Raw genomic sequence first — 50,177 nt, forward strand, 5'->3', positions numbered from 1 at the left:
ACGGACCTCATCCATCTCCTCGGGTGTCATACCCGATACAAGATCACACGCTACCGATCAGACGGCAGTTGGGCTACCTAACGAAGCCCTACTAGACGAGAACAGAACCCATGAGCACGTCGTCGACGTACGTGCCGTCGAGCAGGAACTCCTCGGGCAGGATTCCCTCGACCGTGAACCCCTCGGACTCGTACAGCCGCCGGGCCGGAGTGTTGTGTCCGAGGACGCGCAGGGTCAGGCGTCGTGCTCCCCGCCGCCTCGCCTCCTCCCGCGCGGCCCGCAGCAGCGCCCGGCCGACCCCGGCGCCACGGGCCTCGTCGGCGACGGCGAGCCCATGGATCTGCCGGACGTGCGCGTTGCACTCCAGCTCCGTGGGGAAACCGAGCCGGAGGTAGCCGACGACGGCGCCGCCGAGTTCAGCCACGAGGTGGTCCCCCGGCCCGGACCGCTCGGTGAAGAAGGACTCGTACGGCGGCTCGGGACGCGGCTGTACGGAGTGCAGCGGAGACCAGGTGGCGCGGTCGAGGCGGGCGAGCGCGTCCTCGTCGTCGAAGGCGGCGAGGCGTACGTACGGAACGGACATGGGGGTCACTGTAGGGCCGGAATGCGGCAACCCGTTCGGGGTTTTCCCGGGTCGCCGGGCGGGTCGGGCGGGACGCGCGGGGCAGGATGAGCCCATGGAACGTTCCCGAATCGCCGTGGCCGGTGCGTCCGGTCTGATCGGCAGTGCCCTGGTGCGATCGCTGACCGCGGACGGACACGAGGTGGTCCGTCTGGTGCGGCGCTCGGCCCGGGGCGAGGAAGAGGTCTGCTGGGACCCCGAGGGGCAGTACATCGACGCGACGGGACTCATCGGCTGCGACGCCGTGGTGAACCTCGCCGGGGCGGGCATCGGCGACCACCGCTGGACGGACGCGTACAAGAGGACGCTCCGCGACAGCCGGGTGCTGGGCACGGCGGCGCTCGCGGAGGTGGTCGCCGCCCTGCCCGAGCCGCCGCGGGTGTTCGTGAGCGGCAGCGCGATCGGCTACTACGGCGAGACCGGGGACCGGACGGTCGACGAGACGGCGCCGCCCGGGGACGGCTTCCTGTCGTCGCTGTGCGTGGAGTGGGAGGAGGCCGCGGCCCCGGCGCAGGAGGCCGGCGTGCGGACGGTGTTCGCGCGGACGGGGCTGGTGGTGGCCCGCGAGGGCGGGGCCTGGGAGCGGCTGTTCCCGCTGTTCCAGGCGGGGCTCGGCGGACGCATGGGGGACGGGCGCCAGTACTGGTCGTACATCGCGCTGCACGACGAGGTGGCGGCGCTGCGCCATCTCATCGACCGTTCGGATCTGTCCGGACCGTTCAATCTGACGGCTCCTCAGCCGCTGACGAACCGTGAGATCACGGACGCCATGGGGCGCGTGCTGCACCGCCCGACGCGCTTGCCGGTGCCGGCGGCGGCCCTGCGGCTGGCCCTCGGTGAGATGTCCGCGGATGTGCTCGGCAGTGCGCGGGTGGTGCCGAAGCGGTTGCTGGAGTCCGGCTTCTCCTTCGCGTTCCCGGGGATCGAGGAGGCACTGCGGGCCGCGCTGGAGCGGTGAAGGACGGCGCGGCCACGACGGCCGTCGGGGTGCGGGAGGCACGGAGTCGCCGGTCTCGCCCGTATGCGACCACCGTGCGACCGTGCTCTGTTCATGCGCGACTAGACCTGGCCGTTCACGGACCTACGCTCGATCCGAACTCGGGTACTTCGCCAGCCAGTTGGGGCATGACGGCTCCACCGGCCGCACAACCTCGAGGAGGGGCACGTGCTACAGCCCGTGTATCAGGCGGACGTCGTCATCGTCGGCGCCGGGGTCGCCGGCCTCGCGGCAGCCCACTGGCTGACCGGCGCAGGAGTCACGACCGCGGTCCTGGAGGCCGCCCCCTACGTCGGCGGGCGCATGTCGACCGAGAAGGTCGACGGCTTCCGGCTCGACCGGATCGGCCAGCTCCTGTCCACCGCGTACCCCGAACTGCGCTGGACGCCGGGGCTCGAGGACCTCGTCCTGCGCCCCTTCGCACCGGGCGTCCTCATACACAGCGAGGGGCGCCGGCACCGTGCGGGCGCCGCCGTGAGGGGCGGGGGCGCAGGGGGCGCACGGACGGCGCTCAGCGCCGTGCGCGCCCTCGCCACCGTTCCCCGTAGGACGTCCGCGCCCTGGCCGGCGAGCGGAACGGGACAGGCACACACGACCCGCTGGCCGGCGACGGGATCCCGCACCGCCCGCTGGCCGGCGACGGGATCCCGCACCGCCCGCTGGCCGGCGACGGGATCCCGCACGGCCGGCGCGCGGCCCGGCGCCCCGCTGGGCGGCGCCATGGACCAGGCCCGCCTGGGCGCGGCACTGGCGCGGATCGCCGCCACCCCCCTGGAACGGCTGCTGGCCCGGCCCGAGTCGGCCGCCGGGCACGCGCTCACGGCGCGCGGAATCCCCGCCCGCAGCGTCGACGGCTTCTTCCGCCCCCTGCTCGCCGCCCTGTTGCACGACCCGGAGCTGATCACATCCAGCCGCTGCGCCGATCTCGCGCTGCGCGCCTTCGTGAGCGGCCGGCTGTGCATGCCGGAGGGCGGCGCGGACGTCCTGCCGGAGCTGCTGGCGCGGGCGCTGCCGCCCGGCACCGTGCACACCGGGGTGCGCGCCACCTCCGTCTCCACGACGTCGGTGACCACCGCGGAACACGGTGAACTGCGCTGCCGGGCCGTGCTGCTGGCCACCGACGCGTCCGCCGCCGCCGAACTGCTGCCGGGACTGCGCGTACCGGACTTCCACCCCGTCACCGTCGTCCACCACACCACGGAGGAGCCGCCGCCGACCGGCGCCTCGCTGCTGCTGGACGCGGACCGCGACGGTCCGGTGTCCCACACGGCGGTCGTCAGCCTGGTGGACCCGTCCCGGGCGCCCGCGGGCCGTGCCCTCATCTCCTCCACGGTCCTCGGCACACCCCCCGACGACGTGGACGGTGCCGTACGGGCCCAGCTCGCGCGGCTGTACGGCACCTCGACCACCCGCTGGGAGACGCTCGCCGTGCACCACACCCCGCGGGCCGTACCGGTGATGCGGCCGCCGCACGATCCGCGCCGGCCGGTACGGCTGCTGGCCGGGCTGTATGTGTGCGGCGACCACCGGGACACGAGTACGGTCCAGGGCGCGCTGCACTCGGGCCGCCGGGCCGCCTCCGCCGTCCTCGCGGACCTGGGCGCGGGCCCGACCCGCCTGGCGGACCCGCTGCCCACGGCGGCCTGAGCCTCAGCTCAGCGCGGCCACCTTGTCGCGGTACGCGCGCACCGGTGCCGTGTCCCGGTACGGCTCCAGCCGGCGCTCGAAGTCCCGTACGTACTCCGCCGCCCGCACCGACCGCATCTCCGAGGCCTGTCCGGCCGCCTCGACCGCCAACTGGCAGGCGAGGTCCAGCTCGCCGAGGCCGAGCCGCGCCGAGGCGAGCACGACCCGGCAGAACAGCCGGCTGCGGGCGTAGCCGGGCGCCCGCAGCCGGAGCGAGCGCTCGGCGTGCTGGACCGCGGCCCGGTACTGCTGCAGATCCCGGTGGCAGTGCCCGAACTCGTCGGCGAGCTGCGCCTCGTCGAAGAACCGCGCCCAGTAGGGGACGTCGTCACCCGGCCGGGCGGACTCCAGCGTCCGCTCGGCCCGCACCAGCGAGGCCGTGCACGCGCGTACCTCGCCGAGCACGCCGTGGCCGCGCGCCTCCACGGCGTGCAGCAGCGCCTGGACGACGGGGGGCGCGGAGGTGCCCACGCCCTGCTGGGCCACGCGCGCGAGCTGCACGGCCTCGCGTCCGTGGCCGAGGTAGACGGCCTGGCGGCTCATGGTGATCAGGACGTAGGCCCCGAAGACCCGGTCCCCGGCCGCCTGGGCGAGCCGCAGCGCCTGGACGAAGTAGCGCTGGGCGAGACCGTGCGCGCCGATGTCGTACGACGTCCAGCCCGCGAGCCGGGTCAGATCGGCGGTCGCGGCGAACAGCCGGCGGCCGGTCTGCTCGCCGTAGCCGCCATGGAGCATCGGCTCGGCCTCGTGCTCCAGGTACCGCACGAGTGCCTGGCGGGCGTGGCCCCCGCCGTACGCGTGGTCGAGGGCCCGGAACAGCTCGCCGACCGAGCGGAGGGCGGCGACGTCCCCGCCGGTGACCTTCTGGCCGGGTCCGCGCTCGGACCGGCCGCGGTGCCGGGACGGGGATCCGCCCGGTTCCGGCGCGGCCGGGACCCTGGGGGACGCGGGACGGCCCTGGGCGGGGACGCGGGCGATCGTCTCGCCGCGGCCGACCCGGTCGTCGGCCCGGCCGATCAGCCAGTCCCGGCTGGGCACCACGAGACCGGCCGGGGTGAACGCGATCTTGCGCAGCTCGGCATGGCTGCCGGAGTCCTTGCGCCACAGACCGCTGACGATGTCCACGGCCTCCTCCGGGGTCGCGGCGAACTCCAGTCCCGCGTACACCGGGGCGCAGGCGTCCAGCCCGAGGTCCTGGGCGGTGAGCCGGCGGCCGAGCCGCCGGGTGAACACCTCGGCGATGAGCGCGGGCGTGGTGCCGCGCGGCTGCTGCCCGCGCAGCCATCGGGTCACGGACGTCTTGTCGTATCTGAGATCGAGCCCATGTTCGAGACCCAGCTGGTCGACGCGACGGGCGAGACCGGCGTTGGAGAACCCCGCTTCTGCGATGAGCACGGCGAGCTGTCGGTTGGGGGTGCGCTGCGCGGGTCGTTCCGTCATCTGCGGTGCGGTCTCCTGCCTTCCGGTCACCGACGCCGAGCCCCGAGAAGGCATGCCTGCCTCCCGGGTCGCCGCGGTCCCCGTATCGCCTTGGTGAGCAGCCCTCATGGCCTTGTGAACGGCGCGAATGTAGCGGAGAGTGAGTGGCTGATCGCAGACTTCGGAGCGCATTCATCCGATCGTGTGAGGATTGCTCGGTCCGGCTGACGAGCCACCGGGCCCTGTCGACCTCGGGGCTGGACGTACAGTGGCGTGGGCGCCTTTCGCGCCTTACGAAGCTTCTAGGGAGGCGCTTGCCGTGAGTGAGCTGCGGTTCGTCCGCATGGGGTTCGGGGCCGAGGCCGTCGAGTACCAGGAGGCCTGGGACGAGCAGCGCCGGGTGCACGCCGCCCGCTTCGCGGACGAGATCCCTGACACCTGCCTGCTCCTGGAGCACCCCCCGGTCTACACCGCGGGGCGGCGCACGGCGCCCGAGGAGCGACCCCTGGACGGCACGCCGGTCATCGACGTGGACCGCGGCGGCAAGATCACCTGGCACGGCCCGGGCCAGCTCGTGGGCTACCCGATCCAGAAGCTCCCCCGCCCGGTCGACGTCGTCGCCCATGTGCGCCGTCTCGAAGAGTCCCTGATCCGTGCCTGCGCGGAGTTCGGCGTGGAGACCACCCGGGTGGAGGGCCGCAGCGGCGTCTGGGTGCTCGGCGACCCGGTGGAACAGCGCCCGTCCCTCGGCGGCCTCTCCCTGGACTTCGACCCGCGCCTGACCGACGAGGAGTTCGACCCGCGGCTCAACGGCCCGGAGTACGCGCCCTCCAACGCCGGCCAGCGCCGGGAGGACCGCAAGATCGCGGCGATCGGCATCCGGGTCGCCAAGGGCGTCACGATGCACGGCTTCGCGCTGAACGTGAACCCCGACAACGCCTGGTTCGACCGCATCATCCCCTGCGGAATCAGAGACGCCGGCGTGACGTCCCTGGCGAGCGAGCTGGGGCGCGAGGTGACGATCGCGGACGTGCTTCCGGTGGTGGAACGGCACCTCAGGGACGTCCTGGAGAACGCGGATCTGAAGCCGCGGGAGATCGAGAAGGCGTCCGCCTGACGCGGGAATGGACTCCGGAGCAGCGGGGTTGGCCTCACGGGTAGGGCTCAACAAACACGGGCGTACCCTGGTGTACGCCGAAGAATCGAAGCTACAGGGAGCCGATGTGTCCGCAGTCGCACCCGACGGACGCAAGTTGCTGCGCCTGGAGGTCCGCAACAGCCAGACCCCCATCGAGCGCAAGCCCGAGTGGATCAAGACCCGGGCGAAAATGGGTCCCGAGTACACCAAGATGCAGAACCTCGTGAAGAGCGAGGGCCTGCACACGGTCTGCCAGGAAGCCGGCTGTCCCAACATCTACGAGTGCTGGGAGGACCGCGAGGCCACGTTCCTCATCGGCGGCGACCAGTGCACCCGGCGCTGCGACTTCTGCCAGATCGACACGGGCAAGCCCGAGGCGCTGGACCGTGACGAGCCCCGCCGCGTGGGCGAGTCCGTCGTCACCATGGACCTGAACTACGCCACCATCACCGGCGTCGCCCGTGACGACCTCGAGGACGGCGGCGCCTGGCTGTACGCGGAGACGGTCCGGCAGATCCACCGGCAGACCGCGGACCGCGCGGCCGGCCGTACGAAGGTGGAGCTGCTCGCCCCCGACTTCAACGCGGTGCCCGAGCAGCTCGCCGAGGTCTTCTCCGCCCGCCCCGAGGTCTTCGCGCACAACGTCGAGACCGTCCCGCGGATCTTCAAGCGCATCCGCCCCGGCTTCCGCTACGAGCGCTCCCTGAAGGTCATCACCGCGGCCCGCGACCAGGGCCTGGTGACCAAGTCGAACCTGATCCTCGGCATGGGCGAGACGCGCGAGGAGGTCAGCGACGCGCTGCGCCAGCTCCACGACGCCGGCTGCGAGCTGGTCACCATCACGCAGTACCTGCGCCCGAGCGTCCGCCACCACCCCGTGGAGCGCTGGGTCAAGCCGCAGGAGTTCGTGGAGCTGAAGGAGGAGGCCGAGCAGATCGGTTTCTCCGGCGTCATGTCCGGCCCGCTGGTCCGCTCCTCGTACCGCGCCGGACGGCTCTACCAGATGGCGGTCGAGAAGCGCGGCGCGTACGTCGCCTCGCAGGCCGTCTGACACCGCTTCGCCTAGGCTGGTGGCACCCCGTGCCACCAGCCGCGTGTGAATCCGCACACAAGCGACTACCCCCCGGTAGTGGCCGATGGACGCGGCCCCGACCGTCCCCGCAGCTTGGGGGGCGGTCAGGGCCGCGTCAGGCTTTTGGGGGCTCACATCAAGGTTTCATCGGCGTTTGACCGGTCGGTCACGCCCTGGTAACACCGAACAGTGACGCTGAACTCACGCCACGTACAGCTCCTGCCCGAGCCGCCGACCCGAGGGGGGACCTCCACCATGCAGGCCGCGCCCGTACGCGCCACCGCGATTCCGTCATTCACCGATGCACTCCGTGCCATTGAGTCGGTCCTCATGAGCGGCGGTCAGCGCACCGCCCGCCAGAACGCCTGGACCTCCGTCCTGGAGGACCGCCGCCGCGCCAAGGACCGCGTCGAGGCGCAGCGCGTGTTCGAGTCGAGTCCGACCGCGGCATCCCACTCCTGAGCGACGGAGACGCCCCCTCCCCCGGAGCGCCCCCACCGCTCCCCCACCCGGCACTGCCGTCGTGACCGCTTCCCGGGCCACGTAGACTGCGGGGCATGGCCAGGAAGGAACCCGCAGCGGACGCTGCGAACGCGGGGCGACTGAAGCAGATCGCCCTGACCTACAAGATGACCCGCAAGGCCGACCCCAAGATCGGTCTTGTACTCGCGGCTGTCGGAATCGCCATCTTCGGTGTCTTCCTCGCCATCGGTTTCTTGATCGGTCACCCCGTCTATCTCGGCATCCTCGGCTTCCTGCTCGCCTTCCTCGCGACGGCGATCGTCTTCGGACGCCGGGCCGAGCGCGCCGCCTTCGGCCAGATGGAGGGCCAGCCGGGCGCCGCCGCGGCCGTCCTGGACAACATCGGCCGGGGCTGGACCACCACGCCGGCGGTCGCGATGAACCGCAGCCAGGACGTGGTGCACCGCGCGGTCGGCAAGGCCGGCATCGTGCTGGTCGCCGAGGGCAACCCGAACCGGGTCAAGAGCCTGCTGGCCGCCGAGAAGAAGAAGATGGCCCGCATCGTGGCGGACGTACCGGTGCACGACGTGCTCGTCGGCACGGGCGAGGGCCAGATCGCGCTGAAGAAGCTCCGCACGACGATGCTGAAGTTCCCGCGCGTGCTGACGGGCCCGCAGGTGACCGCGACCAACGACCGGCTGCGGGCGCTGGGCGACCTGATGAGCAACATGCCGCTGCCGAAGGGGCCGCTGCCGAAGGGGATGCGCATGCCGCGGGGTGGTCGCCAGCGGTGACGCCGCCGCTGGACTCGGCCGGGTTTCGGGGCCCTCGGAGAACCTGTGCGGTTCTTCGAGGGCCCTGCGGCTTTTGGGGGCTGGGGTGGCGCGGGAGCGTTCTTGGGTGCGGGGTGGTGGGGGTGCCTCGCGCAGTTCCCCGCGCCCCTGATGGGGCTGGTGCGGGAAACGTCCACCGGCGCGGGACCGTGGAAAGTTCCCGCGCCGTTCCCCGCGCCCCCGACAGGGGTGGTGCCGGAGCGCTCATCGGTACGGGACCGTGGGAGGTTCCCGCACCCCTCCCCTGATCGAGGTGGGGGCGCTGGCGCCGTTGTCCGCGTTCCTCGTGGGGACCGGGGTCTCTAGACTCTGATCTCGACCGTTCTGGCCACGCGGTCGTGGAGGCCGCGGCCGTCACGGTCCCAGATCAGGGGCGGGATCGCCAGGCACAGCAGGATCGTGCGGGCGAGGGCGCGCAGGGGGGCCACCTGGCCGGTGTCCACCGCCACCACCCGGATGCCGAAAAGCCGCTTGCCGGGAGTGACGCCGATCGTGCCCACCGTCAGGACGCTCATCACGAAGAAGACGAGCAGTGCCCAGTTCGGCGTGGCACGGGTGTAGCCGTCGGTGATCAGGCCGTATGCGATCAGGACGCACAGGCCCCAGTCGACGGCCAGGGCGCCGAGGCGCCGGCCCGGGCGGGCGATCGAGCCCGGCCCCTCCTCGGGCAGACCGAGCTGCTGCCCCCGGTACCCGAAGTCCGCCCCGGCTTCCTCCATGGCCGCGCGGGGACCGGAGAGCCACGATCCGATTGCTTGCCTGTTGTCCACCCGTCCACGGTACTGCGCCCGATTTCCGACACGGGAAGGTGGGGTCGGTCGGCCTCCGGCTGGTTAACCTGGGAGAAACAAACGGGTCACGCCCGAGAAATCCCCCGTCCTTATGGTCGGCTGCAGCGTGTGCCACCCACACTGGCCGCACGAACGAACTACCACCCCGGCACGGACGGTCGGGAGTAGGAGGAGCTGGATGTTCCAGAACGCCGACGAGGCCAAGAAGTTCATCGCGGACGAGGACGTCAAGTTCATCGACATCCGCTTCTGCGACCTGCCGGGCGTCATGCAGCACTTCACGGTGCCCGTCGAGGCGTTCGACCCGGACGACGAGCTTGCCTTCGACGGATCGTCGATCCGTGGTTTCCAGGCCATTCACGAGTCCGACATGGCGCTGCGCGCGGACCTGTCGACCGCCCGGGTCGACCCCTTCCGCCGTGACAAGACGCTCAACATCAACTTCTTCATCCACGACCCGATCACGGGTGAGCAGTACTCCCGTGACCCGCGCAACGTGGCGAAGAAGGCCGAGGCCTACCTCGCCTCCACCGGGATCGCCGACACGGCCTACTTCGGTCCCGAGGCCGAGTTCTACGTCTTCGACAGCGTCCGCTTCGCGACCAGCGCGAACGAGTCCTTCTACCACATCGACTCCGAGGCCGGCGCCTGGAACACCGGTGCGCTGGAGAACAACCGCGGTTACAAGGTCCGCTACAAGGGCGGCTACTTCCCGGTCCCGCCGGTCGACCACTTCGCCGACCTGCGCGCCGAGATCTCCCTGGAGCTGGAGCAGGCCGGCCTGAAGGTCGAGCGCCAGCACCACGAGGTGGGCACCGCCGGCCAGGCCGAGATCAACTACAGGTTCAACACGCTGCTCGCCGCCGCCGACGACCTCCAGCTCTTCAAGTACATCGTGAAGAACGTCGCCTGGCGCAACGGCAAGACCGCGACCTTCATGCCGAAGCCGATCTTCGGCGACAACGGTTCGGGCATGCACGTCCACCAGTCGCTGTGGAGCAACGGCGACCCGCTGTTCTACGACGAGGCCGGCTACGCGGGCCTGTCGGACACCGCCCGCTACTACATCGGCGGCATCCTCAAGCACGCCCCGTCGCTGCTGGCCTTCACCAACCCGACGGTGAACTCGTACCACCGCCTGGTGCCGGGCTTCGAGGCGCCGGTCAACCTGGTGTACTCGCAGCGCAACCGTTCCGCCGCGATGCGTATCCCGATCACCGGCTCGAACCCGAAGGCCAAGCGCGTCGAGTTCCGCGCCCCGGACTCCTCCGGCAACCCGTACCTGGCCTTCTCGGCCCTGCTCCTCGCCGGCCTGGACGGCATCAAGAACAAGATCGAGCCGGCCGAGCCGATCGACAAGGACCTCTACGAGCTGGCTCCCGAGGAGCACGCGGGTGTCCCGCAGGTCCCGACCTCGCTCCCGGCCGTCCTCGACTCCCTGGAGGCCGACCACGAGTTCCTCCTCCAGGGTGACGTCTTCACGACCGACCTGATCGAGACGTGGATCGACCTCAAGCGCACGAACGAGATCGCCCCGCTCCAGCTGCGCCCGCACCCGCACGAGTTCGAGCTGTACTTCGACGTGTGATCGGTGGGGTGTTGTGCCCCTTGAGGGCAAGGGGCACAACACCGTAGTGCTCACGCAAAATGAGCACCCACCCCGCCCTTTTGGCCCTCGTGAGGTCCGCCTCGCCCAGCACACCGGCCCGACCGCACTCATGGCCGCGGCGACAGCCACCACGGCCGCCCTCGCGGCCGTTCCCGGACCGGGTCCCTCTCCTGATCGTGCTGGTTGTCGCCGCGCCACCCGTTTCCTCAACTCCTGGGACTGACAGGGGAAACCGGCCACGGCGCAGCAGCGCCGTGCGTACGGTAGAGGCATGCGCTCACTGGACCACGACCAGGTGCGGGCTCTGCGCACCCGGGGTCAGGGCATCGGCGGCGGCGTCACCTTCGATTCCGCCGCCGAGGCCGTCGAACGGGTTGTCGCCGTGCAGGCCCAAGACGCTCAGGCGGGTGCGCTGGGCATCCGGGTCAGTGCCGACGGTGTCACCGCGGCGGACGTACGGCAGGCGATGGAGCAGGACCGCAGCCTGGTCCGGGGCTGGTTCCTGCGAGGCACCCTGCACACCGTCACGGCGGCCGACCTGCCCTGGCTGCTCGGGCTGCTCGGGCCGCACTTCCTCCGGCTGAGCGCCCGCCGCTACCGGGAGCTGGACCTCGACGAGGCGCTGTGCGACCGCGCCGAGGCCGTGATCGTGGACACCATCGGCGAACACGGCCCGTCCACCCGGGCCGAGCTGACGGACCGTCTGGCAGCGATCGGCGTCGCTCCGCGCGGCCAGGCGCCATTCCACCTGATCCGCCGGGCCGCGCTGCGCGGCAGGGTCTGCTTCGGCCCGGACCGAGCCGGCGAGGCCACCTTCGTCCTGCTCGCGGACTGGCTGCCGGCCGCCCCCGAGGGACCCACCGGGGAGGCCGCCGTCACCGCGCTGGCCCGCCGCTACCTGCGGGCCCACGGCCCCGCCGCGCCCGGGGACTTCGCGGGCTGGTCCGGCCTGCCCGCCTCGGCGGTCCAGCGTGCCTGGCGTGCCCTGGACGCGACCGGCGAACTGGTGCACGTCCGGGTGCTGGACCAGGCATGCACGCTGCCGGCCGACCGGGCCGCCGAGACCGGGCTCGACCCGCTGCCGGCCCCCGACGTGCGGCTGCTGCCCGCGTACGACAACTACTTGGCCGGCTACCGCAGCCGTACCCTCGCCGTGCCGGCCTCCCACGAGAAGCAGGTCTGGCCCGGTGGCGGCCAGATCCGCGCCACCGTCCTCACGGACGGGCTGGCCCGCGGCACCTGGGCCTGGCGCCGCGACAGCGCCGAGATCTCGCTGTTCGACCCGTCGGCCGGAGCCGCCGTGCCCGGACTCGCCGGGGGCATCGCGGCGGAGTCCGCCGACATCGCGCGTTTCCTGAGGAAAGCCTGATGACGACCGCCCGGTCCGGATTCCCGCCGGAGGCCTTCGCCGAACTCGTCGTAGGCGAGGGCGATGTCGGGCTGGCTGATGTCCCGGGGGGAGCTGGACGGTGACGTCGCCGTGGATGTCGGTCAGCTGGAGGACGGTGTTGCCTGTGGCGGCCTCGCCGAACGGCTCACGTACTCGGCTTCGCGGGAACAGGACGACAACCGAGACGGACACCTGCTACAACCGTCCCGACGTCCACTTCGGCCGATAGCGACGCCGCCGCGCGGCGCGTTCTCCACGGCATCGAAGGAGACGCGGTGGTGAAGCCGCTGCCGTATGACCCGAACACGCGGAACCCGTTCCAGGGCGGCTGCTGCCGTCACCGGAAAGTCTGACGGAGGGACCCTTATGGCTGACGACTCATGGTCCACGATCACCGCCCTCGCCGGCCGGTTCAACGAGGCCGATGCGGCTCGGGGCGTGCCGGCCGAGGAGCAGCATGTTCTTCAGGTACTCAAGATCGGTGAGGAGTTCGGCGAGGCCGCACAGGCCGTCATCGGTGTGAAGGGGACGAATCCCCGTAAGGGCACCTCCCACACCTGGGACGACGTGCACGCCGAAGTCGCCGACACCGTCATCACGGGCATGGTCGCCCTTGCCCGCATGCGCCCCGATGCCGCCGCCTATTTCGCCGGCCAGCTCAAGCTCAAGGCCGCCAGGTTCCTGCCCACGGGGACGCCGGAATGACGAACACGTGGCTCCCGCCTGAGCAGTACATCGAGACCATCGCCCGTGCCACGTCCTACGCCTGCCTCTACTTCACCGACACCGCCGGCCGGCCCTTCCAGCTCCGCTCCCACAACGAGAGGGAATTCTGGCAGTGGCCGGGCGGCAACCTGGAACGCGGCGAAACACCGTGGGAGGGTGCCCGGCGCGAGTGCCTGGAAGAGACCGGTATCGAGTTCGAGGGGCCGCAACGTCTCCTCGGCGTCCACTTCGTCCCCCAGCGCGCGGACTGGCCCGCCAACCACATCGGTTTCGTCTTCGACGGCGGCGAGCTCACCGACGTCCAGCTTGCCCACGTGCGGCTCACCCACGAGCACACCGAATGGCGCGTGGCGACAGTCGATGAGTGGCGGCGGGAGATGAGGCGGGTCGACTTCGCGCGCCTCGACGCGATCAACAGCGCACGAGAGACGGGAACCGTCGCCTACCTCGAAGGTCCCTAGGTACGCCGGCGTCGCAGCCACCGGAAGCGAGGTGCTGGTCCGGCTCGAGAGCAGCCGCAGGATGGCCGTCCTGGCCCGCTGCTCCGACGGTCGGCGCTGTCCGGCCGTGTCCCCCGGGGCTGCCACTCTTCGAAGGGTGACGGCCCCGGTTCCGGCGGCCCTGCGCGCACCGTCAGATTCCCGGTCCGGGGACGGCTCCCGGGACCGCTGCGGGGGCGGGGCAAGCGGCGGCGCGCGAGCGCCGGGCTGACGCACAGCGACGCACAGCGACTCACAGGGACCTTTTGCCCCTCCTAGGGTCGTTCGGAACCACTTCATGGCAATCCACGGGTGCACACTGGACAGCGGGACGAGTGCCTGACTGCGGGGTGGTGCAGATGCAGAGTCGCTTCCGGAGCGATCGGCGGCTGACCGTTCGGATGACGGTCACGTTGTTCCTGCTCGGATTGCTGTACGTGGCCTTCGTCGCCGCGTTGATCGCGTTGCTGAAGTCCTGGGTGCTGGTCGTCGTCCTGGTCGGGGCGATGTTCGTGGCGCAGTTCTGGTTCTCCGACCGGATCGCGCTGTTCGCCATGCACGGGCGGGTCGTGGAGCGCGAGGAGTATCCCGAGCTGCACGCGGTGGTCGACCGGCTGTGCGCGATGGCGGACATGCCGAAGCCGGTGGTCGCCGTGTCCGAGATGGACATGCCGAACGCGTTCGCCACCGGGCGCAATCCCGACCATGCCGTGGTCTGTGTGACCACGGGGCTGCTGCGGCGGCTGGAGCCCGCCGAGCTGGAGGGTGTGCTCGCGCACGAGCTGTCGCACGTGGCGCACAAGGACGTCGCCGTGATCACGGTCGCGTCCTTCCTCGGCGTGCTCGCGGGACTGATCGTGCGGTTCGCCTTCTACTCGCAGGTCTTCGGCGGCGGCCGCAGGGACCAGAACACCGCCGCTGTCTTCGCCGCCGTGCTGGGTGTCTCGGCCGCCGTGTACGCGATCAGCTTCCTGCTGATCCGGGCGCTGTCCCGGTACCGGGAGCTGGCGGCCGACCGGGCGGCGGCGCATCTGACCGGACGCCCCTCGGCGCTGGCCTCCGCGCTGACCAAGGTCACCGGGGACATCGCCCGGATCCCGACCAAGGACCTGCGCACGGCCCAGGCCTTCAACGCCTTCTACTTCACCCCGGCGACCGGCAAGGAGCCCGGCATCGAGCGGTTCTTCTCCACCCACCCGACCCTGGAGCAGCGGCTGGACCAGCTCGGGCGGATCTCCGCGGAGCTGGGTGAGGCGGCCGCGCCAGGGAAGGCGGGCTGACCCTTGGGGCTGCTGGACATCCTGCTGGGCCGTACGAAACCCGTCGCGCCCGACCTCGACCAGTTGTTCGCACTGCCGGGGGCGGCCGTGACGCTCCAGGCGGCAGCCGGGTTCACGCCGACCGGCGGCGGCGCGGTGTGTTTCGCCACGGTCGAGGGCGCGGCCTTCGAGCAGACCCACCGGGAGGTGCAGGCCCTTCTCGACGCGGACGCCGACCGCACCGGTGGGCCGGTGGAACTGAGGCAGGACGACTACGGCTACTCGTGGCTGGTCTCCCAGCGGACCCCCGACCAACTGCCCCAACTGGTCAACGACCTGCACGCGGTGAACAGCTCGATGGAGGCCAACGGCTTCGGGCCGCAGCTGCTGTGCTCACTGGCCGGATTCGAGTACAGGTCCGAGAACCGAGGGGACGCCGGCCACGACGGGGACGGCACCGGCCGGAGGCTGGCCCTGGTCTACCTCTACAAGCGCGGCACGTTCTATCCCTTCGCCCCGCTGCCCGGTGCCTCGCAGAGCCGGGACAGCGCGCTGGAGTTGCAGGTGAAGGCGGCGCTCGCGGACGACCTCAGGATCGAGCAGGACCTGAGCCGGTGGTTCCCGGTGTGGGGCGCCCCCGGCCTGTGACCGGCGGCGTCCGCGAGGCTCATGCGTTCTTCTGTGGCCGTACGGTCCGGCGCGTACGGGATCGATGGGCTCGCACCCGGCTCGCGGGCCGGGGGGACGTGGGGCCGGGGCCCGGGCGCGGGCCGTAGGGGCCCTTGGGGCGGGGGCCGGTACGGGTGGCGGGCCGGCCCGGGGGCCGGGGGCCGGAGCACGGGGCGTGGCGGCCGGTCACCGGGTCGGTGCCGTTCGGCACGGGCGCCGTCGGGGCTGACGCCGTCGGGGGGCGTCCGTGTCGTGCCATCGCTTCTCCCGCCTCTGCGTGACGGCCGTCCGCGCCGTCTCCGCCTCAGTGAAGGCCTGGACGGGGCCGTCCGCATGCCGGGTACGGCACTCCGGGTGACGGGACGCCGCCGACGGGTGGACCTCGCCGGGCGCCCCACGTACGAGGCACCCGGCTCTGGCGGCTCCACCGCGTCAACGGCTGGGGCTCAACGGCAGTACCGCATCAGCGCCCGCACCATGTGACACGTCGTGTCCGACGGCGGATGCACCCCGATCCGCTCCGCCGTGCTCCGTATCGTCTCGTTGCGGGCCTGGTTCGGCACGTACACCCCGGAGTCGAGCAGGGCGATCGCGAGGCGCATCGCCTTCAGGCGCCGGTTGTGGGTGACGTACCAATCACGCGGCCGCCCCGGGGGGAGCGGGCGCTTCTCCACCGGCGCGTACGGCAGATCCATGAGGACCGGCCTCCTGGCGGTGGACTGGGTCGGCTTCGGCTTCGGCTTGGTTGCGGCAGCGGGCACGGGCATCCTCCTGTCGCGGTCGGGGAGCGGTCCGGAAACCCCGGCACCTCCCTCGAACACTGCTTCTATTCTACTGCCGCCCACTGACAAAAGCCGCTGGCCACAAGGGCTTTGGGCAAGGTTGTGACACCGGTGAGAAGAGGTGCTTCGACTACCGTGTGGGGCATGGAGATCTGGATCAACCCGGCCTGTTCGAAGTGCCGCGGCGCCCTCACCCTGCTCGACGCCGAGGGCGCCGAGTACACCGTGCGCCGCTACCTGGAGGACGTGCCCACCGAGGACGAGATCCGCGACGTCCTGACCCGGCTCGGTCTCGAACCGTGGGACATCACCCGCACCCAGGAGGCCGAGGCCAGGGAGCTCGGGATGAAGGAGTGGGCGAGGGACGCCACGCAGCGCGACCGCTGGGTGCGCGCGCTCGCCGGGCACCCGCGACTCATCCAGCGGCCCATCATCACCGCCGACGACGGTTCGGCCGTCGTCGCCCGCACGGAAGAGGCGGTGCGGGACGCTCTGTCCCGCTGAGCCCAGGCCCTTGTGACCTACGTTACTTCGGCGACTCCCGCAACCGCTGAGTAACACCGTTCGGCATCGCGTACCTAGCGGCGTACCCATCGCATCCGGCCGCCGAGGACAGCGGCCGGGGACAGGAGGCGCGCATGTCGCGTAGGAGAACCCTCAGCCCCGGGAAGAAGATCACGCTGGCGGTCACCGCCCTCGCCGTGGCCGGCGGCGGGGCCTTCGCCTTCGCCGCCACTTCGAACGCGGCGAACGTGCAGAACGCGTCCACCTCGACGGTCTGCAAGGGGCTGGCCACCGCGCTCGGCAACAACGAGTCGTTCATCGCCGCGCAGAAGGCGAACCCGGACGCCCAGTCGGCGGCCCGGATCGCCAACCGCGAGGCGGTCGTCGCCCAGATCAAGCGTCAGCAGGAGGCGTCCGGCTGCCAGGTCGGGGAGTCCCTCCAGGCGGGCGGGGCGGCGCGGTCCGGTGGCGCGGCACCGGCCGGGGGGTCGGCTCAGGACCCCCGGGCCGGGCAGTCGGCGTCCGCCGCGCCGCCCGCGAACACGGCGCCCGCCAACGGCGCGGGCAACGGGAACGCGGGCAACGCCGCGGGCGCCTCGGGCCCGCAGGTCTGCAAGGGCTCGACCGTGACGCTCTCCGGTGAGGGCGGCGCCCCGGCGGCGTCCAGCAACCAGTTCCCGTCGGGTACGAAGCTGAAGGTCACCAACCTGGACAACAACAAGTCCACGACGGTGACGGTCACCTCGGTCTCCGGCAGTTGTGTGCTGCTCAACAACGCGGCCTTCGAACAGGTCCGCGAGCCCGGCAAGTTCCTGATCCGCCGGGCCGTGATCGAGAAGGTGGGGTGAGGTCAGCCGCCCAAAAACTCCAGGAGGCGGCGGTTCGTCGCCGCCGGGTTGGTGTACGGCAGGGCGTGGTGAGACACGTCCGGCAGGACGTGGGTCTCCACCTCCGGCAGCCACTCGGCGGCACGGGCGGCCACTTGGCGGGGATCATGGCTCCTGCTGTTCGCGGCCACGAGCAGCAGGACCCTGGTGTGCAGCGAGCGCAGCGCGGCGGCGCTCGGGCGCGGCCCCGTGACCGGGCGGGCCGTCGGGAAACCGGCCGTCGTCTCCTGGAGCCGCAGCCACGCGGCCGGCGGCACCCCGCCCGTCTCCCACTCCAGGAAGGCCCGGATCGTGCGCGCGGAGGGGCGCAGGAGCATGGGCAGGGCGTGCAGGAGGTATCCGGCCCGGTATCCGGCGAAGCACTGGGTCGGGTCGAGCAGCGCGAGGCGGGTGACGCGGCCCGGGGCGTGCAGCGCGTAGTGGAGGGCGATCCAGCCACCGTACGAGTGTCCGGCCAGGGCGGCCCGGTCGGCGCCCAGCCCGTCGAGGACCGCGTCGAGCCAGGCCGTCAGGTCGGCGACGGTCCGCAGGGGGCGGCTCGGGTCCGGGACGCTGCGGCCCGGGTCGCCGATGAGGTCGACCGCGTGGACCCGGAAGATGCGGGACAGATCGGCCGCGTTGGCGTACCAGGACACGGAGGTCGCGCGGCCGCCCGGCAGCAGGACGAGCGGGGGTCCGCCGGCGGGGCCGCAGCTGTTCACCCGTGTGCTGCCGAAGTCCGTGGGGACGGTGCTTTGCCGGGTGTCCGCGGGCCATTCGGCGAGCACCTTGTCGTAGGCCGCGTGGAAGTCCGCCGGGCCCTGCGTCTCGTACACAGTGGAGTCCATGAGCCCGCATTATCTCGCTGAGCAAGATACTTGGCCAGCGAGACGACAGGACGACGACGGAGGCGGGCATGGCGGACCGGGCCGACCAGGGACCCGAGATGGAGATCGTCCATCTCCTGCGCGCGGTGACCGTCGAACTCGGGCTGCACAGCGCCCGGTTCGCCCACCGCAACGGCATGCACCCGACCGACGTCCGTGCCCTGATCGCCCTCATGGACGCCTCCCGCGCCGGTCAGGACATGACGGCGGGCCGCCTCGGCGCGCTCCTCGGACTCAACTCCGCGGGCACCACCGCGCTGGTCGACCGGCTGGAACGGCTCGGGCACGTGCGGCGGGTGCGCGACGGGCACGACCGGCGGCGGGTGCTCGTCGAGATCGACGAGCGGGCGGTGGAGCTCGGCCGGGGGTTCTTCGGGCCGCTGATCGGACGGGCGGTTGAGTTGCTGGAGGGGTACGACGAGCGGGAACGGGCCGCGGTACGGGACTTCCTGGACGGCGTCCGGGAGGCGGCCGCGGACCAAGGCCCCCCGCCGCCTCCGGCTGACGTACGTCCGCCTCGTGCCGCCCCTTCGGAAGGGGACGAACCGGCCACCCGGTGACGCACGAGGGTGGAGGCTCCGGGCCACTCCCCCGGCACGGTTCACGCCGCCGGCCGGCGGGGGCGTGCCCGCTCGCGTCCGCGTCGAGGGAGAGCGTCCAATGCGCGAGAGAAGGCTGCTGCCGGGCCCGGCCGTCTGCTTCAATGGGGCCATGGCCAGCTTCCAGAAGTGCAGCGTGACGGGTCGCCATGACCTCGAGCCCTTCTGGCCGTCCCGTCAGCACCACGACTTCGACCGGGTGTGTTGTCGCGCGCGGAACGCGCGGGCCCTCTAAAGCCGGCACCCCGGCCTTCGGCCAGCGCGCACGACGTACGTCCTCGACGACCCCGGCCACGAACTCGCGGTCGTCGGCCTCCCCGTCGAACTCCTCGCGCGAAAGAGCTGACCTCTCATGGCGACCCCTCGTTCTGTGCCGACCACCGCCCTCGACGCCCCGACCGCCCCCTCGCCCGGCTCCGCACGGCACCGGCTCCGTGCCGTCGACGCGGACGAGGTCGCCGGCGTGCCGGACTTCCTGCCGCCGGGCACCACCTGGCTGCCCGCGCCCCCGCACTCCCTGCCCGAACTGCCGGGCCGGCCGCCGATGATCGGCTATCTGGTGCTCGTACCGGCCGACCAGCGTCCGCCCTTCGCACCGGTCGCCGTGCCCGCCCCCGCCGACGGCCCCCCGGCGGCCGACACCCCGGCCGGCCGGCCGGCCGACCGCGCCACCAAGGACCCGCTCGTCCGCGTCGACACCGCGCGGCGCACCGCCGAGGTGGCCGGACGGCCGCTCGACCTCACCTACCTGGAGTTCGAACTGCTCGCCCATCTGGTCGCGCACCCCCACCGGGTGCACACCCGCGAGCAGCTCGTGAGCACGGTGTGGGGCTACGGGCATGTGGGCGACGGCCGCACCGTGGACGTCCACATCGCCCGGCTGCGCCGCAAGCTCGGCGCCGAGCACCGCCAGGCGATCCAGACCGTACGGCGCGTGGGCTACAAGTACACACCGGGCCGCTGACCCCACCGTTCCGGATCTTCTCTCAGCAGATCCGGGTTCCGCTCCGCGGGCGGGCCGGGCACAGTTCCCGGCATGAGACTTCTGGTTCTGGGCGGTACGGAGTTCGCGGGGCGGGCCGTCGTGGAGGCGGCGCTCGGCCGAGGCTGGGAGGTGACCGTCCTCAACCGGGGACGGCACCAGCCCCCGCCCGGAGTACGGCGGATACTCGGCGACCGCACCGCGCCCGGCGGACTCGCCGCGCTCGCGGCCCTCGACGGGGACTGGGATGCCGTCGTCGACACCTGGTCGGCGGCGCCGCGCGCGGTGCACGAGTCCGCCCGGCTGCTCGCCGGCCGGGCCCGACGGTATGTGTATGTGTCGAGCTGCTCGGTCTACGCCTGGGCACCCGACCCCGGCTACGACGAGAGCGCTCCCCTGGTGCAGGGGGCGGCGGCCGACGCGGAGCAGACCGACTACCCGCGGGACAAGGCGGGCGGTGAGCTGGCGGCGACGGCGGCGTTCGGCACGGAGGGGTCCCTGCTGGTGCGGTCGGGACTGATCCTGGGGCCGTACGAGAACATACACCGGCTGCCGTGGTGGCTCACCCGGATCGCCCGCGGCGGCCCCGTCCTCGCCCCCGGGCCGCGCGACCTGCCGTTGCAGTACATCGACGTACGGGATCTCGCGGAGTGGATCCTCGGCGCGGTGGAGCGGGGGCTGAGCGGGCCGTACAACCTCATGAGTCCGCAGGGTCACACGACCATGGGCGAGCTGCTGGAGGCGTGCGTACGGGAGACCGGAAGCGGTGCGCGGCTGCGCTGGACCGCACCCGAGGTGATCCTCGACGCGGGGATCGAGCCCTGGACGCAGCTTCCCGTGTGGGTGCCGCCGGACAGCGACGGCTACGCGGCCCTGCACAGCGCGGACGTGTCACGGGCGGTACGGGACGGGCTGCGCTGCCGGCCCGTGGCGGAGACCGTGGCCGACACCTGGACCTGGCTGCGGAGCGTCGGCACCGACGCGCCCCGGCGGCCCGACCGTCCGAAGGTGGGCCTCGATCCCGCGGTGGAGGAGCAGGTGCTGGCCGGTCAGGGCGAGGGCGGCACCGAACGCTGAATCGAATTCAAGGAAAGTGTCGTTCCCCCTCCTCAACTCCCGCTGAAGCAGGGGCTTCTGTGGGTCTTGCGCCGGAAATGACCTCACGGACTTCTGAGTTTTCCCGAGGTTTCTGAACACCCCACGGACCCCCTGCGTATGAGAGGACGCCGCTTCACCCCTGTCGGGCGCCTCCGCCCCGAAAGGAAGTCAGAGGAGTTCCATGGGACGCAACACTCGAAAACGCCGTACGCCGCTGGCCACCAAGGCCATAGCCGCATCGGCTGCCCTAGCGCTCGGTGGGGGCGGACTGATCTGGGCGAACTACTACGCCTCGGCGCACGAGACGAACGACCAAGCCTGGGGTGGCAACCAGACGAAGGCCGCGAGCGCGCAGGTCGCGACCATCTCGTGCCCGGACGTGGGCCAGAAACTCACCGACGTACCCAGCCAGGCACGGACCGAGGTCGACGGCGAACTGGCCAACCTCGACCGCCAGATCACCGACGCCTACCAGAGTCTGGCGACCACGCGGGACGCACAGGCCAGGGACGCGAGTTTCGTTCAGAACACCATTCTCCAGCCGCTGCAGGACCGCCGGAAGGTGATCCTCGACCGGATCAAGCTGGAGATCACCCGCGTCGGCGGCACCACACCCAGCGGCCTGGACGCCCTCGCCGCCTGCACCGGCACTCCCGGCGACCTGACCAGCACCAGCGGCCAGCAGAACAGCGGTGGCCAGCAGCAGAACACCGGCGGCCAGAACACCGGGCAGCCGCAGAACAACGGCGGGCAGCAGCAGAACAACGGTGGTCAGCAGAACAACGGCGGACAGCAGCAGAACAACGGCGGCCAGGCCGGCAACGGCCCGGTGGCGGCGGACTTCGTCGACATCACCACGGTCGCACCGAATGTCCAGGGCAAGCCGGCCAAGCAGGGCAACGCCTCGACCGGTTCGTTCGTCACCCGCTGCGGTGTGAACGCGAACAAGAACCACAACACCGACAACGTCATCGTGGCGCCCGGCGTGACCAACGGCGCGCACCACCTGCACGACTACGTCGGCAACCAGAAGGTCAACGCGTTCTCCAGCAACCAGACGTTCCTGCAGGGCGGCACCAGCTGCCAGAACAAGAACGACCTGTCGGCGTACTACTGGCCTGTGGTCCGTGTCCAGGACGGCACGCAGGACTTCGACCAGAACGCCGACGGCGGTGGCAAGGAAGGCAACGTCGGCCGGATCCTGACCCCGGTCCAGGCGCAGATCAAGTACGTCGGCAGCCCCGCCGGCAAGGTCGTCGCGATGCCGCAGTTCCTGCGCATCATCACCGGTGACGCCAAGACCACGACCAACGGCCTGGCGAACGCCAACGCGCACTGGAGCTGCACCGGCTTCGAGAGCAAGGTCCAGCTGACGACGCAGTACCCGATCTGCCCGCAGGGCAGCAACGTGGTCCGCACGTTCGCCTTCCAGAGCTGCTGGGACGGTCAGAACATCGACAGCGCCAACCACCGTACGCACGTGGCCTTCCCCGACCCGGCGAGCGGCGTCTGCGGGAACGGCTTCAAAGCGATCCCGCAGCTGACGATGCGCCTCGTGTACAAGATCGACCCGCCGACCCTCCAGAACGGTCAGGTGAAGAACGCCTACGCGGTGGACGGTTTCCCGGAACAGCTCCACAAGCCGGCCACCGACCACGACGACTTCATCAGCGTCACGACCGGCGGCCTGGCGAACAAGATCGCCAACTGCATCAACTCCGGCCGGCAGTGCCAGTGACCCGCTGAGGCGGTGACCACCGACACGGTGATCCACTGAAGAAGGCCGGTGGCGGGATTCCCGTCACCGGCCTTCTTCGGCATGTGCGCCGCACTGCGACCGGCCCTTCGCCGTGCGGCCCCGCGGCTCCCACCGCGGGGCCCCTGGCCCTGGCTCAGCCGCTGTGCCCGGCGTGGGCATGGTGGTCGACCCCGATCTCGACATCGCCGCCGAGCGTGCCGCGCAGCTCCTTGACCACCCCGTCGTCCCCGACGGCGACCCACTTGCGGCCCACGAGGTAGAAGCCGCCGTAGTCCTTGGCATCGTTGATCCACTCACGCTGCCCCCGGTCGGTGGCGAAGGTCGCGAGCACGAACCTGCCGTCGGAGGTGGCGCAGATGGCCTGCCGGATCTCGTCGGCGTCCGTCTGGATGTCGGGCTTGCACCGCACGTCCGCCGCCAGATCCTCCAGACTGCCGGTGGCCGTCACCGGAACCCCGCTCCGGACGGCGGCCGGTCCGCCCGACCCGCCCGACCCGGCACAGCCGGTCAGCACCAGCAGGGCGACGGCCGCACCGGCCGCCAGTTTCTCGCGCGTCCTCATGTCGTCCTCCGGTCGTCGCGGCCCATGCCGCTGGAAGCCCCCACGCGGGCCCTGCCCTTCCGTACGGCTGTGACGCCTCCCGTGCTCAACTGCTGCCCGCGATCAGCGGGCTGCCGCCGTGACGGCGGGTGCCGGAGCCTCGCCGAAGGCTCCCGCGTCCAGGTGACCAACCACCGTTCCGCTCGTTCTGCTGAACGTGCAGTCACAGGACGTCGCCCCCCACCGCGCATCGGCCTTCGGTGCGTTCATCGACGTCGAGCAGGCCGAGGCCACGCTCGTCGAGCACTATCCCCGGCTCGTCCGGCTCGCCTATCTGGTGCTGCCGACGGGCCTCGGCCGCAGCCGACGGGTGCTGACCGCGCACGCCCTCGCCCAGCGGGCGCTGCCCCCGGGGCGCGCCCTCGCGGCCGCGGTCCCGTCCCAGGGCGGGGGCCGGCACAGCGCGGGGGCATTCCCCCGTTCCCGTGACGCCGGAGGCCTGGCGGGCAGCCGCGACGGCGACCCGGGGTACGCCCTGCTGCGGCTTCGGGTGCTGCGGACGGCGCTGGAGGCGGGCCGGCCGCTGGGGGGCACCGCCTGGCCGAAGCGGTCCCAGCTACCGCCGCTGCTGCCCCAGGTGTGGGGGCTGCGGCTGTTCCCGCGCTCGGGCGGCGCCGACGAACTCGCCCTGGACCAGCGGCTGTCCGCGCTGTCCGGCCCGGCCCGTGCCGCCTATGTGCTGCGCGGTCTGGAGAAGCTCCCCGAGGACGGTGTGCACGGGGTGCTGGCCGCGGCGGGCGTCGCGGACCCGTCGGCGGCGATCCGTGAGGCCGCGGCCGTACCGGCGCGGGACGCCCTGCTGGACTCACCCGAGTTCGACCCGTGCGCGCTACAGGCCCGGCCGACCGGCCTGGTGCGGCGCCGGCAGCACGGCAAGGCCGCGCTCGCGGCCGCGGCTGCCGTCGCGGTGTGCGGCGCGCTGCTCGCGCTGCCGAGCGGCGGCTGGGGCCCGGACGGCGCGGCCGCCTCCTCCGACGCACGGAACCCGGCCGCCCGCGCCGCCCTGGATCCGGCCCGGGTGACCCGGGTGGCGCCCACCGCGTGGCGGACGTCGGCGCGCACCGACTTCTCCGTGTGGCCCGCCCGCGGCGATCTGACCGGCGACCGGGGGCTGCTGCGGCGCGCGCTCGCCGTCTGGGCGCGGCCCGGGCAGTCCGTGCGGGTCTCGGCCACCCCCGGCACCCCCTCGGGCGGCCCCCCCGGCCCACCGCAGCTGCTGTACGCGGGCCGGGTCGACGCGGCGCGCGTGGTGGTCTTCCACGACGGTCTGCGCATCGTGCGCTACGCCGAGCCGCAGGACGGCACGGACCGGGCCGCGCTCGACTTCGCCCGGGCGGACGCGGCGGCGGGGGCCGAGGCGGAGGCGCTGGTGCTGGACCGCGCCGAGGGCACCGTCCGCTATCTGACGGCCCCGTGGGTGACCGCCGCGACGGAGCGGGACCTGGTGGCGCCGTCGTCCGGGGCGCTGGACCTGCGTCCGGCGCACGGGGTGACGGCGCCGCTCGCGAGTCCGGTCCGGCCGAGCGGCCCGTGCGCGTCGTGGAACGTGCTGGAACTGACGGACGGTTCGGGTACGCGGCTGCTGGCCGACCTCGGGGAGCTGATGCCGGCGCACCTCACCGTGGGGCGGCCGGCCGCACCGCGGGAGGCGTCCGGGGCGGCGGGGCTGCGCGCCTGGGCGCCGCTCGCGTGCTCGCTGGCGGCGGTGCGGTCGCAGGGTGTGCGGTCCGTGAACGCGTGGGAGTACGCGCGGCAGTCGCTGCCGGACGGGTCCGGGGCGGCTCAGTGGGTGTGCACCCGGGCGGACACCTGGCGGGGCGACGCCCCGCTGGTGCTGGCGCAGTTCCGCACCCCGGGCGGGCGGTCCGGGGCGGTCGCGGCGCAGGCCGAGGGCGTCGCGGCGTGCGGCGCGAAGGATCCCCATGTGCTGGCCGGGGTGTTGTGGAAGTCGGCGGAGGGCGCCTGGTACCTGCTCGCCGCGGGCAGCGGGGACACCGCGTCCCTGCGGGCGACCGGCGGGGTGAGCGGGTCGGCGCGGGGGAATCTGCTGGCGGTGCGGACGAGGCAGGGGGCGCGGGCCGGGCTGCGGGGCACCCTGGCCGACGGAAGGACGGTCGGCGGTCTGCGGTGAGCGCACCCGACCGGTCCGCGGATCGCGGGCGTCCGGCGCGGGAGCCGTGCCGGAGCGGTGAGCGCACCACAGGGATCCGGCCGGTTCGAGGCCGGATTCAATCGGTAAGGTGTTCGCATGCCAGCCGGGGTACGCCGCAGGATGGGAGTCGAGGAGCGACGGCAGCAGTTGATCGGCGTCGCGCTCGAACTGTTCAGCCGGCGCTCCCCCGACGAGGTCTCCCTCGACGAGATAGCGTCGGCCGCGGGCATCTCGCGACCGCTGGTCTACCACTACTTCCCCGGCAAACTCAGCCTGTACGAGGCCGCGTTGAAGCGTGCCGCCAAGGATCTGGCGGGCCGGTTCACGGAACCGCACGAAGGCCCCCTGGGGGCACGGCTGCTCCGGGTGACGCACCGTTTCTTCGACTTCGTGGACGAGCACGGACCCGGTTTCTCGGCGCTGATGCGCGGCGGCCCGGCGGTCGGCTCGTCGACGACGAACGCACTCGTCGACTCCGTACGCCAGGCCGCCTACGAGCAGATCCTCGCGCACCTCGGCGTCACCGAGGCACCCGCGCGCCTCGAACTGGTCGTCCGCTCCTGGATCTCGCTCGCCGAGTCGACCGCGCTGATCTGGCTGGACGGCCGGCGCATCCCGCGCGGCGAACTGGAGTCGCAGCTCGTGCACGATCTCGCCGCCCTGGCCGCCGTCAGCGCGGCCTACGACGAGGACATGGCCGCCCTGCTGCGCGCCATGGTCGAGGACGAGCCGGCCGACGGCCCCTTCGCGGAGCTGGCCGGCCGGCTGATGTCCCTGGCGTCGGGTTCCGGCCCTACCGGGCAGCCCGGGTGAACACCGCCACCGTGCGCGCCGGGACGGTGAAGGTGCCCGTGGCCGCCGCGTAGGCGGAGGTCTTCACCACCGGATCCGCGCCCGCCGCCTGCACCGGGTGCAGCCGGAGGCGCGTCCCGGCGAGGCTGCCGATCCGCTGCTCCTGCCGCTCGGGAGTGGCGTTGAAGACCACGACCAGGTCACCGAGGCGCATGGTGATCACGCCGGGTGTCTCGTCCTTCCCGGACAGCGGGAAGGACAACCGGTCCTGTACCTGCGCGGCCGTGCCGAGGGAGAACGCCTTCTCCGTCGTACGGATCCTGAGCAGGTCCTGGTAGGCGGCGGAGGTCCCGTCGATCTGCGGGCAGCCCACCTTGACCGTGCCGAGCAGCGGCTTGGCATAGGTCCACTTGGACAGGTTGTCGGCCGCCATCGGCAGCCCGCGTCCGAAGCCGTTGCCGTCCGCGCAGTTCCAGTGGATGGCGTTGAACCAGTCGCCGCTGTCGAAGGAGTTGCGGTCCAGTGACTTCGAGCGCAGCAGGTCGGTGCCCGCCTGGGAGAGGGCCGGCCCCTGCGAGAGGGCGGCCGTGGCCATCGCCAGCACCTGCATCCGGGCCCGGTCCGACGCGCTGGTCGAGACGGGCAGTTTGTAGGCGAGCGCGTCGAACAGGGACTCGTTGTCGTGTGCGTCCACGTAGGCGAGGGCGTCGCCGGGGGCGTCCGCGTAACCGGCGGGGGCGCCGTTGTAGTCGATCTCCGCGCCGGCGACCTCCTTGCCGTCGTCGTCGGTGAAGCGGTACTTCGCGAGGTTGCCGGTCAGACCGACCTTGATGAGGTCCTGGTAGTGCAGCAGCCGGGCCTTCTGCTCGGCCGGAGTGCCGTTGGCGGGGGACGTGTTGGGGTCGGTGTACAGGCCGGACGCGAAGCCCTGGACGCCCGGGTCCGCGTCGAAGGGGCTCCCGCCGCGCACGGCGTCACGGGCGCGGTCGGAGAACGTGGCGATGCCGGTGCCGGCCATGTTCTGCTGGGTGGCCTGGACGAAGCGGGCGTCGTCGGCGACCTCGCCGAAGTTCCAGCCCTCGCCGTAGAGGATGATCTTCTTGCCGTCGACCCCGTCCTTGGCGAGGGTCAGCGCGTCCAGCGCCTTGCGCGCCGCGAGGATGTTGGCCTTCGGGTGGTGGCCCATGAGGTCGAAGCGGAACCCGTCGACCTTGTACTCCTTGGCCCAGGTGACGAGCGAGTCCACGACGAGCTTGCCCATCATGGCGTTCTCGGGCGCGGTGTTCGCACAGCAGGTGCTGTTCGCCACCGAGCCGTCGGCGAGCAGCCGCTGGTAGTAGCCGGGCACGATCTTGTCCAGGACGCTGGTGTCCGCCTGGCCGCTCGCCGCGGTGTGGTTGTAGACGACGTCCATCACCACCCTGAGGCCGTCGTCGTTGAGGGACTTGACCATGGTGCGGAACTGGACCGTGCGCGCGGTGCCGTCCGGGTCCGTGGCGTACGAGCCCTCGGGGACCGTGAAGTGGTACGGGTCGTAGCCCCAGTTGTAGGCGTCCTTCGCGGCGGTGGCGGCGACGCAGGCCTGCTGCCGGTCGGAGTCTGCGGCGTAGGAGGCGAGGTCGCAGCCGGGGGTCTGCTGCTCGGACTTCTTCTCGGGGATGGTCGCGATGTCGAAGGCGGGCAGCAGATGGACGTACGAGGTGCCCGCCTTCGCCAGTGCGCGCAGATGCCGGGAGCCGTCGCTGTTCTTGTCGGCGAAGGCGAGATAGGTGCCCTGGTCCTTGGCCGGTACGGTCCTGTCCGCGACGGAGAAGTCGCGGATGTGCAGCTCCTGGATCTGGGCGTCCTTGAGCGGCACCGCCTTCGGCTTCTTCAGCCGCGACCAGCCGCTCGGGGCGAGGGACCGGTCGCTGAGGTCGGCGACGAGGCTGCGTGCGGAGTCGGCGGTGAGGGCGAGGGAGTACGGGTCGGTGACCTTGTTGGTGACGATCTTGTGGACGCTGGGCGCCCACACCTTCACGACATACCGGTAGGGCTTGTTCTTCCAGGACGCCGGGCCCGTGACGGACCAGACGCCGGTGGTGGCGTTGCGCCGCATGGCGACCGTGGAGCCGCCCACTTCGAGCCTCACCGACTGTGCGGTGGGCGCCCAGACGGAAAGTGTGGGGCGGCCGTGGTGGAACGTCGGCCCGAGGTCGGCCTTCGTCGCGTCGTACACGTCGTCGAGTACGCCGGCGGTCTGGACGCCCGTCGCCGCCAGCACCGCCCCGTTCGCGGCCCGCTGCGAGGCGACGAGCTGGCCGCTCAGGGCCTCGCGGACCCGGCCGCGGTCGCGCGGATCGACGGACCAGGCGGTGTAGTCCTTCAGATGGGGGAACGCCGTCTTCTGGGCGTCGGTGAGCGTGGTCCTCGTCAGTCGCAGCCAGCGCTCGTCGTCGCTCGTCAGCGTCCCGTCCTTGACGGTGATCGAGCCGTCGTGGGAGGAGAGGAGCTGGGTGGAGGCGGCGCCGTCGACGCCGTTCCAGGCGAGCGTGTCCCGGTCGATCCAGACCGCCTTGGAGGTGGTCAGGTCGAGGGCGGCCGAGCTGCCCGCGGGCTGCGGCAGCAGGTACTTCTCCTGGCCGTTCAGCAGCCACACCTCGTGGCCGTTCGTCTTCAGGTCGAGCGACTGGTCGGCGGCGAGGTCCTTCTCGTCGCCCTTGTGGACGATGTAGCTGAGGCTGGTGGCGCCCTCGGCGAGCGGCACCTCGAAGACCGCGCCGTACGCGTCGGTCCGTACCGGCTTGAGCGGGCTGGACCAGTCGGTGGGGTGCGCGGCGCCCGTCCAGACGTGGAGGCCCCAGCCGTCGTAGTTCCCGTCGGCCCTCTTGTAGTGGATGACCGCCTTGGTCGTGTCCTGCGGCGGGTAGTCGGTCGTCGGCTTCTCGGTGAGGACGGTCTCCTTGCCCTGCTCGACCCAGACCTCGCCGGTCCGGGTGACGTCGATGGTGCGGTCGGCGGAGACGTCCTTGTCGCCGTTCTTGTCGATGACGAGGAAGCCGACGCTGGAGGCACCGGGCTTGAGCTTGACGTAGGCGAAGGCGCCGTAGGCGTCGCGGCCCACGAAGGGATGGCTGTCCGGCCAGGTCGTCGCCTCGCCGTCGGCGAGGTCGCCCCAGGCGTACAGGCCCCAGTCGCCGTAGTTCCCGTCGGCCCTCCTGTAGTGGACGATCGCGTAGTCGCGGGAGGAGGCGGTGGGGACCTGGGGGGCCGGCGGGGTGCCGGTCGTGCTGTCCGCCGTCGCGCTCGCCGTCCGGCCCGCCGAGTCGATCACGACCGCCTTGTAGCGCAGGGCGGTTCCGGCCGGAACGTTCTCGGCGAGGGGCTGGGTGACCTTGTACGGGGCGTGGTCGGCGGAGCCGAGGGTTCGCCAGGGGCCGTTGCCGGTCTGGGCGGCGAAGACGACCCGGTTGAGCCGGCCGCCCTCGACGTCGGCGGAGACCGCGACCGTGCCGGTGGCGCCCGCGTCCGGGGCCTTCAAGGTGATCGTCGGGCTGGTGGCCGGTGCGCCGAGCGGGCGGGCGGCCTTGAGGACGACGGCGGAGAAGGCCGGGACGGTGACGGTGACCTTGCGGTCGGCGCCGCTGCGGACCGACGCGTCCGTTCCGTGGGTGCCCCGGAAGGTCATGTCCGCGGAGCCGGTGGCGAAGGTGGCCGTCTTCTGTTCGCCGGCGTTGTTGAGAGCGACGAGGTACTCGGTGCCGTCGGCGCCGGTGCGCGAGAAGGCGTAGACGCCGGCGCCGTCGGCCGCGTAGCGCTCGGCCTGGACCCCGTCGGCGAGGGCGGGGTTGGCCTTGCGGAGCTCGGAGAGAGCGGCGATCTGGCGGTAGAGCGGCGCACTCGTGTCGTACGCGTCGCTCGCGTGGGTGCGGTCGGTGCCGATCTCGTCGTCATCCAGGTAGTCCGCGACCTTGGAGGCGAACATCGTCTGGCGGGCGTCCTTGTCGCCGCCGGAGCCGGTGAAGCCCTGCTCGTCGCCGTAGTAGACGACGGGGTTGCCGCGGCTGAGGAACATCACCTCGTTGGCGAACTCGTCCTTCTTCAGCAGCTCCGCGTCGGACGCCTTCGGGTTGTCCTGCTTCAGGAAGTACCCGATCCGCCCCATGTCGTGGTTGCCGAGGAAGGTGACCTGCTCGTACGCGTTGGCCTTGTCGGTCGTGTACTTGTAGTCGTCGGCGAAGACACCCGCGAGTTTCCGGGCGCTGCCGCCCTGGGAGGCGTACTCCCGGGCCGCCTCCTGGAAGGGGAAGTCGAGCGTGGCGTCCAGGCGGCCCTGGGTGACGTAGGGCGAGGTGATCGAGGTGTCGGCGGAGTAGACCTCGCCGAACATGAAGAAGTTCCTGCGGCCGTGCGCGGCGGCGTACCGGTCGAGCGCGGTCGCCCACTGCGTCCAGAACTCCATGTTCACGTGCTTCACGGTGTCGATCCGGAAGCCGTCGACGCCGAAGTCCCGCACCCAGCGCTCATAGATCTTCTCCATGCCGCTGACGACCTCGGGACGCTCGGTCCACAGGTCGTCGAGGCCGGAGAAGTCGCCGTAGGTGGCGTTCTCGCCGGCGTAGGTGGAGTCACCGCGGTTGTGGTACATCGTCGGGTCGTTGAGCCACGACGGGACCTTGATGTTCCTCTTCGCGGCGGGCACGACGGGCGTGCGCGGGAAGGAGCCGGTGCCGACCGGCGGGAAGCCCTTCGTGCCGGTCGCGTAGTCGGCGTCGTCGAACGGCCGGCCGTCCTTGGTCAGGTAGGGGAAGGCGCCCTTGGAGAGGTAGTCGTGCGAGGCGCCCTCGTAGTCGACGACGTCCGCGGTGTGGTTGGTGATGACGTCGAAGAAGACCTTCATGCCCTTGGCGTGCGCCGTGGAGATGAGGTCCGCCAGGTCCTTGTTGGTCCCGAAGTGCGGGTCGACCTTGGTGAAGTCGGTGATCCAGTAACCGTGGTACCCGGCCGAGGCGTCGGCGCCGCTGCCCTGCACGGGCTGGTTCTTGAAGATCGGGGCCAGCCAGATGGCGGTGGTGCCGAGGCCCTTGATGTAGTCGAGCTTCCGGGTCAGGCCCTTGAGGTCGCCGCCCTGGTAGAAGCCCTTGTCCGTGGGGTCGTATCCGGTGGCGAGCCGTGAACCGGTCAGTCCGCCGCGGTCGTTGGAGGTGTCGCCGTTGGCGAACCGGTCCGGCATCACGAAGTAGAACTGCTCGCGGGTGTCGTCGTGCCGGGCGGGCTCGGCGGCGAGTTTCGCGTCCGACGGCGGCAAGGGCGGAGCGGCCGCGCGGGCGGCCAGGGGCGGGAGCAAAGCTGCGGCGAGCGCGGCGACGGTAACGGCCGCGACCCTTCTGTACTGCTGGGTGCGGCGCGTCCGGGGCGCCGGCCATCTCGGTATCACAGGCGGAAACTCCTTGCGACTGCGGCTCAATCGGGTCCGACCCCTGCGCCACGGGACGGCTGCGTCGTCGGGCGTCCGCGCGACCGTATCGCCGACGAAAGCCTTACAGCAAGAGTTGTGAAACTCACGGCAAGTATTTTCAGAGCCCCTTCCGTCCGGCCCCGGTCCGCGGGCCGCGCACGGCTGTTGGGGCACGGACACGACGCGGTGCCCTCCGGCGGATCTGCCGGAGGGCACCGCAGCGGTACGGGCCCGTCAGTGGGTCAGCAGCTCGACTTCCCCGCGTAGAGGGCGAGCGCCGTGTTCGGGGCGACCGACGCCGTGAACCAGCCGCTGCTGTTCACCGTCACGGTCCTGTCGCCCTGCACATCGCAGTAGGTGCCGGCGGGCAGCGAGGTCTCGTACGACCGGGCGGCCGTGGTGCTCTCGTGGTTGATCACCACATAGCCCTTGCTGCCGCGGCCGAACGCGATCAGGTTGTTGCCGTCGTCCCACCACTTGGTGACCGCCTCGCCGTGCGTGGCGTTGCGGAAGGCGACCATCGACTTGATCTCCGGCCAGGCGTGCTGGCACTTCCAGCCGTCCTGCCAGCAGGCGTTCACCGCACCACCGCCTGGCGGGCCCGCGTCCGCGTCGGACCACTCGTAGCCGGAGTTGATGTCGGGGGCGCCGTAGGGCCAGGCCAGCATGAAGACGTTCGCCAGGGTGTAGTCGGCGCCGTCCTTGTAGTTCAGGGTCGAGCCGTTGCGCTCGGTGTCGTGGTTGTCCACGAAGACCCCGGCGACCGAGCTGCTCAGATAGCCCCAGCCCTCGCCGTAGTTGTTCAGATAGGCCAGCTTCTCGCTGGTGAACACCCGCTTGAGGTCGTAGGCGTAGCGGAACTCCTGGACATCGCCGTTGCCCGTGTACTCGCTCGGCTGGACCGCCTCGCCCGCGCCGTAGATGACCTCCTGCTTCCAGTACGCGGACGGGTTGGTCAGCCGCGACTTGATGTTGGCCAGGTCGTCGGCCGCGATGTGCTTGGCGGCGTCGATGCGGAAGCCGTCCACACCAAGGCTGAGCAGGTCGTTCATATAGCCGGCGATGGTCTTGCGGACGTGTTCCTCGCCGGTGTCGAGGTCGGCGAGGCCCACCAGCTCGCAGTGCTGGACGTTCCAGCGGTCCTGGTAGTTGGTGACCGGGGAGGTGCAGTCGTCGAAGTCGGCGTAGGAGTACAGGCCCGGGTAGTCGTACTTCGTGTACGACGAGCCTCCCGTGCCGGTGCCGCTGCCCGCCGACATGTGGTTGATGACGGTGTCCACGACGACCTTCACACCCGCCGCGTGGCAGGTGTCGACCATGTTCTGGAAGGCTGCGCGGTCGCCGAGGCGGCCCGCGATCCGGTAGCTCACCGGCTGGTACGACGTCCACCACTGGGAGCCCTGTATGTGCTCGGCGGGCGGGGAGACCTGGACGTAACCGTACCCTGCCGGGCCGAGGGTGTTGGTGCACTCCTTGGCGACCGAGGCGAAGTTCCACTCGAACAGGACCGCGGTGACGTCCTTGGTGCCGGGCGGGGAGGCGGACGCGGTCCCGGCGGGGACGGCGAGTGCGACCGACGCCGCCGCCGCGAGGGCGAGGGCTCCGGAGAGCGTTCTACTGGCCATGTGGGGGTTCCTTCTCCGTTGAAGGATCTGCTGCGGGGTCCCTGACGGACCCTGAGATCCCCTGAAGGGAATTACTGCAAGTTTTCAACTGCTTGCAGTGCAGCAGACCGTACGAGTCCCGACCTCGACGGTCAACCCCCCGGACATGTTCCTGCCACATACGCCAAATAGCGCCGGATTGCGGCCGGTTGACACCACATCACCCGGCGCGACCACAGGAAGGGGCCCGCCGTCCCGGACGGACGACGGGCCCCTGAAAACCCGGTGAAAGGCTTGCGCCGGATCAGTCGGTGGTCCACCACACCGTCGTGTCCGCGGGCAGCTTCGCCTCGTCGGCCGTCAGGGTCAGCTCGCCGCTGGCGACCAGGACACGGCCGTACGACGGGATCGTGACCGCCTCGCCGGTGGTGTTCGCGACGCACACGAAGTCCCCGCGGCGGAAGGCGAGCACGCCCTCGGGTGCCCTCAGCCACTCCACCGAGTCGCCCGCGCCCAGGCCGGGCTGCGCGCGCCGCACGGCGAGGGCGGTGCGGTACAGCTCCAGGGTCGAGCCGGGGACCCCCTGCTGGGCCTCGATGCTGAGGTCGCCCCAGCTCGCGGGCTGCGGCAGCCAGCTCCCGCCGCTGCCGAAGCCGTACGAGGGTCCGGTGCGGGTCCACGGGATCGGCACCCGGCAGCCGTCCCGGAAGCCGTCCTGGCCCTCGCCCCGGAAGTAGGCGGGGTCCTGACGCACCTCGTCCGGCAGGTCCACGACGTCCGGCAGGCCGAGTTCCTCACCCTGGTAGAGGTACGCCGAGCCGGGCAGCGCCAGCATCAGCAGCGTGGCGGCGCGGGCGCGCCGCAGGCCCAGCTCCCGGTCTCCCGCGAGGCGGATCTGGGTGCCGAGGCCGGGCTCGTTGGCGAAGCGGGTGGCGTGGCGGGTCACATCGTGGTTGGACAGCACCCAGGTGGCGGGGGCGCCGACCGGGCGCATCGCGTCGAGGGTGCGGTCGATGACCGCGCGCAGCTCCGCCGCGTCCCAGTAGGTGCCCAGGTACTGGAAGTTGAAGGCCTGGTGCAGTTCGTCGGGGCGCACATAGCGGGCGGTGCGCTCGACGGTCGGCGTCCATGCCTCGGCGACGAAGATCTTCTCACCCGCGTACTCGTCGAGAATCGTGCGCCACTGCCGGTAGATGGCGTGGACGCCGTCCTGGTCGAAGAACGGCATGACATCGTTGCCCAGCAGCTTGAGCTGGTCGTGGGCGCCGAGGTCGGGCAGGCCCGCCGCCTTCACCAGGCCATGGGCGACGTCGATACGGAAGCCGTCGACACCCATGTCCAGCCAGAAGCGGAGGATCGAGCGGAACTCGTCGCCGACCGCCGGGTGGTTCCAGTTGAAGTCGGGCTGCTCGGGCGCGAAGAGGTGCAGATACCACTCGCCGGGCGTGCCGTCGGGTTCGGTGACCCGGGTCCAGGCCGGGCCGCCGAAGACGGACTCCCAGTCGTTGGGCGGCAGCTCGCCGTTCTCGCCCTTGCCGGGGCGGAAGTGGTAGCGCTCCCGCAGCGGCGAGCCCGGCCCCTCCGCGAGCGCCCGCTTGAACCACTCGTACTGGTCGGAGGAGTGGTTGGGAACCAGGTCGACGATGATGCGCAGCCCCAGCCCATGGGCGTCGCGGATCAGTGCGTCGGCGTCCAGAAGGCTGCCGAACATGGGGTCGACGGCACGGTAGTCGGCGACGTCGTAGCCGGCGTCGGCCTGCGGCGAGGCGTAGAAGGGGCTGAGCCACACGGCGTCCACGCCGAGGTCGCGCAGATAGGGAAGTCGGGAACGTACGCCCTCCAGGTCGCCCATGCCGTCGCCGTTGCTGTCGGCGAAGCTGCGCGGATAGACCTGGTAGATCACCGCGTCACGCCACCAGTCGCGGTGGGTGGCGACGGTGGCGAGGGCGGTGTTCGGGGCCGGGTCGGCGGAGTGCTGGCTCATGGCGTCCTTGATGCGGTGGGGATCCCCCGGTCGGGCGAAGACGAGAGCGGGGGGAGAGGGTCGGGTCGTGGGGCTTGGGCAGGGTGGAGGTGACTGGGCGGCCGCGGTGACCGCGGGGTCGGATCGACACCGCGGCCGCCACCCGCGCGGATCGGGCCGCACGGGAACCCCGGGAGGGTGGTCAGCCCTTCGTGCCGCCCGCGGTGAGGCCGGTCACCAGGTTCTTCTGGACAAGGTAGAAGAACACGGACACGGGTATCGCGATCAACACCGCGGTGGCGGCCATGTAGTTCCACTGCGCGTCGTGCTCGCTGACGAAGGTCTGGAGGCCGACGGCGAACGTGTACTTCGAGTCGTCGAGCATGAAGGTGGTCGCGAAGGCGACCTCGCCCACCGCGGTGATGAAGTTGTAGAAGGCCGCGACGGCCAGTCCCGGGCGGGCCAGCGGCAGGATCAGCCGGGCGAAGGTGCCGAACGGGGTGAGTCCGTCCACGCGTCCGGCCTCGTCGATCTCGAAGGGGATGGTGTCGAAGTATCCCTTGAGCAGCCAGGCGCTGTACGGCACGGCCGTGGTGCAGTTGATGATGATCAGCGACCAGTAGGTGTCGATGAGGCCGAGCCGGCCGAAGATCTCGTACATCGGCACGATCAGGATGGCGATCGGGAAGGCCTGCGTGAGCAGGAGCACCCACATCAGCGGCCGGTAGCCGGGGAAGCGCATGCGCGAGACGGCGTAGCCGGTGGTGGCGGCGACGAAGACACCGATCAGGGTGGTGCCGAGCGCCACGATCATCGTCGACTTGAACCAGTCGAAGAAGCCGGTGTGCTCCAGCACGAAGCGGTAGTTGGAGAAGCTCAGCTCGTTCAGGATCTTGCCGGGATGCAGGTAGTCGTCCTTGTCCGGGCCGAGGGACAGGAAGAACAGCCAGGCCACCGGGGCCAGCGCGATGAGGCTCGCCACGACGAGGCCGCCGTGGAGCAGGAAGGCGCCCAGCGGGCCCCGCTCCCCCCGCCGGCGGGTCCGGCGCCGGGGCGACGGTGCGGGGGCCGAAGCGGTTTCGGTCTTTTCGAGGGTCGTGGTGCTCATGGGGGCGGCTCCTGCGGCGTCAGACGGCGAGCTGGTCATTGCGCTTCAGCCAGCGGAAGTAGAAGGAGGTGAAGACGGTCAGGATCGACAACAGCAGCACGCCGTACGTGGCGGACTGGGCGAAGTCGCGCGGCTGCTGTCCGAAGCCCAGGTAGTAGGCCCAGGTCACGAGGATCTGGGCGTCGGGGGCGCTGGTGGGGCCGAACAGCAGGAAGATGATGGCGAACTGGTTGAAGGTCCAGATGACGCCGAGCAGCACCACGGTGGAGCTGACGGAGCGCAGGCCGGGCAGCGTGACGTACCGGAAGCGCTGCCAGGCACTGGCGCCGTCCATCTCAGCGGCCTCGTAGAGCGAGGAGTCGATGGACTGCAGGCCGCCGAGCAGCGAGAGCATCATGAACGGGACACCGCACCAGGTGTTGACCATGATCGCGGCGAACCGCTGCCAGAAGGTGTCCTCCAGCCACTGCGGCTGGGGCAGGTGGAGCGCGTCGAGGACCTGGTTGAGCACACCGGAGTCGGCGAGCATGATCCGCCAGGAGAAGACGGTGACGAAGGCCGGTACGGCCCAGGGCAGGACCAGCACCAGCCGGTAGACGGTACGGCCGCGCAGCTTCTGGTTGAGCATGAGCGCAAGGCCGAGGCCGATGGTGTAGTGCAGGACCACGCAGGCGGCCGTCCAGAAGACGGTCCACAGGAAGTGCGACCAGAACCGGTCGTACGCCGTCGGGCCGAACAGGATGTCCTGGTAGTTGCCGAGCCCGATGAACTTGTAGGTGGCGGCGATGTGGTTGACGCCGATCGTGCGCGCCGAGTTGAGGCTGTTGGCGTCGGTGAGGGTCAGGTAGACGCCCCGCACCAGGGGATAGCCCACGATGGCGCCGAGCACGACGACCACCGGCGCGATCATCGCGTACGCGTACCAGTACGTACGGAATCCGTTCTTGAGCCGCCGGCCCAGCCCGGGCCGCGGTGCGCGGTCACCGTGGCGCGTGCCGGTCGCGCGGTCGATGGCGACTGTCATGGTTCGACACCTTCTGCAGGAGCGGGGGGAGGGGCTGGGCACGGCCGGTGGCCGCCGGATCTCTCCCCCCGTGAGTCAGGGAGATCCGGCGGCCGGCACGGGCTTGACGGGCTTACTTGCTGAAGTCGGGGACCAGCTTGGCGATCGCCAGCTCCGCGTTGCTCAGGCCCTTGTCCAGCGACTCCTTGCCGCCCGCGATCTTGGGCAGCTCGGTGTCGAGCGGGCCCCACAGCGAGCTGTACTCGGGCAGCGCCGGGCGCGGCTGGGCGGCGGCGAGCACGCTCTGGTAGCCGGAGATGCCGGGGTCGGCCTTGACCTGGGCGGTGTAGGCGTCCTGGCGGGTCGGCAGCGTGGAGTTCTTCAGGGCGATGGTCTCCTGGGACTTCGCCGAGGTCATGTAGTTGACGAACTTCAGCGCCGCGTCCTGGTGGGCCTTGTCCGAGCCCGCGTACACCGAGAGGTTGTGGCCGCCGGTCGGGGCGCCCGCCTTGCCGGTGGAGCCGGCCGGGACGGTGGCGATGCCGAGGTTGGACTTGTCCGTGAAGGCCGAGCCCTTGTAGAAGTTCGTGATCTCCCAGGGGCCCTGGACGATCGCGGCGACCTTGCCGTTGACGAACGCGTCCTGGATGTGGGCGTAGGCGTCGGCGGTGGTGTCGGCCTGGTGCAGGCCCTTGCCGGAGAACAGGCTCAGCCAGGTGCCGTAGGCCTTCTTCGCGGGGGCCGAGTCCACGGTGATCTTCTTGGCGGGGACGTCGACCGTGTCGGTGCCCTCGCCGTAGAGGAAGCACTGGGCGTAGTAGGCCTGGGTGGAGCCCCAGTAGCCGTCGACGCCGGTCTTGTCCTTGACCTTGGCGGCGTCGGACTTCAGCTCGTCCCAGGTCTTCGGCGCCTCGGTGATCCCGGCCTTCTTGAACAGGGCCTTGTTGTAGACCAGCGCGAGGGTGTCGGTCACCAGGGGCACGCCGTAGGTCTTGCCCTGGTACTGGGCCTGCTGGATCAGGCTGGACTGGAACTTGTCCTTGTCCGTGAGGGCCGCGGTGCCGTCCAGCGGCAGGAAGTAGCCCTTCTTCGCGAAGGCGGGGGTCCAGCCGACCTCGGAGCGCAGCACGTCCGGGGCGCCCTGGGAGCCGGCGGCGGTGTCGAACTTGTTCTGCGCCTGGTCGAAGGGAACGTTGACGTACTTGACCTTGATCTTCGGGTTGGCCTTCTCGAAGTCCGCGACCAGGGTCTTGTACGTCGGCGCCTCGTTGGTGGCGTTGGACGTGTCCCACCAGGTGAGGGTGACCGGACCGTCCGCCTTGCCGCTGCCGCTGTCACTTCCGCCGCAGGCCGTCGCCGCGAGGGCAACGGACGCCACCAGCGCGGTGGCCGCTATGCCACGCCGCATGAGTTCTCCTTGAGGGTGAAAGCCCGTGTAGCTACAGGTGGCGGTCCCGTCCGCCGCCTCTGCCGGCTGTGCCGACGGGGCCCCGCCCGCTCGAGCGAGGTCGAGAGGGGAAGGTGCCGCCGGGCGACGTGAACGTAACAGCGATGCAACCAGCGCGAAAGACCTTGCAGAAAAAAAGTGCAAGAGCCGACAATGGTTACCGGTCCGTGATCCCGCCGTGAGGGTCGGTACACCCGGATTCCGGGCTGATCCACCGGGCATGGGCCCGTGTGCAAGACTCTGCAAGCTCTTGCCATGCGTTGCCGTGCGGGGACCATCCCCTTGCGGACACGGACGCCGAACACGATCACGAGGGAGCGCGATGACGCAGCAACCCGCAGCGGGCCGGTCAGCCGCCCGGGCCCGGCGTCCGATTGGTGGGCAAGCCGAGACCCGAGGGGTACAGTCCCATCCCGTGACCACACGGCTCGCCGACATCGCGGTACAGGCAGGGGTCAGCGAGGCGACCGTCAGCCGTGTTCTCAACGGGAAGCCGGGCGTCGCCGCGACCACCCGCCAGTCCGTCCTGGCCGCCCTCGACGTACTGGGCTACGAGCGTCCGGTGCGGCTGCGCCAGCGCAGCGAGGGCCTGGTCGGACTGATCACCCCGGAGCTGGAGAACCCGATATTCCCCGCCCTCGCCCAGGTCATCGGCCAGGCGCTGACACGGCAGGGGTACACCCCGGTCCTCGCGACCCAGACCCCCGGCGGCTCCACCGAGGACGAGCTCACGGAGATGCTGGTGGACCGCGGGGTGGCGGGCATCATCTACGTCTCCGGGCTGCACGCGGACACCACCGCCGACACGCAGCGCTACGAGCGGCTGCGCGCCCAGGGCGTGCCCTTCGTCCTGGTGGACGGCTTCTCCCCCAAGGTGCAGGCACCCTTCATCTCCCCCGACGACCGGGCCGCGATGTCGTTGGCGGTCACCCACCTCGTGTCCCTGGGGCACACCCGGATCGGGCTGGCGCTCGGACCCCGGCGTTTCGTACCGGTGCAGCGGAAGATCGAGGGCTTCGTCCGCGCGATGCAGGACCAGCTCGGGCTGTCTGGCGAGGACATCGAGTCACGCCTGGTCCAGCACTCCCTCTACACCCTGGAGGGCGGCCAGGCTGCGGCGAGCGCGCTCATCGACCGGGAGTGCACGGCGGTGGTGTGCGCGAGCGACATGATGGCGCTGGGCGCGATCCGGGCGGCGCGGCAGCGGGGGCTGGAAGTCCCCACGGACATCTCGGTGGTGGGTTTCGACGACTCCCCGCTCATCGCCTTCACGGACCCGCCGCTGACGACGGTCCGCAAGCCGGTTCCGGCGATGGGGCAGGCGGCCGTGCGGACGCTGCTGGAGGAGATCGGCGGGACGCCCGCGCCGCACAGCGAGTTCGTGTTCATGCCGGAGCTGGTGGTGCGGGGATCGACCGCATCGGCTCCCGGGGACCGCAGTCGTCCCTAGTGCTGCGAGCTCCTCCAGGGGTCCCCCAGGTGGAGAACATGTGGCCACAACCCTTCCTGGTGATGATCGGCGGGGAGAGTTTTCTGGCAGACTCTGTGCCCATGGGTGACAGGACCGCGACGACAGTGGAAGGCCGGGGACGGGCCGTGCCACAGGACGTCACGGCCGAGACGGCGGACCGCGCGGGACCGAGTCCGCTGCGCAGGCTGCGCGCTCCGCGCCGCCCGCGCTTCTGGTTCGAGATCCTGCTCATCGGGGTCAGTTACTGGACGTACTCCCTGATCCGCAACGCCGTACCGGAGCAGAAGGCGCAGGCACTGGCCAACGCGGACGGGCTGTGGCGCCTCGAACACCATCTGGGGATAGCGGTCGAGGACTCGGTCAACCACGCCGTCAACTCGGTGACCTGGCTGATCATCGGAATGAACTACTACTACGCCACGCTGCACTTCGTGGTGACGCTCGGGATCCTGGTGTGGCTGTACCACAGCCATCCCGGCCGGTACGCGGCCACGCGGCTCACGCTGTTCGCCACGACGGCGGTGGCACTGCTCGGCTACTACTTCTTCCCGCTCGCGCCACCCCGCCTGATGAACGGCGGGGACTTCGTGGACACGGTGGTGGTCCACCACACCTGGGGTTCGATGGCGTCGGGCGATCTGAAACACATGTCGAACCAGTACGCGGCCATGCCCTCGATGCACATCGGCTGGTCGCTGTGGTGCGGCCTGACGCTGTTCGCCCTGGCCACGGTGAACTGGGTGCGGGTCCTGGGCCTGCTGTACCCGGCGGTGACGCTGACGGTGATCGTGGCCACGGCGAACCACTTCTGGCTGGACGCGGTCGGCGGGGCGCTCTGCCTCTCGTTCGGTATCGCGGCGGCCTGGCTGTGGTACGGCGCCCTGCCCTACGCACTGCCGCGCCGGGTGGCGGGGGCCGGCGGCCCGGTGCTGCTGCCCACCAAGACCTGAGGACGCCCACCGCCCGCCGCCCACCGCCCACCGCCCACCGTCACCGGCTCGTGACGGACCGCCGTCACGAGCCGTAGAAGAGCTCCTCCACCACGGTCCTGGCCCTGCGCGTCGTCCGCCGGTAGTCGTCCAGCATGTCGCCCACGTGCCCCGGCCCGTACCCCAGGTAGCGGCCCACCGCGGCCAGCTCCCGGCTCTGCGACGGGAACGTGTCACCCGCTCGCCCCCGTACCAGCATCACCGCGTTGCGCACCCGGGACGCGAGCACCCACGCCTCATCCAGGATCGCCGCGTCCTCCTCGGACATCAGCCCGGCCCGGCGGACGGCGGCGAGGGCGGCGCGGGTGCGGGTGGTGCGCAGGCCCGGTTCCGCCGCGCCGTGCTGTAGCTGCAGCAGTTGGACCGTCCACTCCACGTCCGACAGGCCGCCCCGGCCCAGCTTCGTGTGGAGCGTCTTGTCCGCGCCCCTCGGCAGCCGCTCCGACTCCATGCGGGCCTTCAGCCGCCGGATCTCGCGCACGGCGTCGCCGTCGAGGCCCGCCGCCGGGTAGCGCAGCGGGTCGATCAGCTCGATGAAGCGGCGGCCCAGGTCCTCGTCCCCGGCCACGGGCTCGGCCCGCAGCAGCGCCTGCGACTCCCACACCAGCGACCAGCGCCGGTAGTACGCCGCGTACGACGCCAGGGTGCGCACGAGCGGCCCCGACTTGCCCTCGGGCCGCAGATCCGCGTCGATGAGGAGCGGCGGGTCGGTGCTCGGCAGCTGGAGCAACCGCCGCATCTCCGCCACCACCTTGTTCGCCGCCTCGCCCGCCTCCCGCTCGTCCACGCCGTCCCGGGGCTCGTGCACGAACAGCACGTCCGCGTCGGAGCCGTAGCCCAGTTCGTGTCCGCCGAAGCGGCCCATGCCGATGACGGCGAACCTCGTGGGCAGGGTGTCGCCCCAGACGGCCCGCACGACCGCGCGGAGGGTGCCCGCGAGGGTGGCCGCCGTCAGGTCCGAGACCGCGCCGCCGACCAGGTCGATCAGTGCGCCCTGGTCGGGCCGGGCGGGGGCGTCCTCGCTGCCGTACGAGCCGACGATGTCCGCGGCGGCCGTACGGAACAGCTCGCGCCGGCGTACCCCCCGTGCCGCCGTGACCGCCTGCTCGGCGTTCTCGGCGCGGCCGACCGCGGCGAGGATCTCCTGCTCCAGCGGGGCCCGCCGCCGTGGTTCGAGCCCGCCGCCGCTGCCGTCGCCGTCGCCGAGGAGGGCCACGGCCTCGGGGGCGCGCATCAGCAGATCGGGGGCGAGCCGGCCCGCGGACAGCACCCGGGCGAGGTTCTCGGCGGCGGCGCCCTCGTCCCGCAGCAGCCGCAGGTACCAGGGGGTCTTGCCTAGCGCGTCCGAAACCTTCCGGAAGCCCAGCAGGCCCGCGTCCGGGTCGGCGGAGTCCGCGAACCAGCCGAGCAGAACGGGCAGCAGGGTGCGCTGGATGGCGGCCTTGCGGGTGACGCCGGAGGCCAGCGCCTCCAGATGGCGCAGCGCGGCGGCCGGGTCCGCGTAGCCGAGCGCGACGAGGCGCTCCCGGGCCGCGCCGGGGCTCAACCGGGTCTCGCCGGGCGCGAGTTGGGCGACCGCGTCGAGCAGCGGCCGGTAGAACAGCTTCTCGTGCAGCCGGCGTACGACACCGGTGTGCCGCCGCCACTCGCGCCGCAGCTCCTCCACGGGGTCGGTGCGCAGGCCGAGGGAGCGGCCGAGGCGCCGCAGATCGGACTCGCCCTCGGGGACGAGATGGGTACGGCGCAGCCGGTAGAGCTGGATGCGGTGCTCCAGGGAGCGCAGGAAGCGGTACGCCTCCTCCAGTTGCACGGCGTCGGCGCGCCCGACGTAACCGCCGGCCGCGAGCGCCTCCAGGGCGTCCAGGGTGGTGCCGCTGCGCAGCGAGGTGTCGGCCCGCCCGTGCACCAACTGCAGGAGCTGTACGGCGAATTCGACGTCCCTGAGGCCGCCGGGACCGAGCTTCAGCTCGCGCTCGACCTCCCCGACGGGGATGTTGGCGACCACCCGGCGGCGCATCTTCTGGACGTCCGCGACGAAGTTCTCCCGCTCGGCGGCCCCCCAGACGAGGGGGGCGAGGGTGGCCACGTACTGCTCGCCGAGTTCCCCGTCGCCGGCCACCGGGCGGGCCTTGAGCAGGGCCTGGAACTCCCAGGTCTTGGCCCAGCGCTGGTAGTAGGCGAGGTGGCTGCTCAGGGTGCGCACGAGGGGACCGTTGCGGCCCTCGGGCCGCAGATTGGCGTCGACGGGCCAGATGCTGCCCTCGACGGTCGTCTCGGAGCAGATACGCATCATGTGCGAGGCGAGCCGGGTCGCGGCCTGCAAGGCCTTGCGCTCGTCGCCGTTGTGCGCGGTCTCGCCGACGAAGATCACGTCCACATCGGAGACATAGTTCAGCTCGTGGCCGCCGCACTTGCCCATCGCGATCACCGCGAGCCGGCAGAGCGCGGCGTCGTCGGGGGCGGCGGCCCGGGCGAGGGCGAGAGCGGCCCGGAGGGTGGCGGTGGCGAGGTCGGCCAGTTCGGCGGCGGTCTGGGCGACGTCGATGGTGCCGCACACGTCGCGTGCGGCGATCGACAGCAGAGCGCGGCGGTAGGCGACGCGCAGGGAGACGGGGTCGGTGACGTCCGCGAGCTGCCGTTCGAATTCCTCCACCCCGGGGTGGAGGTCCTGGGGCTCGTAGGTGACCAGGACGTGCCAGTCGCCGGGGTGGCGGGCGAGGTGGTCGGCGAGCGCGGCGGAGGCGCCGAGGACACCGAGCAGCCGGTCCCGCAGGGGCTTGGCCGCGATCAGCGTGTCGAGCAGCTCGCGCCGGGCGGTGGGGGCGGGCTGCGCCTCCAGGAGGCGGACGAGTCCGTGCAGCGCCAGATCCGGGTCGGCGGTCGCGCCCAGGGCCTCGAGCAGCACGGGATCGGTCCGTATCGGCGCCAGCTCGACGCTCTGAAGGAGCCGCTCGGCGGCGGAGGGGTCGGTGAAGCCGTGCCGCAGCAGCCGTGTGAAGGTACTGCTCCTGCGCCCCGGCACCGTCATCCTCGGCCTCCCGTCGAACCCGCGCTCGTACCAGCCGGCGGATCAAGGTCTACGAGCCCGAGCCTAACCGGAGTATCCCGCGCGGAGCCCGGTGTGAGGGGCGTCGAATTCCCCCGGCGTGCGCGGCCTGCCCTGCCACGGAACCGTCCGGCTCCCGGAGGAGGACGCGACCAGCCGCGCCGACCGCCCTCCACACCGAGCGGGAGCGCCCGTCCCTGTCCCCAGGTGAGTCGTCCGGCCTCGGTGCCGGCGGCGCCCGGCCGATGTCCTCGGCCCGGACGCCCGGGTGACGTCTCTGGAACTCCGCCCCGAAGCCGTCGCTCAGGGCATACTCCACGGGTAGCCGGTTCGACGCATCAGGGCTGCACGGGCGGGGGCGGGATCGGAACGGTGGACTTCACTTCCTGGGCTGACTGGGCACGCGCACTGCTCGGTGCGACCGTCACCCACGCGATGACGCTGCTGATCTGGAAAATGGTGGTGAAGGCAGCCACGTTCAGCGATCCGTACGAACGCACAGGGCGTCACATCCTTTTAGTCCCTCGCCGGCTCGTCCGCCCACGCATGGACGTGGTCGGCAGCCAGTTGCGCGCTTCCACTGCTCTCCGGCGGTTCCAAGGGCTTCCGCCTACGTCCCCGTACCTGCCCGATCTGGTGGAGCTGGACCGCTCCACGCGTCAACTGCAAGCGGGTCGCCGGATCTGGACCCGGATCATCCCGTGTGCACTGGTGCTCTCCAGCGTGACACTGGGGACCTGGCTCGGCCTTCAGTACATGACGAGTGGTCCCTTCTCGGAACTGCCGAGTCTTTACCACGTCCTCGATGCCACGTTGGGCTCGATGGGGTGGTACGACTGGAACGGCGGCGACTGTACTTCCTGGACCGTGCTGAGGGGCTGTGAAGCGTCGGCCGTACCGTGGTGGAGCGGTACCGAGTCGGGGTTGGCCCTTGGCATCGCCGCAGGATGGCTCCTTGCCGCGTGGAGGCTCCGTCGCGTCGCCACTCGGGAAAAGCAGGCGGAGCGCGTCCACAAGGACGCGAAAAAACGACTCCCGGACGACGTGCAGGCCGCACTGAACGTTCTGGGATCGCGACAATTGAACGTGGACTCGGACCCGGTAATAGACCTGCGCAACACCTTCCTGGTCGGAGCGAACCTTTACGGCTTGAATTTCAACGACGCGGATTTTCGCGGTGCCGACCTGACCGAGGCGTATCTGGACAGCGGCTCTTTCGAAAACGTCTGGTTCGATGACGCACAAATGTCCGGGTCCATCCTGAGCGATGCGGAGTTCGACCAGGCTACTTTTCTCAATACCGACCTCAAGAACGCCTCGTGGGATGGGGCACGTTTCGAGGACGCGGATCTCACCGGCGCCGACCTCACCGGCGCCACCCTGTCGAACGGCGAAAGCGGCGTATCCGTCGACCTCAGAAGGGCAGGGCTGGCCGGCGCGAACCTGACCGAGGCCGACCTGACCGGTGCAGACCTCAGGGGGGCCAATCTCAGCGGTGCTCCCGATCAAGGCATCTCGGCGGCGAAACTCGTCGGCACGAACTTCACCGACGCCGATCTCACCGGGGCGCTGCTGGATGGCACCGACAGGCAGAAGGCCACCTGGAACGGAGCGAAACTGCCCTGACCTGCCAGGGCGGTCCCAGGAGGGGGCATTCCCGGCGCCATGGGACTGGCGCCTGATCAACTCCCGTCCTGCGGTTTCTCGTTCGCCGTGGCCTCAGGGGCGGAGCAGAACATGGCGTGAGCCGCGTACACGGGGTCCCCTGGGCGAGGGTCCATGGCCCCGACCTTCACGGCGATGATCTCAACGGGCACGAGCGAGTGACGGGCCCTGAGGGGCATCAGTCGCCAACGGTACTCGTGCGGGACCTCTTTCGCCGTCATCTGCTCCAGCTCAAGGTGCACCCACCGGCCATAGTTCGTCCGCCGGCGCTGGATGACCTCCCCGCACTTCTCGCAGGGCGGGATGGGCTCCGCGAACCAGGTGACGTCGTCCGGGTCGGGCTCCGGGGCCGGCGAGTCCGTGGCGCCCCCGCCGATCGCGATTTTGTTGGCCTCCACGTTCCAGCAGTGGTCACAGAGCATGGTCATCATCGGGATGTGGCCGGGTTCGCGCACACTCGGATCGACACGGCGGCACTCGTGTCACGCCGACTCACTGAAACCGTCAGGCATCGCCATTGGTCGAGTCTGGACAGACATCTCTGGACTGCGACAGGGCGGGATTCCGCCTATTTTCCGCAGGCCGGCACGAGTGAACCGGGATCGCTGGGGCCACTTGCGACTCTGGCGACCCAGGGATATAGCCGGGAGTAATTCTCTCGACCACATCCTTTTCAGGTCGATAATCACTGACCCTGACTCGGCAAATCGGCAGTCGTCCGGCATGGCACCGGTCGTCGAGGTTCGCCGCGAGAGGTCCGTCGCGACCCGCATTCGTCCGCCTCTGAGGCGTAAATACCACGCTGACCTGCGAGCTCACCGGCATCACAGAGGCATCGGTCTCGGCCGGAACGAACCCCACCACGATCCCGAACCGGCAACAGCCCACGTCAGGGCAGACAGAAGCACCTCCGGCGCGCGCCACGGCATTTACCACGCCCCCGGCGCGCACCGAAGGTGCGCTGGATCGCTGACCTGCGGCTACAGCACCGGCAGGTTCTTGCGCAGCTCGAATGCCGTGACCTCCGAGCGGTACTCCTCCCACTCCTGCTTCTTGTTGCGCAGGAAGAAGTCGAAGACGTGCTCGCCCAGGGTCTCGGCGACGAGGTCGCTGCGCTGCATCAGGGCGAGCGCCTCGCCGAGGTTCTGCGGGAGGGGCTCGATGCCCATCGCCCGGCGCTCGGCGTCCGTGAGGGCCCACACGTCGTCCTCGGCGCCCGGCGGCAGCTCGTAGCCCTCCTCGATGCCCTTCAGGCCGGCGGCGAGCAGGACCGCGTAGGCCAGGTACGGGTTGGTGCCCGCGTCGAGCGAGCGGACCTCGACCCGCGCCGATCCGGTCTTGCCCGGCTTGTACATCGGGACGCGGACCAGGGCGGAGCGGTTGTTGTGGCCCCAGCAGATGTACGACGGCGCCTCGCCGCCCGCGCCCGCGGTGCGCTCGGAGCCGCCCCAGATGCGCTTGTAGGAGTTCACCCACTGGTTGGTGACCGCCGAGGTCTCCGCCGCGTGCCGCAGCAGACCCGCGATGAAGGAACGGCCGACCTTGGAGAGCTGGTACTCGGCGCCCGACTCGTAGAACGCGTTGCGGTCGCCCTCGAAGAGGGACAGATGCGTGTGCATGCCGGAGCCGGGGTGCTCCGAGAACGGCTTCGGCATGAACGTCGCCTGCACGCCCTGTTCCAGCGCCACCTGCTTCATGACCAGGCGGAACGTCATGATGTTGTCCGCCGTGGAGAGCGCGTCCGCGTAGCGCAGGTCGATCTCCTGCTGGCCCGGCGCGCCCTCGTGGTGGGAGAACTCGACCGAGATGCCCATCGACTCCAGCATCGTGATCGCCTGGCGGCGGAAGTCCATGCCGACGTTCTGCGGGGTGTGATCGAAGTAGCCGGAGTTGTCGGCCGGGGTCGGGCGGCTGCCGTCGAGGGGGCGGTCCTTCAGCAGGAAGAACTCGATCTCCGGGTGGGTGTAGAAGGTGAAGCCGAGGTCGGAGGTGCGGGCGAGGGCGCGCTTGAGGACGTAGCGCGGGTCCGCGAACGACGGGGAGCCGTCCGGCATGAGGATGTCGCAGAACATACGGGCCGTGCCCGGGGCCTCGGCACGCCAGGGCAGGATCTGGAAGGTCGACGGGTCCGGCTTGGCGATCATGTCGGACTCGTAGACCCGCGCGAAGCCCTCGATGGCGGAGCCGTCGAAGCCGATGCCCTCGTCGAAGGCCTGCTCCAGTTCAGCGGGCGCCACGGCCACGGACTTGAGGAAGCCCAGCACGTCCGTGAACCACAGGCGTACGAAACGGATGTCGCGCTCCTCCAACGTCCGGAGCACGAACTCCTGCTGCTTGTCCATCTTCCGCTTCCCCATCCTTGCTGGTCAGGCCGCCTGTCGCCGATGCCACGGGAGAGACGGTCGGGCACCTGAGCATCCCACCACAACTCCGTTTCGTACGCGTTGCGGACCTTGATCGGCCGACCGGTCCCGGACCGGACGGCTCCGTACGGCAGGTGTTCCGCTCTGCTGCCCATCTTGCCTGTTCGCCGGCCCATTCGTCATGGCCGTCCCAGTCCGGTTCCGCCCCCCCTTTTTCATCCGCCGCCCTGTCGAGTTCGGCGACGACCTTGGCGGCGTGCGTGCAGGGCATGTCCATGACCTTCGCGACCTCGCGGGTCGTGGGGCTGGACTCGCCGGCGACGGCGAGCCGCGTCATGAACGCCGGGGCCTTCTGCAAGAGTCCCGGCAAATAATGCGCATCTCGTCTTTAAATTATCGGAACGAAAGCCGCTTCTTCGGTCATGAGTGTGTCCGGTCTACGTCCGGGCCGCCCGGCCCCATTACCATCGACGGTCCCGAACGTTCCTTCTCCATAAGGACTGGCCATGGGTTCCGCCAACAAGACCGGCTCTGCCGACCGCAAGGCCCGGATAGAGGCGATGCGTCGCGCAGAGCACGCCCGTGAGCGGCGTAACCGGATCCTCATGATCGCGGCCAGCGTGGTCGTCGTCGGCGGTCTCGTCGTCGGCGGGGTCGTCCTCGTCCAGTCCCGGACCGGCGACAAGGCCGCCGCGGCGAGCGACCCGAAGGGGGAGACGAAGAAGGGCGACACGGGCCACTTCGTCACCGGCGCGGACGGGGTCAGGACCTGGAAGGGCACGCTGGGCCGCACCCACACCACCACGCCCGTGGCCTACCCCATGGAGCCCCCGGTCGGCGGCAACCACAACCCGGTGTGGCAGAACTGCAACGGCGACGTCTACACCAAGCCGGTCAACAACATGAACGCCGTGCACTCCCTGGAGCACGGCGCGGTCTGGGTGACGTACAACAGCAAGGCCGCCAAGAGCGACGTCGACGCGCTCGCCGCCAAGGTGAAGAAGACGCCGTACACGCTGATGAGCCCCGTCGAGGACCAGAAGGACCCGATCATGCTCAGCGCCTGGGCCCATCAGCGCACGGTGAAGAGCGCGAACGACCCGGCCGTGGACGCGTTCTTCGCCGCGTTCGTCCAGGGCTCCCAGACGCCCGAGCCGGGCGCCGCCTGCACGGGCGGGCTGGGCCAGTGAGGCACATCGGCTGGATCGCCGGGGCCGCGGCGGCGGCGCTCGTCGCGGCCGGGGCGATCACCTACGCCGCGGCCGAGGACAACGGACCCACGGCGAAGGTGCCCACCGCCGACTCCGCGGACGCGGGCTTCGCGCGGGACATGTCGGTCCACCACCAGCAGGCCGTGGAGATGTCGTACATCGTGCGCGACCGCACGAAGAACGAGGAGGTGCGCCGGCTCGCGTACGACATCGCGCAGACGCAGGCCAACCAGCGCGGCATGATGCTGGGCTGGCTCGACCTGTGGGGTCTGCCGAAGGTGTCCGCCGATCCGCCGATGACCTGGATGGGCATGGGCGACATGCCCCCCGGTGAGGACGGCGCGCTGATGCCGGGCATGGCCACCAACACCGACCTGCGCAAGCTGAACACGCTGCAGGGCAAGCAGGCCGAGATCCTCTACCTGCAACTGATGACCGACCATCACAAGGGCGGCATCCACATGGCCGAGGGCTGTGTCGCCAAGTGCACGGTCGGCGTGGAGAAGAAGCTCGCCCAGGGCATGGTCGACGCACAGCAGTCGGAGATCGAGCTGATGGCGACGATGCTCAAGGAACGGAACGCCAAGCCGCGCGACTAGTGCCAAGGCCGTTCAGTTTGTGGGTGGGTGGGGTTTGTCAAGGTAGCCGCGAGCTGTGGTTTCGCCGGACATGAGGAGCGGAGCCCCGGTAGAACTG

The 50,177-nt window shown here is 70.9% G+C and carries 40 protein-coding genes and 1 pseudogene; 25 read left to right on the top strand and 16 right to left on the bottom strand.

Annotated features, from left to right (window positions below; genetic code table 11):
* Nucleotides 1-91: 91 nt before the first annotated feature.
* A complete protein-coding gene (locus ACWD5Q_RS27655) occupies nt 92-583 on the bottom strand; it encodes an N-acetyltransferase family protein (RefSeq protein WP_451429767.1) in 492 nt (163 codons plus the stop codon).
* Nucleotides 584-677: 94 nt separating this feature from the next.
* Here ACWD5Q_RS27655 and ACWD5Q_RS27660 point away from each other — a divergent pair, with 94 nt between their 5' ends.
* A complete protein-coding gene (locus ACWD5Q_RS27660) occupies nt 678-1,580 on the top strand; it encodes a TIGR01777 family oxidoreductase (protein WP_451429768.1) in 903 nt (300 codons plus the stop codon).
* A 207-nt stretch (nt 1,581-1,787) separates the two neighbouring features.
* Nucleotides 1,788-3,266, top strand: a complete 1,479-nt coding sequence (locus tag ACWD5Q_RS27665) for an NAD(P)/FAD-dependent oxidoreductase (protein WP_451429769.1) — start codon at nt 1,788-1,790, stop codon at nt 3,264-3,266.
* 3 nt (nt 3,267-3,269) lie between these two features.
* On the opposite strand, the gene ACWD5Q_RS27670 is transcribed toward ACWD5Q_RS27665, so the two are convergent.
* Nucleotides 3,270-4,745: a regulator gene (locus ACWD5Q_RS27670; protein WP_451429770.1), complete on the bottom strand. Its 1,476-nt coding sequence runs from the start codon at nt 4,743-4,745 to the stop codon at nt 3,270-3,272.
* Between the two features lie 298 nt (nt 4,746-5,043).
* Here ACWD5Q_RS27670 and lipB point away from each other — a divergent pair, with 298 nt between their 5' ends.
* The 4 genes from lipB (at nt 5,044) to ACWD5Q_RS27690 (ending at nt 8,190) form a co-directional block, all read left to right on the top strand.
* The gene (gene lipB, locus ACWD5Q_RS27675) at nt 5,044-5,841 is read left to right on the top strand and encodes a lipoyl(octanoyl) transferase LipB (protein ID WP_451429771.1); all 798 of its coding nucleotides are present in this window, start codon (nt 5,044-5,046) and stop codon (nt 5,839-5,841) included.
* 106 nt (nt 5,842-5,947) lie between these two features.
* Nucleotides 5,948-6,913, top strand: coding sequence for a lipoyl synthase (gene lipA, locus ACWD5Q_RS27680; RefSeq protein WP_451429772.1), 966 nt, complete (start codon nt 5,948-5,950; stop codon nt 6,911-6,913).
* 276 nt (nt 6,914-7,189) lie between these two features.
* Nucleotides 7,190-7,396 carry an SCO2195 family GlnR-regulated protein gene (locus tag ACWD5Q_RS27685; RefSeq protein WP_451429806.1) on the top strand — a complete coding sequence of 69 codons (207 nt, stop codon included), beginning with the start codon at nt 7,190-7,192 and terminating at the stop codon, nt 7,394-7,396.
* 95 nt (nt 7,397-7,491) lie between these two features.
* Nucleotides 7,492-8,190 (top strand): DUF4191 domain-containing protein, encoded by a 699-nt coding sequence (locus ACWD5Q_RS27690; protein WP_451429773.1) that lies wholly within the window; start codon nt 7,492-7,494, stop codon nt 8,188-8,190.
* 341 nt (nt 8,191-8,531) lie between these two features.
* Here the strand turns inward: ACWD5Q_RS27690 and ACWD5Q_RS27695 are convergent, their stop codons facing one another.
* Nucleotides 8,532-8,999: an RDD family protein gene (locus ACWD5Q_RS27695; RefSeq protein ID WP_451429774.1), complete on the bottom strand. Its 468-nt coding sequence runs from the start codon at nt 8,997-8,999 to the stop codon at nt 8,532-8,534.
* 199 nt (nt 9,000-9,198) lie between these two features.
* On the opposite strand from ACWD5Q_RS27695, the gene glnA (ACWD5Q_RS27700) reads away from it, so the two are divergent.
* The 6 genes from glnA (ACWD5Q_RS27700) to pspAB all read left to right on the top strand — a co-directional run bounded on the left by glnA (ACWD5Q_RS27700) (nt 9,199) and on the right by pspAB (nt 15,131).
* Entirely contained in the window at nt 9,199-10,608 is a 1,410-nt protein-coding gene (gene glnA / locus ACWD5Q_RS27700) for a type I glutamate--ammonia ligase (RefSeq protein WP_451429775.1), read from the top strand.
* A gap of 292 nt (nt 10,609-10,900) precedes the next feature.
* Nucleotides 10,901-11,998, top strand: a complete 1,098-nt coding sequence (locus ACWD5Q_RS27705; protein ID WP_451429776.1) for a winged helix DNA-binding domain-containing protein — start codon at nt 10,901-10,903, stop codon at nt 11,996-11,998.
* 387 nt (nt 11,999-12,385) lie between these two features.
* The gene (locus ACWD5Q_RS27710) at nt 12,386-12,724 is read left to right on the top strand and encodes a MazG-like family protein (protein ID WP_451429777.1); all 339 of its coding nucleotides are present in this window, start codon (nt 12,386-12,388) and stop codon (nt 12,722-12,724) included.
* Nucleotides 12,721-13,206, top strand: a complete 486-nt coding sequence (locus tag ACWD5Q_RS27715) for an NUDIX domain-containing protein (RefSeq protein WP_451429778.1) — start codon at nt 12,721-12,723, stop codon at nt 13,204-13,206. The genes ACWD5Q_RS27710 and ACWD5Q_RS27715 overlap by 4 nt, the downstream gene beginning before the upstream one ends.
* A gap of 377 nt (nt 13,207-13,583) precedes the next feature.
* On the top strand, nt 13,584-14,504 hold the full coding sequence (htpX, locus tag ACWD5Q_RS27720) for a zinc metalloprotease HtpX (RefSeq protein WP_451429779.1): 921 nt from the start codon (nt 13,584-13,586) through the stop codon (nt 14,502-14,504).
* 3 nt (nt 14,505-14,507) lie between these two features.
* Nucleotides 14,508-15,131, top strand: a complete 624-nt coding sequence (pspAB, locus tag ACWD5Q_RS27725) for a PspA-associated protein PspAB (protein ID WP_451429780.1) — start codon at nt 14,508-14,510, stop codon at nt 15,129-15,131.
* 467 nt (nt 15,132-15,598) lie between these two features.
* On the opposite strand, the gene ACWD5Q_RS27730 is transcribed toward pspAB, so the two are convergent.
* Entirely contained in the window at nt 15,599-15,913 is a 315-nt protein-coding gene (locus tag ACWD5Q_RS27730; protein WP_451429781.1) for a hypothetical protein, read from the bottom strand.
* A 165-nt stretch (nt 15,914-16,078) separates the two neighbouring features.
* On the opposite strand from ACWD5Q_RS27730, the gene ACWD5Q_RS27735 reads away from it, so the two are divergent.
* A complete protein-coding gene (locus ACWD5Q_RS27735; protein ID WP_451429782.1) occupies nt 16,079-16,438 on the top strand; it encodes an arsenate reductase family protein in 360 nt (119 codons plus the stop codon).
* A 134-nt stretch (nt 16,439-16,572) separates the two neighbouring features.
* Nucleotides 16,573-17,286: a hypothetical protein gene (locus ACWD5Q_RS27740; protein WP_451429783.1), complete on the top strand. Its 714-nt coding sequence runs from the start codon at nt 16,573-16,575 to the stop codon at nt 17,284-17,286.
* Between the two features lie 2 nt (nt 17,287-17,288).
* On the opposite strand, the gene ACWD5Q_RS27745 is transcribed toward ACWD5Q_RS27740, so the two are convergent.
* Nucleotides 17,289-18,152: an alpha/beta fold hydrolase gene (locus ACWD5Q_RS27745; protein WP_451429784.1), complete on the bottom strand. Its 864-nt coding sequence runs from the start codon at nt 18,150-18,152 to the stop codon at nt 17,289-17,291.
* 68 nt (nt 18,153-18,220) lie between these two features.
* Between ACWD5Q_RS27745 and ACWD5Q_RS27750 the strand changes: the two genes are divergently transcribed.
* The 4 genes from ACWD5Q_RS27750 (at nt 18,221) to ACWD5Q_RS27765 (ending at nt 22,608) form a co-directional block, all read left to right on the top strand.
* Nucleotides 18,221-18,751: a MarR family winged helix-turn-helix transcriptional regulator gene (locus ACWD5Q_RS27750; RefSeq protein ID WP_451429785.1), complete on the top strand. Its 531-nt coding sequence runs from the start codon at nt 18,221-18,223 to the stop codon at nt 18,749-18,751.
* 391 nt (nt 18,752-19,142) lie between these two features.
* Nucleotides 19,143-19,754, top strand: a complete 612-nt coding sequence (locus tag ACWD5Q_RS27755; RefSeq protein WP_451429786.1) for a winged helix-turn-helix domain-containing protein — start codon at nt 19,143-19,145, stop codon at nt 19,752-19,754.
* A gap of 72 nt (nt 19,755-19,826) precedes the next feature.
* A complete protein-coding gene (locus tag ACWD5Q_RS27760) occupies nt 19,827-20,849 on the top strand; it encodes an NAD-dependent epimerase/dehydratase family protein (protein ID WP_451429787.1) in 1,023 nt (340 codons plus the stop codon).
* 202 nt (nt 20,850-21,051) lie between these two features.
* Nucleotides 21,052-22,608, top strand: a complete 1,557-nt coding sequence (locus ACWD5Q_RS27765; protein ID WP_451429788.1) for a DUF1996 domain-containing protein — start codon at nt 21,052-21,054, stop codon at nt 22,606-22,608.
* A gap of 154 nt (nt 22,609-22,762) precedes the next feature.
* Here the strand turns inward: ACWD5Q_RS27765 and ACWD5Q_RS27770 are convergent, their stop codons facing one another.
* Nucleotides 22,763-23,191, bottom strand: a complete 429-nt coding sequence (locus tag ACWD5Q_RS27770) for a hypothetical protein (protein WP_451429789.1) — start codon at nt 23,189-23,191, stop codon at nt 22,763-22,765.
* 196 nt (nt 23,192-23,387) lie between these two features.
* On the opposite strand from ACWD5Q_RS27770, the gene ACWD5Q_RS27775 reads away from it, so the two are divergent.
* Together ACWD5Q_RS27775 and ACWD5Q_RS27780 are read left to right on the top strand one after the other, a co-directional pair.
* Nucleotides 23,388-25,361 (top strand): hypothetical protein, encoded by a 1,974-nt coding sequence (locus tag ACWD5Q_RS27775; protein WP_451429790.1) that lies wholly within the window; start codon nt 23,388-23,390, stop codon nt 25,359-25,361.
* A 117-nt stretch (nt 25,362-25,478) separates the two neighbouring features.
* The gene (locus tag ACWD5Q_RS27780; RefSeq protein ID WP_451429791.1) at nt 25,479-26,195 is read left to right on the top strand and encodes a TetR/AcrR family transcriptional regulator; all 717 of its coding nucleotides are present in this window, start codon (nt 25,479-25,481) and stop codon (nt 26,193-26,195) included.
* On the opposite strand, the gene pulA is transcribed toward ACWD5Q_RS27780, so the two are convergent.
* From pulA to ACWD5Q_RS27810, 6 genes are all read right to left on the bottom strand, one after another.
* Nucleotides 26,176-31,590, bottom strand: a complete 5,415-nt coding sequence (gene pulA / locus ACWD5Q_RS27785) for a pullulanase-type alpha-1,6-glucosidase (protein WP_451429792.1) — start codon at nt 31,588-31,590, stop codon at nt 26,176-26,178. The genes ACWD5Q_RS27780 and pulA overlap by 20 nt on opposite strands.
* A gap of 263 nt (nt 31,591-31,853) precedes the next feature.
* A complete protein-coding gene (locus ACWD5Q_RS27790) occupies nt 31,854-33,236 on the bottom strand; it encodes an alpha-amylase (protein ID WP_451429793.1) in 1,383 nt (460 codons plus the stop codon).
* 283 nt (nt 33,237-33,519) lie between these two features.
* Nucleotides 33,520-35,199, bottom strand: a complete 1,680-nt coding sequence (locus ACWD5Q_RS27795) for a glycoside hydrolase family 13 protein (RefSeq protein ID WP_451429794.1) — start codon at nt 35,197-35,199, stop codon at nt 33,520-33,522.
* 181 nt (nt 35,200-35,380) lie between these two features.
* Nucleotides 35,381-36,286 (bottom strand): sugar ABC transporter permease, encoded by a 906-nt coding sequence (locus ACWD5Q_RS27800; RefSeq protein WP_451429795.1) that lies wholly within the window; start codon nt 36,284-36,286, stop codon nt 35,381-35,383.
* 19 nt (nt 36,287-36,305) lie between these two features.
* A complete protein-coding gene (locus tag ACWD5Q_RS27805) occupies nt 36,306-37,310 on the bottom strand; it encodes a carbohydrate ABC transporter permease (protein WP_451429796.1) in 1,005 nt (334 codons plus the stop codon).
* Between the two features lie 112 nt (nt 37,311-37,422).
* The gene (locus tag ACWD5Q_RS27810) at nt 37,423-38,697 is read right to left on the bottom strand and encodes an extracellular solute-binding protein (protein WP_451429797.1); all 1,275 of its coding nucleotides are present in this window, start codon (nt 38,695-38,697) and stop codon (nt 37,423-37,425) included.
* Nucleotides 38,698-39,151: 454 nt separating this feature from the next.
* Here ACWD5Q_RS27810 and ACWD5Q_RS27815 point away from each other — a divergent pair, with 454 nt between their 5' ends.
* Both ACWD5Q_RS27815 and ACWD5Q_RS27820 read left to right on the top strand, forming a co-directional pair.
* On the top strand, nt 39,152-40,186 hold the full coding sequence (locus ACWD5Q_RS27815; RefSeq protein WP_451429798.1) for a LacI family DNA-binding transcriptional regulator: 1,035 nt from the start codon (nt 39,152-39,154) through the stop codon (nt 40,184-40,186).
* 101 nt (nt 40,187-40,287) lie between these two features.
* Nucleotides 40,288-41,157 (top strand): phosphatase PAP2 family protein, encoded by an 870-nt coding sequence (locus ACWD5Q_RS27820; protein ID WP_451429799.1) that lies wholly within the window; start codon nt 40,288-40,290, stop codon nt 41,155-41,157.
* A 64-nt stretch (nt 41,158-41,221) separates the two neighbouring features.
* On the opposite strand, the gene ACWD5Q_RS27825 is transcribed toward ACWD5Q_RS27820, so the two are convergent.
* The gene (locus tag ACWD5Q_RS27825; protein ID WP_451429800.1) at nt 41,222-44,224 is read right to left on the bottom strand and encodes a bifunctional [glutamine synthetase] adenylyltransferase/[glutamine synthetase]-adenylyl-L-tyrosine phosphorylase; all 3,003 of its coding nucleotides are present in this window, start codon (nt 44,222-44,224) and stop codon (nt 41,222-41,224) included.
* 390 nt (nt 44,225-44,614) lie between these two features.
* On the opposite strand from ACWD5Q_RS27825, the gene ACWD5Q_RS27830 reads away from it, so the two are divergent.
* Complete coding sequence (locus tag ACWD5Q_RS27830; RefSeq protein WP_451429801.1) at nt 44,615-45,868, top strand: pentapeptide repeat-containing protein; 1,254 nt, start codon at nt 44,615-44,617, stop codon at nt 45,866-45,868.
* A gap of 56 nt (nt 45,869-45,924) precedes the next feature.
* Here the strand turns inward: ACWD5Q_RS27830 and ACWD5Q_RS27835 are convergent, their stop codons facing one another.
* The 3 genes and pseudogenes from ACWD5Q_RS27835 to ACWD5Q_RS27845 all read right to left on the bottom strand — a co-directional run.
* Nucleotides 45,925-46,362, bottom strand: a complete 438-nt coding sequence (locus tag ACWD5Q_RS27835) for a DUF6083 domain-containing protein (protein WP_451429802.1) — start codon at nt 46,360-46,362, stop codon at nt 45,925-45,927.
* A gap of 525 nt (nt 46,363-46,887) precedes the next feature.
* Nucleotides 46,888-48,249 carry a type I glutamate--ammonia ligase gene (gene glnA, locus ACWD5Q_RS27840; RefSeq protein WP_451429803.1) on the bottom strand — a complete coding sequence of 454 codons (1,362 nt, stop codon included), beginning with the start codon at nt 48,247-48,249 and terminating at the stop codon, nt 46,888-46,890.
* Nucleotides 48,250-48,502: 253 nt separating this feature from the next.
* Nucleotides 48,503-48,607, bottom strand: a pseudogene (locus tag ACWD5Q_RS27845) (transcriptional regulator); the annotation flags it as partial.
* A 169-nt stretch (nt 48,608-48,776) separates the two neighbouring features.
* Between ACWD5Q_RS27845 and ACWD5Q_RS27850 the strand changes: the two are divergent.
* Complete coding sequence (locus tag ACWD5Q_RS27850) at nt 48,777-49,460, top strand: DUF3105 domain-containing protein (RefSeq protein WP_451429804.1); 684 nt, start codon at nt 48,777-48,779, stop codon at nt 49,458-49,460.
* The gene (locus ACWD5Q_RS27855) at nt 49,457-50,080 is read left to right on the top strand and encodes a DUF305 domain-containing protein (RefSeq protein ID WP_451429805.1); all 624 of its coding nucleotides are present in this window, start codon (nt 49,457-49,459) and stop codon (nt 50,078-50,080) included. Before ACWD5Q_RS27850 ends, ACWD5Q_RS27855 begins: the two co-directional genes overlap by 4 nt.
* The last annotated feature ends 97 nt before the right edge of the window (nt 50,081-50,177 follow it).

Source organism: Streptomyces sp. NPDC002513 (assembly GCF_053595355.1).

Bases quoted from the DNA above. Each gene is read 5' to 3' on its own strand.
- ACWD5Q_RS27655 (WP_451429767.1), bottom strand. From the start codon at position 583: ATGTCCGTTCCGTACGTACGCCTCGCCGCCTTCGACGACGAGGACGCG.
- ACWD5Q_RS27660 (WP_451429768.1), top strand. From the start codon at position 678: ATGGAACGTTCCCGAATCGCCGTGGCCGGTGCGTCCGGTCTGATCGGC.
- ACWD5Q_RS27670 (WP_451429770.1), bottom strand. From the start codon at position 4,745: ATGACGGAACGACCCGCGCAGCGCACCCCCAACCGACAGCTCGCCGTG.
- ACWD5Q_RS27685 (WP_451429806.1), top strand. From the start codon at position 7,190: ATGCAGGCCGCGCCCGTACGCGCCACCGCGATTCCGTCATTCACCGAT.
- ACWD5Q_RS27690 (WP_451429773.1), top strand. From the start codon at position 7,492: ATGGCCAGGAAGGAACCCGCAGCGGACGCTGCGAACGCGGGGCGACTG.
- glnA (WP_451429775.1), top strand. From the start codon at position 9,199: ATGTTCCAGAACGCCGACGAGGCCAAGAAGTTCATCGCGGACGAGGAC.
- ACWD5Q_RS27705 (WP_451429776.1), top strand. From the start codon at position 10,901: ATGCGCTCACTGGACCACGACCAGGTGCGGGCTCTGCGCACCCGGGGT.
- ACWD5Q_RS27710 (WP_451429777.1), top strand. From the start codon at position 12,386: ATGGCTGACGACTCATGGTCCACGATCACCGCCCTCGCCGGCCGGTTC.
- ACWD5Q_RS27715 (WP_451429778.1), top strand. From the start codon at position 12,721: ATGACGAACACGTGGCTCCCGCCTGAGCAGTACATCGAGACCATCGCC.
- htpX (WP_451429779.1), top strand. From the start codon at position 13,584: ATGCAGAGTCGCTTCCGGAGCGATCGGCGGCTGACCGTTCGGATGACG.
- ACWD5Q_RS27735 (WP_451429782.1), top strand. From the start codon at position 16,079: ATGGAGATCTGGATCAACCCGGCCTGTTCGAAGTGCCGCGGCGCCCTC.
- ACWD5Q_RS27740 (WP_451429783.1), top strand. From the start codon at position 16,573: ATGTCGCGTAGGAGAACCCTCAGCCCCGGGAAGAAGATCACGCTGGCG.
- ACWD5Q_RS27745 (WP_451429784.1), bottom strand. From the start codon at position 18,152: ATGGACTCCACTGTGTACGAGACGCAGGGCCCGGCGGACTTCCACGCG.
- ACWD5Q_RS27750 (WP_451429785.1), top strand. From the start codon at position 18,221: ATGGCGGACCGGGCCGACCAGGGACCCGAGATGGAGATCGTCCATCTC.
- ACWD5Q_RS27755 (WP_451429786.1), top strand. From the start codon at position 19,143: ATGGCGACCCCTCGTTCTGTGCCGACCACCGCCCTCGACGCCCCGACC.
- ACWD5Q_RS27760 (WP_451429787.1), top strand. From the start codon at position 19,827: ATGAGACTTCTGGTTCTGGGCGGTACGGAGTTCGCGGGGCGGGCCGTC.
- ACWD5Q_RS27765 (WP_451429788.1), top strand. From the start codon at position 21,052: ATGGGACGCAACACTCGAAAACGCCGTACGCCGCTGGCCACCAAGGCC.
- ACWD5Q_RS27770 (WP_451429789.1), bottom strand. From the start codon at position 23,191: ATGAGGACGCGCGAGAAACTGGCGGCCGGTGCGGCCGTCGCCCTGCTG.
- ACWD5Q_RS27780 (WP_451429791.1), top strand. From the start codon at position 25,479: ATGCCAGCCGGGGTACGCCGCAGGATGGGAGTCGAGGAGCGACGGCAG.
- ACWD5Q_RS27790 (WP_451429793.1), bottom strand. From the start codon at position 33,236: ATGGCCAGTAGAACGCTCTCCGGAGCCCTCGCCCTCGCGGCGGCGGCG.
- ACWD5Q_RS27795 (WP_451429794.1), bottom strand. From the start codon at position 35,199: ATGAGCCAGCACTCCGCCGACCCGGCCCCGAACACCGCCCTCGCCACC.
- ACWD5Q_RS27800 (WP_451429795.1), bottom strand. From the start codon at position 36,286: ATGAGCACCACGACCCTCGAAAAGACCGAAACCGCTTCGGCCCCCGCA.
- ACWD5Q_RS27805 (WP_451429796.1), bottom strand. From the start codon at position 37,310: ATGACAGTCGCCATCGACCGCGCGACCGGCACGCGCCACGGTGACCGC.
- ACWD5Q_RS27810 (WP_451429797.1), bottom strand. From the start codon at position 38,697: ATGCGGCGTGGCATAGCGGCCACCGCGCTGGTGGCGTCCGTTGCCCTC.
- ACWD5Q_RS27820 (WP_451429799.1), top strand. From the start codon at position 40,288: ATGGGTGACAGGACCGCGACGACAGTGGAAGGCCGGGGACGGGCCGTG.
- ACWD5Q_RS27825 (WP_451429800.1), bottom strand. From the start codon at position 44,224: ATGACGGTGCCGGGGCGCAGGAGCAGTACCTTCACACGGCTGCTGCGG.
- glnA (WP_451429803.1), bottom strand. From the start codon at position 48,249: ATGGACAAGCAGCAGGAGTTCGTGCTCCGGACGTTGGAGGAGCGCGAC.
- ACWD5Q_RS27850 (WP_451429804.1), top strand. From the start codon at position 48,777: ATGGGTTCCGCCAACAAGACCGGCTCTGCCGACCGCAAGGCCCGGATA.